This is a genomic window from Pseudomonas sp. MIL9, from assembly GCF_016887925.1.
Lineage (GTDB): Bacteria > Pseudomonadota > Gammaproteobacteria > Pseudomonadales > Pseudomonadaceae > Aquipseudomonas > Aquipseudomonas mohnii.
Genome location: NZ_JAFEHE010000029.1, coordinates 1 through 57,671, shown reverse-complemented (window position 1 = coordinate 57,671; position 57,671 = coordinate 1). Strand labels below are relative to the sequence as shown.

Sequence of the window (57,671 nt, the reverse complement as noted above, 5' to 3'; positions counted from 1 at the left end):
GGCGGGTGATCGCCAGGATTGCCTGGGGCAGTTGTCGGAATTGATGGACGGTTACAACGAGTTCCACGATTTCAACCCGCGCGAACTGGCCTTGATCGAACCGCTGCGCGCCTTGCGCCTGATGCACTACAGCGCCTGGCTCGCCCGCCGCTGGGACGACCCGGCCTTCCCGCGCAGCTTTCCGTGGTTCGGGACGGAAAGGTATTGGGGCGATCAGGTGTTGGCGTTGCGTGAACAACTCGCGGCCCTCAACGAAGAGCCGCTGAAACTCTTCTAAACAGCAGCGCCCCCTGTAGGAGCGAGCCTGCTCGCGATGGTCGAGAACGATAACGCGGGGAACCTGATACCCCGCGGCGCCTTTGAGTTCATCGCGAGCAGGCTCGCTCCTACAAGGATCAGCACATCAGGACAAATCTCCTTACAATCCCCTCTTTGTTAGCTGCCTAAGCAAGGACTCTGCATGCAAGCTGCCAACCTCCGTCGGGGGTACATCCTGGGCCTGAGTGCCTACATCATCTGGGGAGTTTTCCCGCTCTACTTCAAAGCCATCGCCAGCGTGCCCTCTGTGGAGATCATCATCCACCGTGTGTTGTGGTCGGCGCTGTTCGGCACGTTGCTGCTGATGGTCTGGAAACATCCGGGCTGGTGGCGCGAGCTGCGGGAGAACCCGAAACGACTGGCGATCCTGGCCCTGAGCGGCACGCTGATCGCCGCCAACTGGCTGACCTACGTCTGGTCGGTGAACAACGGACGCATGCTTGAAGCCAGCCTGGGTTACTACATCAACCCACTGGTGAACGTGCTGCTGGGCATGCTGATCCTCGGCGAACGATTGCGGCGCATGCAATGGATCGCCGTGGGTCTGGCGGCGGTCGGCGTGGCGCAGCAGGTGTGGCAGGTAGGGAGCCTGCCATGGGTGTCGCTGGTGCTGGCCCTGACCTTCGGTTGCTACGGGCTGATCCGCAAACAGGCACCGGTCAAGGCATTGCCGGGGCTGGTGGTGGAAACCTGGATGCTGGTGCCGATCGCCATCGCCTGGCTGCTGTTCAATCCGACCGCTGTGAGTGCTCAACCTGAGTTCTGGACGACGTCCGAAGCCTGGTGGCTGGTCGCTGCCGGCCCGGTGACGCTGGTGCCGCTGGTCTGCTTCAACGCCGCTGCACGGCATTTGCCCTACACCACGCTGGGATTCCTCCAGTACGTGGCACCGACATTGGTGTTGTTGCAAGCCGTGCTGCTGTTTGGCGAACACCTGTCGTCGAGTACGTTGCTGGCCTTCATCTTTATCTGGGCCGGCCTGGCCGTTTACAGCGTCGATGCCTGGCTCAGCCTGCGCCGCCGAAGCTGATCAAAAAACGTACAAACCTCTGCAGGCCACGTCTACCGTGGCCTGCATCGTTCCTTCCCAAGGTTATCCACAGCCTGATCCCCGGCGAATGTGCGCAAGTCGCTGAAACTGCTGGTTTTTTGATCAGATCCTGAAAAGCCCCGACCGGCGTGGCCTGGCGGGCTGTCTCTACAGGTTATCCACAGGCAGGTGCACGTTTAACTTGGATAACCTGATCAAGGCTCGCTGCGCAGCACCAATTCCACCATCAGATCGTCGGCCAGGGTTTCCAGGCGCGATTGCAGTACATCCAGGGACAAGGTCAACGGCACTGCGAGAATCGCTTCGGCGTGGAACAGCGGCTCACTGCTCATCGGTGCCGGCCGCACCTCCGTCACCAGTCGTTCCAGGTTCACGCCCTGCTCACTCAACAGTCGGGTGATATCACGCACGATTCCCGGCCGGTCATTGCCGACCAACTCCATGGCGATGGGTTTCCAGGTGCACGATTGCTCGATGCCGCTTTCGGCGATCAAGACGCGAATGCCTTGGGCGGACAAACCTTGCAGGGCATCGACCAGCTCATCGTAGGCCTCTGCCGGTACACCGACCCGAAGGATCCCGGCGAACTGCCCGGCCATGCGCGACATGCGGCTTTCCAGCCAGTTGCCGCCGTGCTCGGCAATGCATTGGGCGATGCGCTCGACCTGCCCTGGCTTGTCTGGAGCGAAAACAGTGAGTACGAGGTGGTCCATGGCGCAGCCCTCTGGTCATGACTTTTGTTATAGAAAACCAAGTATAGGCAAGGCGCCGGAATCGGCTTGGCACTGCTTTTCTGTGGCGAGGGAGCGTGCTCCCGCTCGACCGTGTAGCGGTCGTAAAGCTTTTGGGCTTGCTTCGCAAACCAGCGGGAGCAAGCTCCCTCGCCACCGAAAACAAAGCCCCATAGCCGGGCCATCAAAGATTATGTGTACAACTTTTTATATTTAACTGGAACAATCTCATGCTTTTTTGAGAACATCCCGATCCTCGACGTGACTGCAATGCGTCATGGGGTCGCAGAACGACGTAATTAGTCTAATTTTCACAACCGCAATTCATCATGTAGTATGCCGCAGCGCGCACTACATAACGTTGGATCGATGTCTGCCTCAGGCGCAGTCGCATCCCTGAAAGCCCCGTCAGCACGGTCTCCGCGCCGTTGATTGGTCCCCACCCAGCCGTCAGAAATGGCATGTACTGGTCCCAGGGTTTGTGGTTTAAATGCCAAAGGCTTCATTGTTAAATTGAAGAGCTGAAAAGCGAAATAGCTGAGCAGAGTGAGGCAAGCAATGACTGAACACGTTCAAGTCGGTGGCCTGCAGGTCGCCAAAGTCCTGTTCGACTTCGTGAACAACGAAGCCATTCCCGGTTCCGGCCTCACCGCCGACACGTTCTGGGCCGGTGCCGACAAGGTCATTCATGACCTGGCGCCGAAGAACAAAGCCCTACTCGCCAAACGCGATGATTTCCAGGCTCGTATCGATGGCTGGCACCAATCCCGTGCCGGTCAGCCACACGACGCCGTGGCCTATAAAGCCTTCCTGCAAGACATCGGTTATCTGCTGCCAGAAGCGGCCGATTTCCAGGCAACGACGCAAAACGTCGATGATGAAATCGCCCGTATGGCCGGCCCGCAACTCGTGGTGCCGGTCATGAACGCCCGTTTCGCGCTCAATGCTTCGAACGCCCGCTGGGGTTCGCTGTATGACGCGCTCTACGGCACCGACGCGATCAGCGAAGCTGACGGCGCGGAAAAAGGCAAAGGCTACAACAAGGTGCGCGGCGACAAGGTCATCGCCTTCGCCCGCGCCTTCCTCGACGAAGCGGCGCCATTGGCGGCCGGCTCCCACGTCGACTCCACCCGCTACACCATCGTTGACGGCAAACTGGTGGTCGCCCTCAAAGGCGGCAGCAACACCGGCCTGCGCAACGATGCCCAACTGATCGGCTTCCAGGGCGCTGCTTCGGCCCCCACCGCGATCCTGCTGAAAAACCACGGCCTGCATTTCGAAATCCAGGTCGATGCCAGCACCCCGGTTGGCCAGACCGATGCTGCCGGCGTCAAAGACATCCTGATGGAAGCGGCGCTGACCACCATCATGGACTGCGAAGACTCGGTCGCTGCAGTCGATGCCGATGACAAAGTGGTGATCTACCGCAACTGGCTCGGCCTGATGAAGGGCGATCTGTCGGAAGAAGTCTCCAAGGGTGGTCAGACGTTTACCCGCACCATGAACGCCGACCGCACCTACACCGCCATCGATGGCAGTGAACTGAGCCTGCATGGCCGTTCGTTGCTGTTCGTGCGCAACGTCGGTCACCTGATGACCATCGACGCGATCCTCGATAAAGACGGCAACGAAGTGCCGGAAGGTATCCTCGATGGCCTGGTCACTTGCCTGGCCGCACTGCACAACCTGAACGGCAACACGTCGCGCAAAAACACCCGCACCGGTTCGATCTACATCGTCAAACCGAAAATGCACGGCCCGGAAGAAGCGGCGTTCACCAACGAGCTGTTCGGTCGCATCGAAGACGTGCTGGCCCTGCCATGCAACACCCTCAAAGTCGGGATCATGGACGAGGAGCGTCGTACCACGATCAACCTCAAGGCCTGCATCAAGGCGGCCAGCGAGCGTGTGGTGTTCATCAACACCGGCTTCCTCGACCGTACCGGTGACGAAATCCACACTTCCATGGAAGCCGGCCCGATGGTGCGCAAGGCCGACATGAAGGCGGAAAAATGGATTGGCGCCTACGAGAACTCCAACGTCGATATCGGCTTGAGCACCGGCCTGCAAGGTCGCGCACAAATCGGTAAAGGCATGTGGGCCATGCCGGACCTGATGGCCGCGATGCTCGAACAGAAAATCGCTCATCCACTGGCCGGCGCCAACACCGCCTGGGTCCCTTCGCCGACCGCCGCTGCCTTGCACGCACTGCATTACCACAAGGTTGACGTGTTCGCGCGTCAGGCCGAACTGGCCAAACGTGCTCACGCCTCGGTGGACGACATCCTGACCATCCCGCTGGCGGTCAATCCGCAGTGGACCGCCGAGCAGATCAAGAACGAACTGGACAACAACGCCCAGGGCATTCTCGGTTATGTGGTGCGCTGGATCGACCAGGGCGTCGGCTGTTCGAAAGTGCCGGACATCAACGACATCGGCCTGATGGAAGACCGTGCGACGCTGCGTATTTCCAGCCAGCACATCGCCAACTGGCTGCGTCACGGTATCGTCACTCAAGAGCAAGTGATGGAAAGCCTCAAGCGCATGGCGCCGGTGGTGGACCGTCAGAATGCCGGGGATGCTCTGTACCGTCCGCTGGCACCGAACTTCGACAGCAACATCGCCTTCCAGGCAGCCGTCGAACTGGTGATCGAAGGTACCCAGCAGCCGAACGGCTACACCGAGCCGGTCCTGCACCGTCGTCGCCGCGAGTTCAAGGCTGCCAATGGCCTGTAACTGAGCGTTTGCGCCGGACATGAAAAAGCCCTGATCGAAAGATCAGGGCTTTTTCTTTTGCAAATGCGGTTCCCTGTGGGAGCAAGCGGCGCTGACAGGTCTGGCCTAAGACTCCATCCCCAACTCATGCTTCACCAGCCCCAGCAACTGGCCGCTATCAATTGGCTTGAGCAGGAAATCCACCACACTCAAATGCATCGCCGCAATGGCGTCCTTCACGTCGGCATCCCCCGAGACGATGATGATCGGCATCGCCGCCCGCTCCGACTCACGCACCCGGCGGATCAGATCCAGGCCGCCTATGTGGCCCATTCGCAGATCGGTGATCACCAGGCCAATCGCCGGTTTCTCTGCCAGCATTTTGAGTGCGGTCTCGCCACTGGCGGCGGTCAGGCAGCGAATCCCGTCCAGCGCCAGAATTTCCGACAGCAATTCCCGGGCGTCTTTATCGTCATCGACGACCAGCACGCGCTGCGGCGGCAAGTCAGGTTCCAGCATGACGGCACTGAGCGCCTCGCGCTCGGCATCACTCAAAATATCGTGGTCGGACATGGCTTTCTCTACATGTTCAGTTCAATTCCCTAGCACAGTGGTCAGACATCGCTAAGCAGACCTTCAATGTGCACTTCGTCGGATATTTTTCCAATAGGGAGGCTGAGAGGTTTTTCGTACAATTGCGTAAGGCTTTTCCGACATTCCCTCACACACATCACCTACCTAGACTTACGTCCAATGGGCACCCGGACCGCAGGGGCCGACCATGACCGAGTCATCCGACGACAAAAAATCCAAAAAGACTGCGGTTATGGTTATGAGTAAAGCGGACGCCTTCACACAGGCAGGGAAAACCGCGGTGTTGCAGAACATCCAGGGCACCTTGCAATTCCTTCAGCGCTTCCCGCCCTTCAATCAAATGGAACACGCGCACCTGGCGTACCTGGTTGAACAGTGTCAGCTGCGTTTTTATGCGCCCGGCGAAAGCATCATCAAGCCGGCCGATGGCCCGGTTGAGCACTTTTACATCGTCAAGCAGGGCCGGGTCGTGGGCGAACGTCCGCACACGGCCAAGGGCGGCACTGAAACGACCTTCGAAATCACCACCGGCGAGTGTTTTCCCCTCGCCGCGTTGCTGGGCGAGCGGGCGACCCGCACCGAGCATCTCGCCGCCGAAGACACTTTTTGCCTACAGCTGAACAAGCTCGCGTTCATCAAACTGTTCGCCATTTCCAGCACCTTCCGCGACTTTGCCCTACGCGGCGTCAGTAGCCTGCTGGATCAAGTCAACCAGCAGGTCCAGCAAAAGGCCGTGGAAACCCTCGGCACCCAATACTCGCTCAACACCCGCCTCGGCGAACTGGCCATGCGCCATCCGGTGACCTGCAGCCCGGAGACCCCCCTGCGCGAAGCCGTGACCCTGATGCATGAACAGCAGGTGGGCAGCATTGTGGTGGTCGACGCACAAAAGGCGCCGCTGGGGATTTTCACCCTGCGTGACTTGCGTCAGGTCGTGGCCAACGGCACGAATGACTTCAACGAAACCATCGAACAGCACATGACCCATGCGCCGTTTTTCCTGTCGCCGGATCACAGCGCCTTTGACGCCGCCATTGCCATGACCGAGCGCCACATCGCCCACGTCTGCCTGGTCAAGAACCAGCGCCTGTGCGGTGTGGTCTCGGAACGTGACCTGTTTTCCCTGCAACGGGTCGACCTGGTGCACCTGGCGCGCACCATTCGCAGCGCCCAGCGCGTGGAAAACCTGGTCACCCTGCGCGGCGAGATCGGTCAACTGGTGGAACGCATGCTGGCCCACGGCGCGTCTTCGACCCAGATCACCCACATCATCACCCTGCTCAACGACCACACCGTGTGCCGGGTGATCGAGTTGACCCTGGCCGAAAAAGGCGATCCCGGCGTGCCGTTCAGTTGGCTGTGTTTCGGCAGCGAAGGGCGCCGCGAGCAAACCCTGCACACGGATCAGGACAACGGCATCCTTTTTGAAGCGCGGGACGCCGCCCACGCCGCTGAAATTCGCGGCAAGTTGCTGCCCATCGCCCAGCAGATCAACCAGAGCCTGGCCCTGTGCGGCTTCACCCTGTGCAAGGGCAACATCATGGCCGGCAACCCCGAGCTGTGTTTGTCCCGAACCGAATGGGCTCGGCGTTTTGCAGCATTTATCCGCGAGGCAACGCCGGAGAACCTGCTCGCTTCGAGTATCTATTTCGATTTGCGCGTGGTCTGGGGCAGCGAGCAAGGCTGCGAACAGTTGCGCCGCGGAATTCTCGATCAAGTCGGCGACAACCGCTTGTTCCAGCGCATGATGGCCGAGAATGCCTTGCGCAATCGTCCGCCCGTGGGCCGTTTCCGTGAGTTTGTACTGGCCCGGAAAAATGGCGAGAAGGCCACCCTCGACCTGAAGGTCCAGGGCCTGACCCCGTTCGTCGATGCTGCACGTTTACTGGCCCTGGCCAACGGCGTCGAAGCGAACAACACGCTGGAGCGGTTTCGCCAGTTGGTCGACAAGGAGGTCATCGACGCCCTGGACGGTGCAGCGTATGAAGAGGCGTATCACTTCATTCAGCAAACCCGCATGCAGCAACATCAACGCCAGACCCGGGAAAACCTGCCCTACTCCAACCGCGTGGACCCGGACAGCCTCAATCATCTGGACCGACGCATCCTGCGTGAATCCCTGCGCCAGGCCCAACGCCTGCAAAGCAGCCTGACCCTGCGGTATCAGCTATGAGCCTGTTTTCATGGCTGCGCCCGGGCGGCCCGATCCTTTCCGGGGAGCTGCAACTACGCCTGCAACGCTTGCCAACAGCGACGGGACTGAGTGAATGCAGCCTGCGCGAACAGCGCTGGGTAGTGCTGGACCTGGAAACCACCGGGCTGAACCTGAACAAGGACCGCGTGCTGTCCATCGGCGCAGTGGTGATCGAGGACGGTGCGATCGATTTCAGCCAACAGTTCGAACGCACCCTGCAATGCACCGAAGTCAAACTCGGTCCCAGCGTATTGATCCACGGCATCGGCCCCAGCGCGATTGCCGCCGGCAGCGACCCGGCGCTGGCATTGGTCGAATTCATGGAGTACGTCGGCGACAGCCCGATCCTGGCCTTTCATGCCCCTTTCGACCAACACATGCTCGGCCGCGCCTTGAAAGATCATCTGGGCTACAAGTTGCAGCATCCCTTTCTGGATGTGGCGGACATCGCCCCGATGCTTTGCCCGCAAGCCAACATCCGCGAAGCCGGACTGGACGAATGGATCGACTGGTTCAAGCTCGAAGTCTTCGAGCGCCACAACGCCAGCGCCGATGCCCTGGCCACCGCCGAACTGGCGCTGATCCTGTTCAGCCGGGCACGGCAGCAGCAGATTCATAGCCCGTTGAATTTGCAGCAGCGCCTGAATCAGTGGAAGCGACGGCAGCGCACACCGTCCTTCTGATCTTCGGCCGCTGTTCCGGCCTCATCGTTCCCACAAGGTTATGCACAATCCCTGTGGGAACGTGGCTTGCCCGCGATAAACGATGACGCGGCCTCCCGACCAACGCCAATTGCTTTACCTCCCCCGCCTCTGACACAATCGCGAATTATTCTCGTTAGTTAACGCTTCCCAATCGGTAATGCAACGTGACGTCAGTCCCAGGCCCCCAGAATGAGCTCGTCGGTGCGTTATATCGCGACCATCGCGGTTGGCTATTGGCCTGGCTTCGGCGCAACGTTGCCTGCCCGCAACGGGCCGAAGACCTGAGTCAGGACACGTTCGTGCGTTTGCTCGGCCGTGAGCAATTGAAGGAGCCGCGCGAGCCTCGGGCCTTTCTGGTGGCAATTGCCAAAGGCCTGCTGTTTGACCACTTCCGCAGAGCCGCACTGGAACAGGCTTACCTCAACGAACTGATGCTGATTCCCGAAGCCGAGCAACCGTCGGTGGAAGAACAGCAAATGATCCTCGAAGACCTGAAAAACATCGATCGCCTGCTCGGTAAGCTGTCGAGCAAGGCGCGGGCGGCGTTTCTCTACAACCGTCTCGACGGCCTCAATCACGCGCAAATCGCCGAACGCCTGGGCGTATCGGTACCACGGGTGCGCCAGTACCTGGCCCAGGGCATTCGGCAGTGCTACATCGCGCTGTACGGTGAGCCGACATGAACCCGATCAGTTCCAGGCCGGTATCGGCACAGGTACTGGACGCCGCGATTGCCTGGCAGCTGTCGCTGGACTCCGGCAACCCGGTCGAGCGTGAAGCGTTCGCCAAATGGCATGCCGCCCACGAAGAACACGCTCGCGCCTGGCGCCAGCTGGGCATGCTCGACCAGCGTTTCAGCGTCGCCAGCGGCCCGGCCCGCACCGCCCTGCTGCAATCGCGCGACAACCTTCGCCGACGCGTGCGCAAGCTTGGCAGCGGCCTGGCCAGCGTCGTCGCCGTGATGGGCCTGGCGCTGTTCACCGCAGATCGTTACCTGCCGCTCGACTATTGGCTGGCGGACCAACGCACCGCCACCGGCGAACAACGCACCCTGCGCCTGGCCGACGGCACGCTGATCAACCTCAACACCCACAGCGCCGTGGACGTGCGCTTCGACGAGAAGCAGCGCCGGGTCATTCTTCAGGAAGGCGAGATCCTGGTCGAAACCGCCCATGGCGATGCCCGGCCGTTTATCGTCGAAACCCGCGAAGGCAGCATGCGCGCCCTGGGTACACGTTTTCTGGTCAAGCGCGAAGCAGAAGGAACGCGCCTGAGCGTGTTGCAGTCGGCGGTGGCCGCACACCCTGAATCGAGCCCGCATGAGCAGATCCTGCGCGAAGGCCAGCAAGTGCTGATCCGCAACGACAGCCTGGGCCCGGTGGCTGCGCTGGGCCTCGGCGCCGATGCCTGGACGCGCGGCATGCTGGTGGTGGACAACGCGCGGCTGGGAGACCTGGTGCACGAACTCGGCCGCTATCGCCGCGGGCATCTGGGTGTGGCGCCGGAGGTGGCCGACCTGCGGATCACCGGCAGCTTCCCGCTCAAGGACACCCACCTGGCGCTGGACGCCCTGCTGCCGACCCTGCCGGTGCAGATTGAGCAGCACACCTCATGGTGGGTGACGGTGGCGGCGAAGACTGAGGCCAAGCGCAATCCCCTGTAGGAGCTGGCCTGCCAGCGATGGTCGTTAACGATAACGCCATGCTCATTGGATAAACGCGGGGCCTTAAAGGGCATAGCTGGGCAAACCGGCTCCTGCTGGTCCGCGATGACCTCGAAATAACTGAATCGAAATTATTTTCATCCCGCCCTATCACTTTTCAGTTTTCGCTCGGCACCTAGGCAATTGAGAAGTATTCCCTTTCAGGAGCCGCCGTATGTCCCGTTCACCAGACACCTTGTTGCGCCCCCGTTTGCTGGCGGTTGCCATTGCGCTTTGCGCCCCCCTGGCCAGTAGCCAACTGATCGCCGCTGAACAGGCCTCCAGCGTTCGCGCCTATAACCTGCCGGCCGCGCCCCTGGCCAGCACGCTGAATCAAATCGCCAGCCAGGCCGGCCTGGCGTTGTCGCTCAATCCGTCGCTGGCGGCGGGCAAGACCTCGGCACCGGTCAAAGGCCAGTTCGACGCCCCTGGCGCCCTGCGTGAAGCCTTGCGCGGCAGCGGCCTGCAACTGGAGCAGAGCGGCAGCGGCACCTACAGCCTGGCGGCCGTGCCCGAGGGCGCCTTGGCCCTGCCGGCGACCAGCGTGATCGGCACACAAGACACTGAAAGCGCCTGGGGACCGGTGCAAGGCTACCTGGCCAAGCGCACCGCCGCCGGGACCAAGACCGACACCGCTCTGGCCGAAGTGCCGCGCTCGATTTCGGTTGCCACTCGCGAGCAGATGGACGATCGCAACGTTCACAGCCTCGACGACGCCGTGCGCTATATGCCGGGCATCACCGCCAGCAGTTACGGCAGCGACACCCGTGCAGACTGGTTGCGTGTACGTGGTTTCGAACCCACCCAATTCCTCGACGGCCTGCCACTGCCTAATGGCGTATACGCCAACCCAAAACAGGAAACCTGGAACCTCGACCGCCTGGCCCTGTTGCGTGGCCCAGCCTCCTCCCTCTACGGCCAGACCCCGCCGGGCGGCCTGCTGGACATGGTCAGCCGCCGCCCCAGCGCCGAGTCCAGCAATGAAATCCAGCTGCAATACGGCAGCGACAATCAGCGCCAGATCAATTTCGCCAGCACCGGCAAGATCGACGATGAAGGTCAGTTCCTCTACAGCCTGAGCGGTGTCGTGCGCGACAGCGGCACTCAGATCGACCATGTCGACAACAAGCGCTACAACATCGCGCCAAGCCTGACCTGGAATATCGACGAAGACACCCGTTTCACCCTGCTCACACAATTCACCCGTGACGATACCGGCATCACCAGCCAGTTCCTGCCGGTCCAGGGCACCAGGATCGACATGCCGTTCGGCGATGTTTCCCATCACAAGAACCTGGGCGACCCGGACTGGGAATACTACGACCGCACCTATTACGCACTGGGCTACGCCTTCGAGCATCGCTTCAACGATGTCTGGCAGTTCCGGCAGAACCTGCGCTACACCAAATCCGATCTTTCTTTCCAGACCATCACCGTCGGCGCCTACCCGTTTACCCAGGTCGACAACGCAGGCAACGTCGGCCGCTCGACCACCAGCACCGACGAAGACATCAGCCAGTTTGCGGTGGACAACAACTTCCAGGCCGATTTCGACACCGGCGATATTCGTCACACCCTGCTGCTCGGTCTCGATCACCAGCGCAGCAATACCAACTACACCTCGATCTTCGGTAGCGCGCCGGCCACCAACGTGGTCAGCCCGATCTACGGCCAGACGATCGTTCGTCCACCACGCTCCAGTGCGTTCTATGACTACGACCAGAAGACCTACCAGACCGGCCTGTACGTCCAGGACCAGATGGCCCTCGATCAATGGCGCCTGACCCTGGGGGGGCGTGAAGACTGGGTCCACACCGGCACCAGGTTCTTCAATCACGACGACGCAACCAACACTGAACGCGACAAGAAATTCAGCGGCAACGCGGCAATCAGCTACGTGTTCGACAACGGCTTCGTGCCCTACTTGTCCTACGCCGAGTCGTTCCAGCCGACCAGCAAAGCCACGGCCTCGCCGACCGACTCGTTCAAGCCGACCGAAGGCGAGCAATGGGAACTGGGCCTCAAATATCAACCGCCGGGCAGCAACACCTTGCTGAGCGCTGCGGTGTATGACCTGACGCAGAAAAACGTCTCTGTCACCACCACCAACGCCGATAACGTTTCGATCACCAGCCAGACCGGCGAAGTGAAAGTCAAAGGCCTGGAACTGGAAGCCGTTTCCGACGTGACCGAGAATCTCAAGGTCATCGCCGCTTACACCCTGGCCAAATCCGAAGTGCAAAAAGGCGACTTCAAGGGCAATCGCCTGCAACTGATGCCTAACCAGCAGGCTTCGCTGTGGGCTGATTACACGTGGCACAACGGCGTGCTGGACGGTTTCGGCATCGGCGCCGGCGCGCGCTATACCGGCAACACCTACGGCGACCAGGCCAACACCTGGCTAGGCAAGGCCGACGCCTACACCGTGTTCGACGCCGCTGTTCACTATGACCTCGGCCGTCTCGACAACAGCCTTAAAGTCGCCTCGCTGGCACTGAACGCGACCAACCTGCTCGACAAGGACTACATCTCCACTTGCGACGGTTTCTACTGCTACTACGGCGACCAACGCAGTGTCGTCGCCAGTGCCACCTACAAGTGGTAATGGCTTGATCTGACACACCCTGTACCCAGGCCGTCCTCCATGGACGGCTTCGGTATTTCCGAAGGCCATGAAATGAAAAGCAAAACAATTCGCCGCTGGTCCGCCGTGCACACCTGGTCCAGCCTGATCTGCACAGTGTTCCTGCTGATGCTGGCCCTGACCGGCCTGCCGCTGATTTTCCATCACGAGATCGACCATTGGCTGGGCGACGCCGCCGAACTGAAGCCAATGCCTGCGGACACTCCGCACCTGAATTTGCAGCAACTGGTGCTGGCCGCCGAGCAGCATCGCCCCGGCGACGTCATGCAGTACTTCGGTTTCGAGGACGATGAGCCCAACGCCGTGATCGCGATCATGGCGCCCACGGCGGGAACCGAACCGAACTCGTCTCACACCTTCATGCTCGACGCCCGCACCGGCGAAGCGCTGGAGATGCCGTCGGCCAACGGCGGCTTGATGATGGTCATGCTGCGCTTGCATGTAGACCTGTTCGCCGGGCTGCCGGGCAAGTTGTTGCTGGCGTTCATGGGCATCCTGTTCGTGGTGGCGATCATCTCCGGCACCGTGCTGTATCTGCCGTTCATGCGGCGCTTGAAATTCGCCACCGTGCGCCAGGACAAATCCACCCGGCTGCGCTGGCTCGATTTGCACAACCTGATCGGTGTCGTGACCCTGACCTGGGCCTTGGTGGTCGGCATGACCGGCGTGATCAGCGCCTGCGCCGACTTGCTGATCGCCGCCTGGCGCAACGACAGCCTCAGCGCGATGATCGCGCCGTATCGCGACGCCCCGCCGCTGACACAACGGGCGCCCGCTAGCCGGTTGCTGGACATCGCCAACGAAGTCGCGCCAGACATGCAGCCAGACTTCATCGCCTTCCCCGGCACCCGCTTCTCCAGCGAGCACCATTACGCGGTGTTCATGAAAGGCAGCACGCACCTGACCTCGCACCTGCTGACGCCAGTGTTGATCGACGCCAGCACCCTGCAAGTCACAGCCGTCGCCGAACGCCCGTGGTACATGGACGCCATGGGCATGTCGCAGCCACTGCACTTCGGTGACTACGGTGGCCTGCCGATGAAAATCCTCTGGGCGACCCTGGATGTGCTGACGATCATCGTGCTCGGCAGCGGGGTTTACCTTTGGCTGGTACGGCGCAAAGCCGCGAAACCGCTGCTGGAAAAAGCGGAGAGCGTGGCATGAGGCCCCGGCAGTCGAACTTCTGGAAGGTCTTTGCCACCCCCACTGTCATTGCTCTGTTCACAGCGGCAGGGTTGTTCGCCGCGCTGCTGGGCGATGGCGTGTGGGACGCACTGAGCTGGCTCGGCCTCGGCATCCCCGCCGTCCTCGCCCTGCGCGGTCTGCTGCAACGCAATTGACGCGCCCCCCCCCTGTAGGAGCGAGCCCTGCTCGCGATGCACTCGAATACGCCGCCGGGCATCAGGCTCCCCCCGTCATCGTTGACGACCATCGCGACGGTGCGACGATTCGACAGGCTCGCTCCTACAGGTCATACGACGACTATCTATTCCGCCGGTCGCCTCACCCTGCAAATCCCCTGACATATTTATTGACACTTTAACCTGTGTGCTTCTATAAAGACGCATGTTGTACGACAACCTACAACAACTGCAGCACCAAAAAATCCAAAAATAAAGAATGGTGAAGTGATGAAAGTCAAAGGCATCCGTTGGTGGATGGTCGGTCTGGTGACTGCCGGCCTGATGGTCAACTACCTGGCTCGCAATACCCTCTCAGTGGCCGCCCCGACCCTGATGAGCGAAATGAACATCTCCACCGAGCAGTACTCGCACATCGTCGTCGCCTGGCAGCTTTGCTATGCGTTCATGCAACCGGTCGCCGGCTACATCATCGATGCCATCGGTACCAAAATGGGCTTCGCCATTTTTGCGTTCGCCTGGTCGATCGCCTGCGCGCTGGCGGCACTGGCGACGGGTTGGCAGGGACTGGCGTTTGTCCGCGGCCTGCTCGGCCTGACGGAAGCGGCCGGTTTGCCGGCGGCGGTCAAGACCTCCACCGAATGGTTCCCCGCCAAAGAGCGCTCGGTGGCCATCGGCTGGTTCAACATCGGCTCGTCGATTGGTGCCGTGCTGGCGCCGCCTCTGGTGGTCTGGGCAATCCTGCACAGCGGCTGGGAGCTGGCGTTCCTGATCGTGGGCGGCCTGGGCGTGGCCTGGACGTTCCTGTGGATGATTTTCTACAAGCATCCACGCGATCAGAAGCGCCTGAGCGATGAAGAACGCGACTACATCCTCAGCGGCCAGGAAGATCACTTCAAAGACACAACCCACAAAAAAGGCAGCTGGAAGAAGATCATCGGCAGCCGCAACTTCTACGCCATCGCCAGCGCCCGGATACTCTCCGAGCCCGCCTGGCAAACCTTCAACGCGTGGATCCCGCTGTACCTGATGACCGAGCGGCACATGAACATCAAGGAAATCGCGATGTTCGCCTGGCTGCCGTTCCTCGCCGCTGACCTGGGCTGCGTGCTCGGCGGCTACCTGAGCCCGTTCTTCCACAAGTACTGCAAAGTGTCGCTGTTCACCTCGCGCAAAATGGTCCTGCTGTTCGGTGCTTCGTGCATGATCGGCCCGGCATGCATCGGCCTGGTCGCCAGCCCGTACACCGCCATTGCGTTGCTGTGCATCGGTGGTTTCGCTCACCAGACCTTGTCCGGTGCGTTGTACGCGATCACCTCCGACTCATTCGGCAAAAACGAAGTGGCCACCGCCACCGGCATGGGCGGCATGTTCGGCTACCTGGGTGCGGCCGCCTTCACCCTGGTGTTTGGCGTGATGGTGACCAAGATCGGCTACAGCCCGCTGTTCGTGGTGCTGGCGATTTTCGACATCGTGGCGGCATTCATCGTCTGGACCGTGGCTCGTGAACTCAAGCCTCAGGCGATTCCCGGCCCTGAAGCCGGACAGACGCTGCAACCCGCCAGCTAAAACACAACCCCTGTAGGAGCGAGCCCGTCGAATCGTCGCACCGTCGCGATGGTCGTTAACGATGACGCCGCGCACCTGACACCGCGCGGCGCTCTCAGGTTTTTCGCGAACTGGCTCGCTCCTACAGGTGACGGTGGTCTTGAGCTATCGCATCCACACGTTATGCTGCGTGACACCGCCACCGACCGAGTCACTGCCATGTCCGCCCCGAGCATGACCCTGTATCACAACCCTCTCTCGCCCTTCGTGCGTAAAGTCATGGTGCTGCTGCACGAAACCGGTCAACAGGACCGAGTGGCCCTGCAGACCAGCGTGCTGACGCCGGTCAATCCCGACCTGACCCTCAACGAAGACAACCCGCTGGGCAAGATCCCCGCCCTGCGCCTGGCCGACGGCAACATGATCCACGACAGTCGGGTGATCCTCGACTATCTCGACCACCAGCACGTCGGCAACCCGCTGATTCCCCGCGAAGGCCCGGCCCGCTGGCGGCGCCTGACCCTGGCGTCCATGGCGGACGGCATCATGGACGCCGCCGTGCTGATCCGTTACGAAGTGGCCCTGCGTGCCCCGGAAAAACACTGGGACGAGTGGCTCGACGGCCAGCGCGACAAGATCCGCCGCGCCCTGGCTTTACTGGAAAAAGACGCGATCGCCGAACTGACCAGCCATTTCGACGTGGCGGCGATCAGCGTGGCCTGTGCCTTGGGTTATCTGGACTTGCGCCATCCGGACCTGGCCTGGCGTGATGCCAATCCGCAGTTGGCGGCGTGGTATTTCGAGGTGAGCCAGCGGCCTTCGATGATTGCGACCATGCCGAAGATTTAACCCGGCGACACCAACGCACTAGCAGTTCTGCTAGTGGGCAAAAACCGAAAATCCTCCGATGCTCAAGGTCCGGCCAACCGGACCTTGCACGGAGCTCAACCCATGCCCAACTCACCCCATGAAACCCTGCTGTGCCGCTACCACTACGATCCGCTGGACCGCCAGAGCGGCTGCACGCTGCCTCAACAACCGGTCATCCAGCGTTTTCATTGCGATGGCCGATTGACCACTGAAATCCAGGGCGGTGCGCACTGGAGCATCCTTCAGCACGGCGACCAGTTGCTGGCGCAACGAAATCATCGCGAAGCAAGCGGGACCGCCACGTTACTGGCAACCGATCAGCAACGTTCCGTGCTCAATGCCCTCGACGCCACTGGACCTCATCCCCTCGCTTATTCCCCATATGGCCACCACCCAGCACTGAACAGGCTGCCAAGCCTGCGCGGCTTCAACGGCGAACAACCGGACCCGCTGACCGGGCACTATCATTTGGGCAACGGGTATCGGCAGTTCAACCCGGTGTTGATGCGGTTTAACAGCCCGGACAGCTGGAGTCCGTTTGGCAAGGGAGGAATTAATGCTTATGCATATTGCGGGGGAGACCCGGCAAATAGAGTTGATCCAAATGGGCACTGGTATAAGAGCTTCATCAAGAAACTGAGTAAAAACATCATCAGCAGCCCACACCACCCGACGAAAAAAATCTCAAAAGAGACCACCGATTCGTTTTTACATACAATTGAAATATTGGGCGGACCAAAAGAATTTAAAAAAATTGCAAACCAAAACTACAAAAAGCCAAAACACTACCTAATCAACAATACGCCTGAAGTTAAACCCCTCCCCCCTTCAGACATCGACATGACTATCAACTTTATAGTTGACACGGAGCACGCACAAAACGTAATAACCAGATTTGAGCTTCTAACCACTCACGAAAGAGTCAGTGCAGATATACTTTATGGAGTGCCCACGCTTAAACGCATCGACAGAGAGAACTTGTTCAAGCGACTGGAAAATATGGCAAGCGAGAGAGCAGCTCTATCACCACTCTACGACTTGGCCAAACAACCTCCACCCTCTTATGAAGCGGCTACTCTCCCAACCTATGCCGAGGTAATCAGGCAGGGTGGCAGCAACCGACCGAGGCGCAGCGCAGCAGGTCGGTGACAACGCGTTGGGTTTCTTCGAAGCTCACATCTTCCCACCGGCCCCTGGATGAGCGACGCCCCCTCTATCAGATCTGCTAGTAGGCAACCGCTGTAAAAACTCCGATGCTCAAGGTCCGGCCAACCGGACCTTGCACGGAGCTCAACCCATGCCCAATTCACCCCATGAAACCCTGCTGTGCCGCTACCACTACGATCCGCTGGACCGCCAGAGCGGCTGCACGCTGCCTCAACAACCGGTCATCCAGCGTTTTCATTGCGATGGCCGATTGACCACTGAAATCCAGGGCGGTGCGCACTGGAGCATCCTTCAGCACGGCGACCAGTTGCTGGCGCAACGAAATCATCGCGAAGCAAGCGGGACCGCCACGTTACTGGCAACCGATCAGCAACGTTCGGTGCTCAACGCCCTCGACGCCTCCGGACCTCATCCCCTCGCCTATACCCCCTATGGCCACCACCCAGCGCTCGATAGGCTGCTGAGCCTGCGCGGCTTCAACGGCGAACAGCCGGACCCGCTGACCGGGCACTATCATTTGGGCAACGGGTATCGGCAGTTCAACCCGGTGTTGATGCGGTTTAACAGTCCGGACAGTTGGAGTCCGTTTGGGGAGGGGGGGTTGAATTCATATGCGTATTGCGCGGGGAACCCAGTCAACTGGAAGGATCCAACAGGTCACTCTGTAATACCTGCCGCTTTTTTTGACGAAATATTCATGAACTTATATAAGTCCATGAAAGGATCGAAAAGTGTACGATTTACAAACATCGTAACGTCTACAGAAGAGCTATTTGGTGGAGTAGAGAAGATAAAAGTTCTTGCGAACAGTAAAAAAATCCATCCCGACGCATTCACTGCTCGCATTCTATCCGAGCAAAAAAAACCTGTTTATTTCCCTACAGAAATTCCTCCAGACAAGGCAAAAGGCATCGAATATCTCCATAGCGCCGAGCAACACCTTCGAAGTACCTTTGATGCAGTCATTACAAATGGCGGTCTGCTCAACCCCAAAAACCCATTTCTTATACACCTGAATGAAGTTGAAATAAGAAATCTGAACACTGAGCTGCTCACTCACAAAAAAGAACTGGCACGAGTCATATCACACGTCTCATCCCTGCGCATTGAAGGGCCCAGCCGCATCGCCGCACACTTCAATGCACAAGACTTTGTTGATACCGCAAACAGAATCAGAGATTCACGATAGGGCCAAGTCACCAGGTGAGTCAGCAACTCAACAATCCGGCTTATCCGCCGTATACCTTCTCGCCGGATTCACCGCCGCACCAAACTCACGCAAGGCCTTGGCACCAATCAGCAGCGGATAGTTGAAGCTGCTGCGGTCGGTCAGGTTGACCTCGACCGTGCGCTTGACGTTGCCCAGGCACAATTCCAGATCGACCACCGGGCGCTTGGAAGGCGCGGCGGTTTCTTCGTCCTCGTCCTCTTCGGAGCGGGTCTTGATCTTGCTGATCCGCGCGACCTTGTGTTCGTAGACCTTGTTGCTCGCATCCTTGGTGGCGAGGCGGAAACGCACCCAGTTCTCGCCGTCACGGGTAAAGGTTTCGATGTCCTTGGCCGACAGCGACGCCGTCAGGGCGCCGGTGTCCATTTTCGCCTTGAGCACTTCACCGCCGATTTCCGGCAGTGCGATGTATTCGTAACGCCCGTACAGGGTGGGCTCGGCGGCCAGCACCGGCAGGGCTAACAGGGACAGCAGTGCGAGAAGGGATTTCACGTGATGGGCATCCTGGGTGAATGGGCAGCGAAATTTTAGACCGTCAGCGGGCAATTCGTTCGTTCTTGAAATCGCTTCGCGGGCAAGCCGCACTCCCACAGGGTGTTGTGTGACTCAATAACACTGCAATCCACTGCAGGAGCGGGCTTGCCCGCGAAGGGGCCGGTGCCATCAACATCATGATGTGACCGGATTTTCCTGCCCAGCCTACCCATCCAATGGTGAAACATTCGTCATCAGCCGATTTGGCCTGCCGACTGAAGCTGCTTATCATGGCGCGCCCAAAGGCTTTCAAGAGTTACCTATGCGCCGCCTGCTCACCGGCTGTTTCGTCACCCTGCTGCTGTTGCTCAACACCCTGGTCCTGATCGGGCCATTGATGGTATTTGCCCTGCTCAAACTGGTCCTGCCCGGTCGCTTGCGCGATTACGCCTCCTGGTCGGTGATGTGGATCGCCGAGACCTGGTCGGAAATCGACAAGCTGATCTTCCGCCTGTGCATCCCCACCCAATGGGATATACGCGGCGGCGACGACCTGCGTCGCGACACCTCCTACCTGGTCATCAGCAACCACCAATCCTGGGTCGACATTCCGGCGTTGATCCAGACGCTGAACCGACGCACACCGTTCTTCAAATTCTTCCTCAAGAAAGAGCTGATCTGGGTGCCGTTCCTGGGGCTGGCCTGGTGGGCGCTGGATTACCCGTTCATGAAGCGCTACTCCAAGGCGTTTCTGGCCAGGCACCCGGAGCTGGCCGGCAAGGATCTGGAGATCACCCGACAGGCCTGCGAATTGTTCAAACGCCAACCGGTGACGGTCGTCAATTATCTGGAAGGCACTCGCTATACCGCAGCGAAAAGCGCTCAGCAGCAGTCACCCTTCACTCACCTGCTCAAGCCCAAGGCCGGTGGCGTGGCGTTTGTGCTGGCGGCAATGGGCGAACAGCTGGATGCGATTCTCGACGTCACGGTGGTGTATCCGCAGCAGGGGATTCCGGGGTTCTGGGATTTGATCAGCGGCAACGTGCCAAGGGTCATCATCGACATCAAGACCCGCGAACTCGACCCGGCGCTATGGCAGGGCGATTACGAAAACGATCCGCTGTTTCGCGAGAAAATCCAGAACTGGGTCAACCAGCTCTGGATCGAGAAGGACCGGCGCATCGACGCGTTGCGCGGCGAAAGCGGCTGATCAACTGCCGGTGCCGATACCGGTGCCCCAGATGCCGCCCAGGCTTTGCAACAGCGAACCGGCAACGCCCTGCTGACCGAGGTATTGCAGGATCACCGGGGCAAACATGCCGACCATGCCGCTGTCCATGCCCAGCGCGCTGAAGGCGTTGTTCAAGTCGTTGGTGTCCTTGACGTTGCCCAAGGCATTATCCAGTCCTGCCGCCTTGCCGCTTGCACCGAGCAAACCGGCGAGCGCGCCCAGCTCGCCACCGCCCGACAGACTGTCGATTCCCGGCACACTTTTGGCCAGTTCAGAATAATCGGTCGAACTCAGCTGATTCTTCGCCAGCCCCAGCATCGCCCCGGTGCCACCGATCACTTGTTGCGGCGTTACATTCAACTGGCTGAGCGCGCCCAGCAAGTCGGCTGTCTGCGGCGTCGGCGCAGCGTTGGTGGCCGCGTTGCCGCCCTGCATCCCCGAAATGGCGTTGGCCGCATCGCCCAGGCTGAACTGGGCGAAGACCGGGCTGGCCGCCAGGGTCATCAGCGAAGCCAGTGCAATACCGCGTGAAATCTTCATCCAGACATCCTCTATGAAAAACCGCCCGGCAGTGGGCGGTGAAACGCTGCGCGTTGGACTGGTTTCCCCCGACATTGTTCCCGCCCCTGTAGGAGCGAGCCTGCTCGCGAAAAACGCAGGGACAACGCGGTCATTCAGATAGCACGCGTTATCGTTGGCGTCCATCGCGAGCAGGCTCGCTCCTACTGGGATCAGGTTCATCACGATATTTTCCCGGTGCTGCATCCAGTGCCGCTTCACGCCCGTATATCAAGCACGGACAGACATTCCTGGCCGATTCTCCCCAAAAGGATCATCACCATGACACGCACCTCGATCAAAACACCCTTGATTGCCGGCCTGCTGACCCTGGCCCTTGGCGGCGGCCTCGCCCTGAACACCACTGTGCAAGCCACGACTATGAGCCACGACAGCGTGATGGTCGGCGCCGAACTGGCCGAGCACCTGGCAGCGCCGCTGGGATCGGTAAAATCCTGGATCCGCCGTGGCATGGAACGCCTGCGCAGGTGCCTTGAATCATGAACTATCAAACGCCATCCCTGCGCCGTGCCCTCGCCGCCGACTACGCCATTGGTTTGATGCCCTCGGCCGCGCGTCGACGTTTCGAACAGCTGCTGCTGGAAGACGCGGCGCTACGTGTGGAATTGGCGCAGTGGCAGCAAAGCCTGGCCAGCCTCACCGATACCTTGCCTGAACAACCGGTGCCGGATCGCGTGTGGAAAGGCATTACCGCACGCATCGAACCGCAGGTCCTGCACTTGCCGCACAAACGCCCGTTCTGGAATTGGCTACGGGCAACAGCGGCGATTGCCACCCTGGTGATCGTCGTGACCATCGGCGTGATCTACACCCGCGACGACGTGCGCTACAGCGCAACCCTGGCCAGCGCCGACACGCAGCCGGCATTGCGCGTCCAGGTGCACGCCGATTACCTGCAAGTCGAACCACTGGCATTGGCGGCGATCACACCGCAGCAAAGCCTGGAACTGTGGGCGATACCGGCCGACGGCAAACCGGTTTCCCTCGGGGTGATCCCGGCGGGCGGCAAAGGCAAGGTTGAACTGAGCGACGCGCAGAAAGCGCTGATCGGCAAACCGATTTCACTGGCGGTCAGCCTGGAGCCGAAGGGCGGTTCGCCGACCGGGCAACCGACCGGGCCGGTGTTGTATCAAGGGGCGTTGGCGGCGTTGTAATGGCCCTTATGGCGAGGGGGCTCCACTATCAGTTCTGCCAGTAGGCAGCACTGGCGGATTGCGCCACAGTGAAACCCTGAATGACCGGATATTCAGGGAGCCTTCACCATGCCGTCCAAACGCGCCACCGTGTTGTGCCGCTACCACTACGACCCGCTGGATCGACTGGCCGCCAGCACGCCATCGGCGCAGGCAATCTCCCAGCGCTTCTACCTGAAAGACCGCCTGACCACCGAAATCCAGGGCGCCGTGCAGCGTTCGATCATGCAGCACGAGGATCAACTGCTGGCGCAGCGAGAACGCCAAACCACCGCCGTGCAAACCCACCTCCTGGCCACCGATCAACAGCGCTCGGTGTTGAACCTGCTCGACGCCGTTGCGCGGCACCCTCTTGCCTACACCCCCTACGGCCATCGGCAGAACGGCTTGCTCAGCCTGCTCGGGTTCAATGGCGAACGGCGGGATCCGGTGACGGGGTCTTATTTGTTGGGCAATGGTTATCGGGCGTTTAACCCGGTGTTGATGAGGTTTAACAGTCCGGACAGTTGGAGTCCGTTTGGGGAGGGAGGGTTGAATGCGTATGGGTATTGTGTGGGGGATCCGGTGAATCGCATGGATCCTACCGGTCGCTTTCCCTCATTCCCCAGTGGCTATAACCCGTTGAAGGGGTTCAGAAACATGCTGCGGCGCGGAACGCCAACACGCCGAAATGCGCCGCTGCGCGCAAGTACGACAGCGTCAAGTTCACACCCGACTAACGCTTCGGAAATCAATGCCCCGCAAACGACCAAGGACATGACCATTGCATCCCAACAAGAAACGATCAAATCACAACAAAAAACAATCGCGTCCCAACAAAAAAATCTCGATTCAGCAGTAACGACAATAGAACAAGGCAGAGTCGTTGTACGTGATTACCAGAAAACAATTGCTCAACAGCAGGAATACATAGCTCAACAGCAAGCTAAAATAGACGACCTGATGTCTGACCTCGAGTTTGCAATACGAACCAACCCCGCCAGCTCCAGGGACGTGGCAGATATTACTGCCGTTTATGGCCCGCCCTCGCAGCAAAGCAGAGGAATCCCCGCAAATTACAATCAGCATGCTAATACTGCTATCCGTAGAGAGTAACGCTGACCACCTCAAATTCAGTAAACAAAAGAGGGCAACCTATAGGCTGCCCTCTTCTAACAATACCTCTAACCCTTACGCCGCACTGAACATCTTGTGCGGATCAATCACAAACTTCTTCGGCACGCCGGCATCGAACTCGCCATAACCCTGCGGCGCCTGATCCAGGCTGATCACCTGCACGCCCACCACTTCGGCGATGTTGATGCGGTCCCACATGATCGCCTGCATCAGCTGGCGGTTGTACTTCATCACCGGGGTCTGGCCGGTGTGGAAGCTGTGGGATTTGGCCCAGCCCAGGCCGAAGCGAATGCTCAGGCTGCCCATTTTCGCGGCGGCGTCGACAGCACCCGGATCTTCGGTGACGTAGAGGCCTGGGATACCGATCTTGCCCGCCACACGAACCACGCCCATCAGCGAGTTGAGCACGGTGGCCGGGGCTTCGTGTTTCACGCCGTCATGGCCGTGGCCGCGAGCTTCGAAGCCTACGGCGTCGATGGCGCAATCCACTTCTGGCTCGCCCAGCAGTGCAGCGATCTGTTCGTGCAGCGGGGTGTCCAGGGACAGGTCGGCAATTTCGAAACCCTGGGCCTTGGCGTGGGCCAGGCGCACGGTGTTGACGTCACCGATGATCACCACTGCCGCGCCCAGCAGGCGAGCGGAAGCGGCAGCCGCCAGGCCGACCGGACCGGCACCGGCGATGTACACGGTGCTGCCTGGGCCAACGCCCGCCGTCACGGCGCCGTGGTAACCGGTCGGCAGGATGTCGGAGAGGCAGGTCAGGTCACGGATTTTCTCCATGGCCCGGTCGCGGTCCGGCAGTTTCAGCAGGTTGAAGTCGGCGTACGGCACCATCGCGTACTCGGCCTGGCCACCGGTCCAGTCGCCCATGTCGACGTAGCCATAAGCACCGCCAGGGCGCGCCGGGTTGACGCTCAGGCACACGCCGGTGTGCATTTCCTTGCAGGAACGGCAGCGCCCGCAAGCCACGTTGAACGGCACGGACACCAGGTCGCCGATTTTCAGGTTCTCGACGTCACTGCCTTTCTCGACCACTTCACCGGTGATCTCGTGGCCCAGCACCAGGCCGGTTTGCGCCGTGGTACGGCCGCGCACCATGTGTTGGTCGGAGCCGCAGATGTTGGTGGAAACCACTTTGAGAATGACCCCGTGCTCGATCTTGCGACCGCGCGGGTCCTGCATTTTCGGATAGTCGATTTTCTGTACTTCGACCTTGCCAGCGCCGAGATACACCACACCACGATTGCCAGACATGCTTTCACCTCGCTGTTGTTTTTATGGAACCGCGTTGCCCAGGCAGGCAGCGCGTTAAGTGCTCGGGTACAGATGCTGTTTCTGTGTTGCCTGTAAGGGCCTCATCGCTGGCAAGCCAGCTCCCACAGTGGACGGGGTGTACACAAATTCTGTGAACGACATAAAACCCTGTGGGAGCTGGCTTGCCAGCGATGGCGATTTAAAGAACGACCGTGCGATTGGCGTTCAAAAACACCCGTCGCTCAATGTGATAACCAACGGCCCGCGCCAGGGTCAGGCCTTCGATATCCCGTCCCTTGGCGATCAAGTCTTCGGGGTAATGACTGTGATCCACCACCTCGACGCCCTGGGCGATGATCGGCCCTTCATCGAGGTCGTTGTTGATGTAGTGCGCGGTCGCGCCGACCAGTTTCACGCCCTTGTTGTAGGCCTGGTGGTACGGCTTGGCGCCCTTGAAACCCGGCAGCAGCGAGTGATGGATGTTGATCGCCTTGCCGTCGAGTTTGCGGCACAGCTCCGGTGACAGCACTTGCATGTAGCGGGCAAGGATCACCAGTTCGGCGCCGGACTCTTCGATCACCTGCCAGACCTGACGCTCCTGTGACGGCTTGTCGTTCGGATCCAGCGGGAAGTGGTAGTACGGAATCTGATGCCAGTCGGCCAAAGGCTTGAGGTCCGGGTGGTTCGACACCACGGCAACCACGTCCATCGACAACTGGCCGATGCGCTGGCGATAGAGCAAGTCGTTGAGGCAGTGATCGGCCTTGGAGACCATGATCACCACTTTCGGCCGGTAGTGCGGCGGGGTCAGCTCGAAGGCCATGCCGAAGGCTTCGCCGCGGGCCTGCAAGCCTGTACGAAACGCCTGCTCGTCGAAACCGTCGGGCTGGCGGAATTCCACGCGAATGAAGAAGCGGCCCGAGAGCCGGTCATCGAAGGAATGGTGTTCGGTGACGTAGCAGCTCTGCTCGAACAGAAAGCGCGTCACCGCGTCCACCGTGCCGAGGACACTGGGGCAGTCGGCGGTCAGAATCCATGTGTCTGGGGCGCGGCTCATAGTGCGGTGACTCCTGAGACATCGATAGTCGAAACGGCTTCTTGTGGGAGCGAGCCTGCTCGCGATGGACTTGAGAGCGGCGCGTTGTATCAGGAAGAACGCGTCATCGTTAACGTCCATCGCGAGCAGGCTCGCTCCTACAAGGTCGGTTGTGGTCAGGCCTGAACGCTCAGCCCGTACTCGGCCGCTGCATCCTGCAACCACAACCACCAGTAATCCGAGAAGCTGCGACGAATCAGCAGTTCCCAGGTGTCTTCGGCGGTGTGACGGATCACCAGTTGCGACTTGGCGAACACCGTGCCAACCGCCTTGCCCACCGGGAAGTTGTTGGGGTGCACGTCGTAGCTGGTGGACTTCATCAGCACCTGGCGCACGTTCGGGCCGCTCAGTTCGAGGATCTGCTGCCCGCCGCTGACGTTGACGATCTGGATGTGCAGGTCGCCCAGCGCTTCACGCAGTTTTTTCTCGGCGGCGAATTCTTCACCGGTCGGCACGATCAGCAGCCATTCATCCGGCCCCATCCATTGCAGGCTGGTTTCACCTTTGACGATGACGGTCAGCGCGGCCGGCAATTCGATGCCCAGGGCCTTGTGCACGCCGGCAGCGAACGCTGCGTCATGGCCATCGCCACGAATGGTCAGGTGACCGAGGAGTTTTTTCTCGCGCACGGTCACGCCGGCGTTCTTGCGACCCTTGCCCACCAGGCTGGCGAGGTCGGCGTGATGCAGCGACGACTCGGCCTTGGCCCCGGAGGTTGGGCGTTGTTGGTAAACATTGGCTGCGGTCATAAAGCACCTTTTCCTGAATTCTGTTGGTTCCGGCCCTTGTGGTGGCAGGTCTACTGCTATCGCGAGCAGGCTCGCTCCCACATTTGACCGGGTTTCCCTGTGGGAGCGAGCCTGCTCGCGATAGCGGCGGCACAGTCACCACAGGGCCCGAGGCCGTCAAACGTTCTGGCGCTCGCCTTTCGGATCGAAGAACACCGAAGAAACGATTTCCGCTTCGATCACGCTGCCGTCCGCCAGTGGCGCGAACACGCGCTCACCCATGCGGTTCAGGCCGCCCTTGACCACGCCCATGGCAAACGAATAGCCCAGGGAGTTGTGCGCGTAGCTGGAGGTCACGTGACCGACCATGGTCATCGGGATCGCCTGCTTGGTGTTGAACACCAGTTGCGCCCCTTCCGGCAGCCATTTGGTCGGATCGATCGGCTTCAGGCCAACCAGCTGCTTGCGTTGATCACGCACGCAGTCTTCGCGATTCATGCCACGCCAGCCGATCCACGAGAACGGTTTGGTGCGACCCACGCACCAGCCCATGTTCAGGTCGTCCGGGGTCATCGAGCCGTCGGTGTCCTGGCCGACGATGATGAAGCCCTTCTCGGCCCGCAGCACGTGCATGGTTTCGGTGCCATATGGCGTCAGGTTGTACTTCTTGCCAGCATCGACAATCTTCTCCAGCACACCCATCGCATAGTCGGCTTGCACGTTGACTTCGTACGACAGCTCACCGGTAAACGAAATCCGGAACACCCGCGCCGGTACGCCACCGACCAGACCTTCTTTCCAGGTCATGAACGGGAAGGCTTCGTTGCTCAGGTCGATGTCGGTGACTTCGCTGAGCAGCTTGCGGCTGTTCGGCCCGGACAGGGTCATGGTTGCCCAGTGGTCGGTCACGGACGTGAAGTACACCTTCAGGTCTGGCCATTCGGTCTGTTGATAGATCTCCAGCCATTGCAGCACGCGTGCGGCGCCGCCGGTGGTGGTGGTCATGACGAAATGGTTGTCGGCCAGGCAGGCGGTCACGCCGTCGTCGAACACCATGCCGTCTTCTTTACACATCAGGCCGTAACGCGCCTTGCCCACATCGAGCTTGGTCCAGGCGTTGGTGTAGATGCGGTTGAGGAACTCACGCGCGTCCGGGCCCTGGATGTCGATCTTGCCCAGGGTCGAAGCGTCCAGCAGGCCAACGCTGTCGCGCACGGCTTTGCATTCACGCTTGACCGCGGCGTGCATGTCTTCACCGGATTTCGGGAAGTACCAGGGGCGTTTCCACTGACCGACGTCTTCGAACTCGGCGCCATTTTTCAGGTGCCAGTGATGCAGGGCGGTGAAACGCACCGGCTCGAAGATGTGCCCACAGTGACGACCGGCCACGGCGCCGAAGGTCACCGGCGTGTAGTTCGGGCGGAACATGGTGGTGCCCATCTGCGGGATGGTCACGTTCAGCGAACGGGCGGCAATCGCCAGGCCGTTGACGTTACCGAGCTTGCCCTGATCGGTGCCGAAGCCCAGCGCGGTGTAGCGCTTGACGTGCTCGACCGACTCGAAGCCCTCGCGGGTCGCCAGTTCGATGGCGGCGGCGGTGACGTCGTTCTGCAGGTCGACGAATTGCTTCGGCGCCCGTGCGGTGTTCTTTTCATGGGGCACCTGGAACAGCGCCAGGGTCGGCTCTTCCAGACGTGTCAGGGCTTTGGGCAGCGTCGCTTCGACCGTACCGAAACCGGCTTCGCTGGCCGCGCGCACGCCGCCTTCAAAACCGTCGGCCAGGGAATCACCCAGGCCATAGACGCCGTTGATGCCGCCGACGCACACGCGTTTCTGCGGTGCTTCACCCGGCACGAAACCGAGGATGTCTTCGCGCCAGATCGGCTTGCCGCCCAGGTGCGAAGCCAGGTGAACCACCGGGCTGTAGCCGCCGGAACTGGCGACCAGGTCGCACTCGAGCCATTCGCCAGGGCTGGTGACTTTGTGTCCCTTGACATCGATCGCGGCCACGCGGGCAGCGGTCACGTGCTTGCTGCCACGGGCCTCGATCACGGCGCTGCCGGTGAGGATGCGGATGCCTTTGGCGCGTGCTTCTTCCACCAGCGCCCCACGCGGGTTGCTGCGAGCATCGGCGACGGCCACGACTTGCAGGCCGGCGTCGAGCCAATCCAGCGCCACGCGATAGGCATGGTCGTTGTTGGTGCTCAGGACAAGTTTCTTGCCCGGTGCCACGCCGTAACGGCGCACATAAGTCGAGACAGCACCGGCCAGCATGTTGCCCGGCACGTCGTTGTTGCCGTAAACCAGCGGACGCTCGTGAGCACCGGTCGCCAGCACCACACGCTTGGCGCGAACGCGGTGGATGCGTTGACGCACCTGGCCAATCGGGGCACGGTCGCCGAGGTGATCGGTGAGCCGCTCGTGAATGGTCAGGAAGTTATGGTCGTGGTAGCCGTTGACCGTGGCGCGCGGCAACAGCAGCACGTCCGGGGTGTCCTTCAGCTCGGCGATGACGCTGGCGACCCACTCCACGGCAGGCTTGCCGTCGAGGCTTTCGCGGGAGTCGAGCAGGCTGCCGCCGAACTCTTCCTGCTCATCGGCGAGGATCACCCGGGCGCCACTGCGTGCAGCCGCCAGTGCAGCGGCCAGACCCGCAGGGCCGGCGCCGACGATCAGCACGTCGCAGTGCTGGTTCATGTAGTCGTAGGTGTCCGGATCGTTCTCGGTCGGCGAGCGGCCCAGACCGGCGGCCTTGCGAATGTACTTCTCGTAGGTCATCCAGAACGATTGCGGGTACATGAAGGTTTTGTAGTAGAAACCCGGTGGCATCAGCTTGCCGCCGACCTTGCCGAGAATCCCCATCATGTCGTTGTTCACGCTTGGCCAGCCGTTGGTGCTGGTGGCGACCAGGCCTTGATACAGCGCTTGTTGCGTGGCGCGTACGTTCGGGATTTGCGTGGCTTCGGTGGCGCCGATCTGCAGCACCGCGTTCGGCTCTTCGGCACCGGCGGCGAAGATGCCGCGCGGGCGGGAGTACTTGAAGCTGCGACCGATGATGTCGACGCCGTTGGCCAGCAGTGCAGCGGCCAGGGAGTCGCCTTCGTAGCCTTTGTAGCTCTGGCCGTTGAAGGTGAACGTCAGGACTTTGTTGCGGTCGATCCGTCCGCCGTTGGACAGGCGATTGGTCTGGCTCATACCTTCTCTCCCAGAGCCGTGCTGGCCGCTTTCGGGCTATCGGTCTTGTCGGTGAATTGTGGCTTGGTGCCGATCTTGTAGGTTTCGAGAATCTCGTAGGTCACGGTGTCGCGGGTGGCGTTGAAGTACTGACGGCAACCGGCGGCGTGAATCCACAGTTCATGGTGCAGACCGCGAGGGTTGTCGCGGAAGAACATGTAGTCGCCCCACTCCTCGTCGGTGCAGCTGTTCGGATCCAGTGGACGCGGGATGTGCGCCTGGCCGGATGCGTGGAATTCCTCTTCGGAGCGCAGTTCGCCGCAGTGAGGACAGAAGATATGCAACATGGGGATTTCTCCTGTTAGTGGGCAACCGCAGCAGCGCCGTGTTCATCGATCAACGCACCGTTGTGGAAACGGTCGATGGAGAAAGGTGCGGCCAACGGGTGCATTTCACCCTTGGCCAGACTCGCGGCAAACACGTTGCCCGAGCCAGGTGTTGCCTTGAAGCCACCGGTGCCCCAACCGCAGTTGAAGAACATGTTCGGTACCGGGGTTTTCGAGATGATCGGGCACGCATCCGGCGTGGTGTCGACGATGCCGCCCCACTGACGGTTCATGCGGACGCGCGACAGCACCGGGAACATTTCGACGATGGCCTGGATGGTGTGCTCGATCACCGGGTACGAACCACGCTGGCCGTAGCCGTTGTAGCCGTCGATACCGGCGCCGATCACCAGGTCGCCCTTGTCGGACTGGCTGATGTAACCGTGTACGGCGTTGGACATGATCACGCTGTCGATAATCGGCTTGATCGGCTCGGACACCAGCGCTTGCAGCGGGTGGGATTCGATCGGCAGACGGAAACCGGCCAGCTTGGCCATGTGCCCGGAGTTACCGGCGGTGACCACGCCGACGCGCTTGGCGCCGATGAAGCCCTTGTTGGTTTCGACACCGATGCACACACCGTTTTCCTTGCGGAAACCAATCACTTCGGTCTGCTGGATCAGGTCCACGCCCAGTGCGTCGGCGGCACGGGCAAAGCCCCAGGCCACGGCATCGTGACGGGCCACGCCGCCGCGACGCTGGACGGTAGCGCCCATCACCGGGTAGCGGGTGTTCTTCGAGCAGTCGAGGTACGGAATCTCGTCGGCCACTTGCTTGGCATCGAGCAGTTCGCCGTCGACGCCGTTGAGGCGGTTGGCGCTGACACGACGCTCGGAATCACGGATGTCCTGCAGGGTATGGCACAGGTTGTAGACGCCGCGCTGGGAGAACATCACGTTGTAGTTCAGGTCCTGGGACAGGCCTTCCCACAGCTTCATCGCGTGTTCGTACAGGTGCGCCGACTCGTCCCACAGGTAGTTGGAACGAACGATGGTGGTGTTGCGCGCGGTGTTACCGCCGCCCAGCCAGCCTTTTTCGACCACGGCCACGTTGGTGATGCCGTGTTCCTTGGCCAGGTAGTAGGCGGTCGCCAGACCATGTCCGCCACCGCCGACGATGACCACGTCGTAGACCTTTTTAGGGGTCGGCGTGCGCCACATCCGCTGCCAGTTTTCGTGGTGGCTGAGAGAGTGTTTGAAGAGGCCGAAGCCCGAGTAGCGTTGCATAGTCATTTACTCCAAAACCGCACTCAGCGATAAACCGGGAAGTCCGCGCACAGGGCCGCCACTTGCTCGGCGACATTGGCCTCGACATCGGCGTCGCCGAGGTTGTCGAGGATGTCGCAGATCCAGCCCGCCAGAGTGACGCACTGGGTCACCTTGAAGCCGCGCGTGGTCACCGCCGGGGTGCCGATGCGCAGGCCGGAGGTGACGAACGGCGACTGTGGATCGTTCGGGACAGCGTTCTTGTTCACGGTGATGTGGGCGCGACCGAGCGCTGCATCCGCCTCTTTGCCGGTGAGGCCCTGACGGATCAGGCTGACCAGGAACAGGTGGTTATCGGTGCCGCCGGACACTACATCGTAGCCGCGTTTGATAAATACGCCGGCCATGGCCTGGGCGTTGTCGATGACTTGTTGCTGGTAGGCCTTGAAGCCTGGCTCCAGCGCTTCCTTGAAGCACACTGCCTTGCCGGCGATCACGTGCATCAGCGGGCCGCCCTGGGCGCCGGGGAATACCGCGGCGTTGAGCTTCTTCTCGATTTCTTCGTTGGCCTTGGCCAGGATCAGGCCGCCACGTGGACCGCGCAGGGTCTTGTGGGTGGTGGTGGTGACCACATCAGCGTACGGCAGCGGGTTCGGGTACAGACCGGCGGCGACCAGACCGGCCACGTGCGCCATGTCGACGAACAGCAGCGCACCAACCTTGTCGGCGATCTGACGGAAGCGCGGGAAGTCCAGGGTCTTGGAGTAGGCGGAGAAGCCGGCGACGATCATCTTCGGCTTGCACTCGACGGCCAGACGCTCGACTTCGTCGTAGTCGATCAGCCCGGTCTTGGTATCGATGCCGTACTGCACGGCGTTGTACAGCTTGCCCGAGGACGACACTTTGGCGCCGTGGGTCAGGTGACCGCCGTGGGCCAGGCTCATGCCCAGGATGGTGTCGCCCGCTTGCAGCAGGGCCAGGTAAACCGCGCTGTTGGCCGAAGAGCCGGAGTGCGGCTGGACGTTGGCGTAGTCGGCGCCGAACAGTTGCTTGGCGCGCTCGATGGCCAGGGCTTCAACCTTGTCCACGTGCTCGCAGCCACCGTAGTAGCGCTTGCCCGGATAGCCTTCGGCGTATTTGTTGGTCAGGCCGCTGCCCTGGGCCTGCATGACGCGTTTGCTGGTGTAGTTCTCTGACGCGATCAGCTCGATGTGATCTTCCTGGCGTTGCTCCTCGGCATTCATCGCCGCCAGCAGTGCATCGTCGTAACCCTGGATCTGGTCTTGCTTGCTGAACATCGCGTCTCTCCCAGCGGCATCTATGCGCCATTCGTCTCGGTAAGGCACCGGTGTTTCGGCAGTGCCCTTTGATAGCGATGGTATGACCGGCGCAGACAGGCCAAATGCCTACGGACGCCACGTAAAGGTGCGTTTACGACATGGCGGAGAATGACTGGTCGGGCACTCTTCTCAAATCAGTGAGAAACCCTGTGGGAGCTGGCTTGCCAGCGATGATGGCATCACATCCAGTATTGATGGCGACTGGTCCACCGCTATCGCTGGCAAGCCAGCTCCCACAGGGTTATACGGCGATCTGGCGGACGAGTAGCAGCACAAGGAAATGCACCGGATAGAGGGCATACGCCCAACGCCGCATCGGTGGTGGTTTTACGCCCTTGGCATGTCGCAACAAGAACAGTCCCAGCCAGGGCGCGATCAGGCATGTGGCGATGGCCGGAATGGCCGCAGGATTGCCCAATCGTGCGGCGTGATACAGCACTTGCCATTGATTGGCCGCCAGACAAACCAGCCCCGGCAACAGCGCGAAACACCAGGGACGTCGGATCACCAGCAGCAGCGCCAACGGCAACAGCACGCCAAAGAAACCGAACATCAATCGCGACCAGAAAACCGCCGCCAGCACCAGGGCGACGAGCGCCAACAGTCGCGCCTGAAGCCCTTGCGCTTGCCAGCCCCGTGCCACCAGCAGGCCCAAGGCCAGGGTAGGCAAGACGTTCAAGGTGTCGGGATCCGGAATGTACATCCGGTAAGGCACTTCGCTCACCGCACTGAACAGCAGCAACCAGCCCAGATAGCGCCATTGTCCCTCTGACTTCACGGCGGGCGTGCGCGCCAGATTGGCCGCCATCGCCAGGCAAAACCACGGAAACGCCAGACGCCCCGGCACATACAAAAGATCGACGGAATAACCGACATAACGCAGGTGATCGAGCACCATGCTCAGCAGCGCCAGCCACTTGAGCAGATCCAGTGCACCGTCGCGCGGCGTTAAGTGCTGCTGTGTCAAGTGCATCGCCACGTGCATAATTGCCCGGTATCCCCGTAATTTTCTGACAGTGACATCCCGTGCGCTCCCCGGACGATCTTCGGTAGAGTGCGCACCCTCATTGACCACGAGACGCTTCACCATAAGCGCCCCGACCACGGAAGCAGGCCATGACCGACAAGAGCCAACAATTCGCCAGCGACAACTACTCCGGCATTTGCCCCGAAGCCTGGGCGGCCATGGAGCAGGCCAACCATGGCCACCAGCGCGCATACGGCGACGACGAATGGACCGCCCGCGCGTCCGACGATTTCCGTAAATTGTTCGAAACCGACTGCGAAGTGTTCTTCGCCTTCAACGGCACCGCGGCCAACTCCCTGGCCCTCTCGTCGCTGTGCCAGAGTTACCACAGCGTGATCTGCTCGGAAACCGCCCACGTCGAAACCGACGAATGTGGCGCGCCGGAATTCTTCTCCAACGGCTCCAAACTGCTGATCGCCCGCACCGAAAACGGCAAGCTGACTCCGGAATCGATCCGCGAAGTCGCCCTCAAGCGCCAGGACATCCACTACCCGAAACCCCGCGTCGTGACCCTCACCCAGGCCACCGAAGTCGGCAGCGTCTACACCCCGGACGAAATCCGCGCCATCAGCGCCACCTGCAAGGAACTGGGCCTGAACCTGCACATGGACGGCGCGCGGTTCTCCAACGCCTGCGCATTCCTCGGCTGCTCGCCAGCGGACCTGACCTGGAAGGCCGGCGTCGACGTGCTGTGCTTCGGCGGCACGAAAAACGGCATGGCCGTGGGCGAAGCGATCCTGTTCTTCAACCACACACTGGCCGAAGACTTCGACTACCGCTGTAAACAGGCCGGGCAACTGGCGTCGAAAATGCGTTTCCTCTCCGCGCCCTGGGTCGGGATCCTGGAAAACGACGCCTGGCTCAAATACGCCAATCACGCCAACCGCTGCGCGCAATTGCTGGCCGAGCTGGTCAGCGACATTCCTGGCGTGGAACTGATGTTCCCGGTTCAGGCCAACGGCGTGTTCCTGCAACTCTCGGAACCGGCCATCGCCGCGCTGACCGCCAAGGGCTGGCGCTTCTACACCTTCATCGGCAACGGCGGCGCACGCTTCATGTGCTCGTGGGACACCGAAGAAGAACGCGTGCGGGAATTGGCCAGGGACATCCGTGAAGTGATGTCGCACTAAAAACCCTGGTTTGCACTGCCCCCCCCTGTGGGAGCGAGCTTGCGATGAGGCCAGCCCATCCAACAATGATGTCAGCTGACACACCGCCATCGCGAGCAAGCTCGCTCCCACAAAAGCCCCACCCACTCGCCCTCATCATTCGCACCTGAAGACTTCGTCTACATTGTTTGTCGAGCCCATCCGCTCTCATAACAATAATCAGGAGCGCACGCATGTCCCTTCAAGGCAAAACGCTGTTCATTACCGGTGCCAGTCGTGGGATTGGTCGGGAGATCGCGCTGCGGGCCGCACGCGATGGCGCAAACATCGTGATTGCCGCCAAAAGCGCCGAACCGCACCCCAAGCTGCCCGGCACCATCTACAGCGTGGCCAAGGAAGTCGAAGCTGCGGGTGGCAAGGCGCTGGCCTTGCAGGTGGATGTACGCGACGAAATCGCCGTGCATCAGGCCCTGGCCCAGGCCAACCAACATTTCGGCGGCATCGATGCATTGGTCAACAATGCCGGGGCAATCAAGTTGACCGGTGTGCAGCACATCGAACTCAAGCGCTTCGACCTCATGCACCAGATCAACACCCGCGCCGTGCTGCTGTGCAGCCAGGCCGCCCTGCCCTACCTGAAGAAATCCGCCGGGCACATCCTCAACCTGTCGCCACCACTGAACCTGGCAACCCAATGGTTCGCCCAATACAGCCCGTATACCGTGACCAAGTACGGCATGAGCATGCTGACGCTGGGCATGAGCGAGGAATTCAAAAACTACGGCATCAGCGTCAACTCGCTGTGGCCACAGACGATGATTGCCACCGCTGCCATCGAGTTTCAGCTGGGCTCACGGGAATCGTTCAAGCACGCCAGGACGCCGGCGATCATGGCCGATGCCGCCCACGTCATTCTCGGCAGCACGAATCGCAGCCTGACCGGGCGGTTGTTGATTGATGAGGAGATATTGCGAGAGAACGGCGTGACGGAGTTCGAACACTATCGGTTTGCACCGGGCACCAATGACAAGCTGATGCCCGACCTATTCGTTGACTGAAAAAACACTGTAATTGTGGGAGCGAGCTCGCTCCTACAGGAAACCAGCGTCGGTTAGAACTCGATCCGCACATCCCCCTTCGGCACGCTGCAGCACGACAAAATGAACCCGTCGGCTTCGTCTTCCTCGGTGATCCCGCCGTTGTGCTCCATCTCGACTTCGCCGCCCAGCTTCAGCACCTTGCAGGTACCGCAAATGCCCATGCCGCAGGCTTTCGGGATCATCAGGCCGACTTTCGCCGCAGCGGCGTGAACGGTCTCGCCCGGTGCCACGCGAATGCTCTTGCCGGAGGCGGTGAATTGCACCTCATGCAGATCGGCCGCGTCGACTTCCGGTGCATCGGCAGCCTGCTCGGCTTGTTCCACTGCATCGGCGCGGGCTTCCGGTGGTGTCGCGCCGAACGATTCCTCGTGATAGCGCTTCATGTCGAAGCCAGCGTTTTCCAGCAGGCGCTTGACCGCGTTCATGTACGGCGTCGGGCCGCAGCAGAACACTTCGCGCTCGAGGAAGTCCGGCGCCATCAGTTCCAGCATCTTGTGGTTCAGGTAACCGCGATAACCGGCCCACGGCTCACCGAGGCCGTGTTTCTCGCAGATCAGGTGCAGGCTGAAGTTGTCGATCCGCGACGCCATGTGCTCCAGCTCGCGGTGGTAAATGATGTCCTTGGGCGAACGGGCGCTGTGGATGAACGTCATGTCGACATTGCCGTTGGTGTCGTAGAACCAGCGCGCCATGGACATGCACGGGGTGATCCCGACGCCGCCGCTGAGGTACAGCACTTTCGGGCTCGGGAAGTCGATGGCGTTGAACAGCCCGACCGGCCCGTGCACCGCCAGTTCCTGGCCTTCGTGCAGGGTGTCGTGCAACCAGTTCGAAACCTTGCCGCCCGGCACGCGCTTGATGGTCACCGAAAAGCTGTACGGCACCGATGGCGAGCTGGAAATGGTGTACGAACGCATGATCGGCTGGCCTTCGATTTCCAGCTCCAGGGTGACAAACTGCCCCGGTTTGAAGAAGAACATGATCGGCTGGTCGGCCATGAAGCAAAAGGTGCGCACATCCCAGGTTTCCTGGATGACTTTGACGCAACGGACGATGTGCCGACCATTGGCCCAGGTCTGGGTGGTTACCGGGTTCAGGAAGTTGTTGGACATGCTGATCTCCACGGCCGACTGTCGGCCTTCATGTTGGCGATTCTGCGTATAGCGCGAACCACCCATTTACCTATCTGCGACATTCACATGCTTATCGCGACCAGCCCCCAACTACCGGGGCTTGCGCGTCGGGAACAGATTGCACCATGTCGCCCATGGATAAGGTTCTGGCCAGCGCCGGCCCCACACTCGCCCCATACCAAGACACAACTTTTACACCTTGCGTAGCAAACCCGAGCAGCACACCTGATTAGCCACTTTCGCCGGCCACGCAGATGGCCTTGAGGATTAAACGATGGACGTCACTACTACCCTGAGCCTGGGCGATCCGCTGGAACCCGCACGCAAGGCCACCGCCCAGATGCTGCAAGAGCGCGAGCGCACGTTCTCGCTGCCGCAGCCGTTTTACTCTGACGATCGCCTGTTTGATATCGACATGCAGGAAATCTTTCAGAAAGAGTGGCTGATCGCCGGCATGACCTGCGAGATCCCCACCAAGGGCAACTACCTGACGCTGCAAGTCGGCAAGAACCCGATCATCGTGATCCGTGGCGCCGAAGGCGTCGTGCACGCGTTCCATAACGTCTGCCGTCACCGTGGCTCGCGCCTGTGCACCAGCGACAAGGGCAAGGTCGCCAAACTGGTTTGCCACTACCACCAGTGGACCTACGAACTCGACGGTCGCCTGCTGTTCGCCGGCACCGAAATGGGCGCCGACTTCGACATGAAGCAGTACGGCCTCAAGCCAGTGAACGTGAAAACCGCTGGCGGCTACATCTTCATCAGCCTGTCGGATAACCCGCCGGCCATCGATGACTTCCTGTCGACGCTCAACCATTACATGGAACCGTACGACATGGAAAACACCAAGGTGGCGGTGCAAACCACCTTGATGGAAAAGGCCAACTGGAAACTGGTGCTGGAAAACAACCGCGAGTGCTACCACTGCAACGCGTCGCACCCGGAACTGCTGAAAACCCTGCTGGAATGGGACGACGTCACCGACCCGCGCGCCGACCAGGCGTTCAAGGACCACGTCGCCGCCTCCGCCGCTGCCTGGGAAGCCGAGAAGATCCCTTACGCCCACGCCAGCTTCGGCCTGCGTAACCGCATCGTGCGCATGCCGCTGCTCAAAGGCACCGTATCGATGACCATGGACGGCAAGCAAGGCTGCGCCAAGCTCATGGGCCGCATCAAGAACCCGGACCTGGGCTCGATGCGCATCCTGCACCTGCCGCACTCATGGAACCACTGCATGGGCGACCACATCATCGTGTTCACCGTGTGGCCGATCAGCGCCCAGGAAACCATGGTCACCACCAAGTGGATCGTGCACAAGGACGCCGTCGAAGGCGTGGACTACGACGTGGAGCGCATGCGCCTGGTCTGGGACGCCACCAACGACCAGGACCGTCGCCTGGCCGAAGAAAACCAGCGCGGCATCAACTCCACCGCGTACCAGCCTGGGCCGTACTCCAAGACCTATGAGTTCGGCGTGGTGAATTTCGTGGATTGGTACAGCGAGCGGATGCTGAACAATCTGGGGGCCGAGCCTGCGCCGTACCTCAAAGGCGTCCCTGTCCAAGGCTAACGCAAGCCCTGTAGGAGCGAGCCGACTCGCGAAAAACCCGAGCACGCCTCGGGGCATCTGGTTTAACGCGTTATCGTTCACGACCATCGCGAGCAGGCTCGCTCCTACAAGGGGCCTGTTCGCGACGTTTTACTCCCGCCATTACCCTCTTCCATTTAGAACTGTACGAAATATGATCTATTTCGTTCAGCGCTATACGGTGCGCGCCTCCCAGCCTTTCGCGAACAAGTTATCCACATCTCCACCCACAGCAAATGGGGACAACTGTGGACAGGCGCATAATTTTCTCCACAGAAACCGAAGAAAATCCGTGACTTATCCAGAATCACGGTTTCCCGCTGCACTTGATCATTTTTCAACCAAACCTTTGAAAGCCACGTACTACAGGGCCTGTAGCGGATGGCAAACACCTTATCCACAGAAGCGCCAACAGACTTTGGGGGCAACTTCTGCGCCTCTGTGGAAAACCGCTGAAAGCCGCGTAATTTCTGCATTTGCGGGAGGTGGAATGGATAAAAACGGCAATTCGATCATTTTTTGATCAGACACCTGAAAGGCTCGGTTTATAGGGCCTGTAGCGGTAAGCGAACATCTTATCCACAGAAGCGCCAACAGAGATCGGGGACAAGTATTACTTCGCGAACACACTTATCCTCAGAAAAACTACCGAAAAAACCGTGGCTTAAGCTGATTGTTTTTTGATCTACGGGCTGAAGGGCTTGATTTTCAGGGGTTGCAGCGAGGGGTGAACATGTTATCCACAGAAGCGTTAACAGAGATTGTGGAGAACCAGGCTGGGGCCGCTGGGCAAACATTGAATGCCCGACCGGCCCCAGGCGTCTCACAGCCTGACTGGGTCGTCCGTCGGCTCGATGGCCCGCTAAGGCCGATACATCAAATAGGCTTCGCCCGTGACCCGAATCATCGGATGCGGCGTGATCTGGCAGGTATCGACGATACGGAAGCCGTGGCGCTCATAGAAGCGCCGGGCGCCGGTGTTCGCGGCGTAGTCGATCAGGCTCAGGCCGTTGAGCCCGAGCCGATTGGCGCGGTCGTAGGCGTAAGCGAGAAACTGCTTGCCCAGGCCCTGGTTTCGCCAGCCCTCGTGCAGCGCCAGGCTGGATATATAAAGAGTGTCGGGGATTTCCATCGTGGCGTACGGCGCCAGCACTGGATCGGTCACTGGCGCCGCGAACGGGTCGTAACGCATCACATAGCTGTGCAGCATGCCAATGACCTTCCCGTCGGCCTCGGCGATCAGGCAATTCTGGTAGGAAAAATCCACATCTTCACGGGCATAACGGATGGCTCCCACGTCCAACAGATCCTGCCCGGGCTCTGCTATCTGGCTCCAGATGTAATCCGAAGCGCCTTCCGAGGAAATCTGGAACAGACGCGCAATCTCGCGCGCATCCGCGCGTACCGCCGAACGAAACTCAACCGACATTGATTAAAACTCCACAGATCATCGAGCGCCCGTTGTACGTGGGCGCTCACGGCGCAGCAATGCGCCTCAGGGATGGGTGTTTTTCCGGGTATTGCGGCTAGAGGCTGGGTGGTGTCAGCGCACCACGCCCTCTTCAATCAGCAGCTTGAGAATCGCTTCAGCCCCCGCCTGCGCCGTGACGCCCTTGAGCACTTGCCCACCGCCGCCGCTGGCCTTGGCCGTTGCGGCTTTCATGCGGTCGGCACCGCTCTTGGCCTTGATGACTTTAAGGCGCTTGGGTCGCGGCTTGGCCGGTTGCAGCGTCGCCACCGCCAGCAGTTCATCGTCGATGACTTCCACTTCATCGGCCTGCAACACCCCACGCCGGGCCGGGCCGTAGGCGCTTTGCCGTGGCTTGGGCGCGGCGTTATCCACAGTTGCCAGGAACGGCAGGCGAACCTTCAAGCGACGACGCTGGCCACGGGGCAAGGCCTGCAGCACCAGCGCCGAGCTGCCATCGATGGACTCGACCTGCGCCAGCCCCACCACCAGCGGCCAGCCCAGGCTTTCAGCCAGCAGGAACGGCAACATGCCCGAGCCTTCGCCGGTTTCAGCCTGGCTGCCGGTCAACACCACCTGAGCGCCGGCATCGCGCAAATACGCGGTCAACGCCGGCAGCGCATCAGCGCCTTCGGGTTGTTCCAGGACATGCAATTGCTCCAGGCCCATGCCCAGATAAGCGCGCAACGCAGGCTCGGCGACATCGCCGGCATGCAGCACCTGCAAGTTATCCCCAGCCAACTGCAGACCCAGTTCCACGGCACGCGCATCCTGTTCGGCGCGACGCGGACGGCCGGATGTCGGGTGGGCGCCGATGGACACTAGGCTGATGATTTTCGTGCTCATAACCCTTTCCTTCCCTTAAGCCGCATCGCGCTTGGCGTCGTTGCGGTAGGCCTCTACCGCCGCGATCAAGGCTTGAAGAATCTCGGCGCTTTCGCCGATCACCGACAGGTCGGCCCGTTTGATCATGTCGCAGCCGGGATCGAGGTTGATCGCCACCACCTTGTCGCAGGCACCGATACCCTGCAGGTGCTGGATCGCCCCGGAAATCCCCACCGCCACATAGACCCGCGCAGTGACCCAGGTGCCCGACGCGCCGACCTGGCGGTCGCGCGCCATGAAACCATCGTCCACGGCAACCCGGGACGCGCCTTCGGTGGCACCCAATGCCTCGGCGGTCCTGTGGAAAAGTCCCCAGTCCTTGACGCCGTTGCCGCCGGAGAAGATGAACTCCGCTTCGGCCATCGGGATCGCCGCCGGGTCCACCGCCACCGCCCCCAGATCCTCGATCCGCGACAGACTGCGCGCAACCGCTGTGGATAACTCCACCGGCAGGGCTTCGTGACGGGTTTCACTGACCGGTTCGGCGCATTCGGCAGCCACCAGAATCAACCGTGCGAGCGGACGCGCAAGGTCTTGCAGACCGGCACCGGCGCGGCCGATGCACGCCTGGTCCTTGACCTGCCAGACCCGCGTGGCCGGGCGTTCGCCCAACGCCGCGGCAAAACGACGACCGAGTTCGCCACCGCCGGTACGACTGTCCGGCAGCAACCAGTGACGCGGACTGAACTGGTTATCCACAGCCCGCAAGCCCTGGACCCGTTGTTCCGGTGCATAACCGCTGAATTCCTCGCCCTCGAGCACCAGCAGGCGATCGACGCCGGCGCTGGCAAAGGCGCTCTCTTTATGTTCGCCAAAGACCACGGCCAGCACCGCGCCATCCTTGCCCGCCAGTTGATGGGCCAGGCCCAGGAGGTCGCGGTCGTGACTGCTCAAGCGGCCACCGACCATGTCCGGTACGACGCTGATGTAGAACGCCGGTGCAGGCACTTGATGCAGCGGCAATTGCACTTCAACGGCGGCCGAGCGCTTGGTCGCGCCGCCCTGTTGCGCGCCACTGCGGTCGATGCGCTTGATGCCGTTCGGGCCGATAAAACCAATGCCATGGGGGTTCTTGCGGATGACGCCATTGGGCCCCATCCAGCTGTGTTGCGCCGGCTGCATGGCGGCGTGCAGCGGATGCAGACGGTTACGGGCGATCCATTCGGCCCGAGGGTCGCGGCGGATAATGTCGCTCATCAGTGGGCCTCCGCAGGTTCACGTTTGGCTGGCGTGGACGGCTTGCTCGGTGCCTGGTCTTCGAGCAGCGCATCGGCCACCAGTTCGGCAATGTCCTTGATCAACGGCCGGGGCTCGACCACGCCTTCGAGCATCGCCGTGCACTGTGGACAACCCACGGCCACCAGTTCGGCACCGGTTTCGCGGATGTCTTCCATGCGCATATCGGGAATCCGTTGCTTGCCCGGAATGTCGGTGATCGGCGCTCCGCCGCCACCGCCGCAGCAGCGCGAACGGAAACCGGAGCGTTGCATTTCCTTGACTTCGATCCCGAGCGCACGCAATACCTCACGCGGCGCCTCGTACTCGCCGTTGTAGCGGCCGAGGTAACACGGGTCGTGATAGGTCACGCTGTCGCCCTTGTGCTGACCGAGGTTCAGCGCACCGGCCTGGATGATTTCCGCCATGTAGGTGCTGTGGTGCTGCACCAGGTAGTTGCCGTCGAAGGCGCCGTACTCGTTTTTCAACACATGGAAGCTGTGCGGGTCGCAGGTGACGATGCGGTTGAAGCGATATTTGGCCAGGGTCTGGATGTTGCGTTTGGCCAGCAACTGGAAGGTCGCTTCATCGCCCAGGCGTCGGGCCACGTCACCGCTGTCGCGTTCTTCGAGGCCCAGCACGGCGAAATCGACCTTCGCGGCTTTCAGCACTTTGACGAACGCGCGCAGGGTGCGCTGGTTGCGCATGTCGAAGGCACCGTCGCCGACCCAGAACAGTACGTCGGTGGATTTCTTTTCACTGAGCAGGTTGAGGTTCAAGTCCGCCGCCCAGTTCATCCGTCCGCCCGGCGCAAAGCCGCCCGGGTTGTCGGTGGCGATCAGGTTTTCCAGGACTTCGGCGCCCTTGTTCGGGGTCGCGCCTTTTTCCAGGGTCAGGTGACGGCGCATGTCGACGATGGCATCGACGTGCTCGATCATCATCGGGCACTCCTCGACGCAGGCCCGGCAAGTGGTGCATGACCACAGGGTCTCGGCATCCACCAGACCATTGACGATCGGCTGATGGGGATTGCCGGCGTGTTCGCCAATGGCTTTGCCCGGATACGGGCTGCCGGCGAAGTTGGCATCGGTGCCGCCCGCCAGGCCGACGACCATGTCCTGAATCAGCTTTTTCGGGTTCAACGGCTGGCCGGCGGCGAACGCCGGGCACGCCGCTTCGCACTTACCGCACTGCACGCAGGCGTCGAAACCGAGCAATTGGTTCCAGGTGAAATCCTTGGGTTTCTCGACGCCCAGCGGTGCAGACAGGTCGGTCAGGTCCAGCGGCTTCAAGCCCGTGGAGCGACCGCCACCAAAGCGCTCGGCGCGACGGTGCCAGGCCAGGTGCAGGGCACCGGCGAAGGCGTGCTTCATCGGCCCGCCCCAGGTCATGCCGAAGAACAGTTCCGATACGCCCCACAGCACGCCGATGCCGAGGATCGTCGCCAACAGCCAGCCGCCGAAGTTCTCCGGAAGGATGCCCGCCACGGGCAGGGTCACCAGGAAAAACGACGCCGAGAACGCCAGCAGGCTTTTCGGCAGGCGCATCCACGGGCCTTTGGACAAACGGCTCGGCGGGTTGCGTCGACGCAGGTAAACGAAGATCGCACCGACGAACATCACCGCCGACATCAGCAGCAGTGCGTACCCGAGGATGCGGTTATGCAGGCCGAAGCCGTGCACCAGAATTGCAAGCACGATGGACGCCACCGCACCACCGGCCGTGGCGACGTGGGTGTTGGCGATGTATTTGTCCCGCGCCACCACGTGGTGCAGGTCGACCATGTAACGCTTGGGCATGGCGAACAGGCCGCCGATCAGGTCGACCTTCGAGGCCCGGCCCCGGCGCCACATGGACACCCGCCGCAACGCGCCCAGAACCGCAAGGCCCAGGGCAGCGAACAACAGGATTGGAAGAAGGGTGTTCAACATGGTGAAGCTCCCAAAGACCTCGGGCTTAACTACCTGGATGCTTTGCTCGACCCCCTGTAGGAGCGAGCTTGCTCGCGATGGTCGTTAACGATGACGCGTGCGGTCTGAAAGAACGCGGCGCCTTCAAATTCATCGCGAGCAGGCTCGCTCCTACAAGGTTATCCACAAGCTCTTAGAAATCCTTGCACAACCGCAACGCGTCGTAGATCGCCGCGTGCACGTTACGCTGGGCCACGCAGTCGCCGATGCGGAACAGCAAATAGCCGTCGCCGCTCTGCTCCAGGCAAGGTTGCGGCTTGATCGCGAACAAGGCTTCGACGTCGATCTGGCCTTTGTTGCGCGAACCCTCCTTCAACGCGTAGTAGATTTCTTCGTCCGGGCGCACGCCGTTTTCCACGACCACCTGGTCCACCACCCGCTCCTCTTTGGCGCCGGTGTATTCGTTTTCCAGTACCGCCACGAGCTTGTCGCCTTCGCGGTAGACCTTTTCCAGCATCATGTCGCCGGTCATGATCACTTCTTTCGGGTACATGCTGCGGTAGTAAGTCGGGAACGACGTACCGCCAATCGCCACGCCCGGCTTGATGTCGTCGGTGACGATCTCGACCTGGCTGCCCTTGTCGGCGAGGAAGTCCGCCGTGGACATGCCGGTGAATTCACAGATGGTGTCGTAGACCAGCACGTTCTTGCCCGGTGCCACTTTGCCATCGAGGATGTCCCAGCTGCTGACCACCAGGCCTTCAGCCGCACCCCAATGCTCGTTCTGCTCCAGGAACGGATGACCGCCGACCGCCAGCACCACCACGTCCGGACGCAAGTCCATGATGGTTGGCGCATCCGCCGCAGTCCCCAGGCGCAGGTCGACTTTCAGGCGTGCCAGTTCCAGCTGATACCAGCGGGTGATACCGGCGATCTGGTCCCGTTGCGGCGCTTTCGAGGCCGTGGTGATTTGCCCGCCGATGAATTCTTTCTTCTCGAACAAGGTCACGTCGTGGCCACGCTCGGCGGCCACGCGCGCCGCTTCCATCCCCGCAGGACCGGCACCGACCACCACGACTTTGCGTTTCACACCGGTGGTTTTCTCGATGATGTGCGGCAGGCCCATGTATTCACGGGAAGTGGCCGCGTTCTGGATGCACAGCACATCCAGGCCCTGGTATTGACGGTCGATGCAGTAGTTGGCGCCGACGCATTGTTTGATCTGGTCGATCTGGCCCATCTTGATCTTGGCGATCAGGTGCGGGTCAGCGATGTGGGCGCGGGTCATGCCGACCATGTCGACGTAACCGCCCTCCAGAATGCGCGTGGCCTGGTTCGGGTCCTTGATGTTCTGCGCGTGCAGCACCGGGACCTTGACCACTTCCTTGATACCGGCAGCCAGGTGCAGGAACGGCTCCGGTGGATAACTCATGTTCGGAATCACGTTGGCCAGGGTGTTGTGGGTGTCGCAACCCGAACCCACGACGCCGATGAAATCCAGCATGCCGGTGTCGTCGTAGTATTTGGCGATCTGCTTCATGTCCTCGTGGGACAAGCCATCCGGGTGGAATTCGTCACCGCAGATACGCATGCCCACGCAGAAATCGTCACCGACCTCGGCACGCACCGCTTTCAACACTTCCAGACCGAACTTCATGCGGCCTTCGAAGGTGCCGCCCCATTCGTCGGTACGCTTGTTGACCCGTGGGCTCCAGAACTGGTCGATCATGTGCTGGTGCACGGCCGACAACTCGACACCGTCCAGGCCACCGGCCTTGGCGCGGCGCGCGGCTTGAGCGTAGTTACCGATGACCCGCCAGATCTCTTCCGGCTCGATGGTTTTGCAGGTGGCACGGTGTACCGGCTCGCGTATGCCCGACGGCGACATCAGCGTCGGCCAGTTGAAGCCGTCCCAACGGGAACGACGGCCCATGTGGGTAATCTGGATCATGATCTTGGCGCCGTGCTTGTGCATGGCGTCGGCCAGATTCTGGAAGTGCGGGATGATGCGGTCGGTGGACAGGTTCACCGAGCTCCACCATTCCTGCGGGCTGTCGATGGCCACCACGGACGAACCGCCGCAGATCGCCAGGCCGATCCCGCCCTTGGCCTTCTCTTCGTAATACTTGACGTACCGGTCGGTGGTCATGCCGCCGTCGGTGGCATAGACCTCGGCGTGCGCGGTGCTGAGCACGCGGTTGCGGATGGTCAGTTTGCCGATCTGGATCGGCTGGAACATTGCTTCGAAAGCCATGGCGGGTTCCTCGACTTACAACGGCTTGACGATGAACAAGCCGTCTTCGTGGCCCTCTTCGGAGCCACCGTAGACTTGCTCGGCCACGGTGCGGATCTTGCTGCCGCGAGCGGCCAGGATCTGATCCATCGCACCGGCAAACCAGCCGGTGAACATGTAGTCGACCTTGCGCCCGACCTTGCCGTAGACGTAGACGAACGCGGAGTGTTCGAGCTTGACGCTGGCGGTGCCTTTGTCGAGATCGATGTCCTGGATCTTGAACAGGCCCCAGCCGCGTTGCGACAGGCGCTTCATGTAGTGCTCGAACACCGCGACGCCTTCCAGGCCGTGGCATTCAGCTTCTTTCTCGCACCAGTGCCAGGCGGACTTGTAGCCGGCCTTGTAGAGGATCTCGGCGTAGGCTTCGGCGCCCAGCACTTCCTCGATGCCCATGTGGTTGTTGACGAAGAAATGGCGCGGCACGTACAGCATCGGCAGGGCGTCGGACGTCCAGACACCGGTCTCGCTGTCGACTTCGATTGGCAATTGCGGGGCGATCTTGGCCATGGAAACTTAACTCCAGAAAATTCGTGGTCAGTGCTTAGCAAAGCTTTTGCTTTGCTCTTATAAACAAGCCGTGTGAATGACTTTGGAGCCGTAGCGAGCACGTCGAGAGCAAGGAAGGACCGGAGCGACAAGCGAGACAGTACGGGACGTACGGCGAGCTTGGCGCGAGGACCTGACGCAGCTATCGGCGAGCGGAGTAGGCTCCGGAGTTATTCACTCGCCCCAGACGTCCTTCAGGACGTTCACCCAGTTCTCGCCCATGATCTTGCGTACCACGCGCTCGGAATGGCCGCGCTTGAGCAGGGTCTCGGTCAGGTTCGGGAACTCGCCCACGGTACGGATGCCCAGCGGGTTGATGATCTTGCCGAAGCTGGTCAGGCGGCGGGCGTAGCCCTTGTCGTGGGTCAGGTACTCGAAGAAGTCCTGGCCATGACCCTGGGTGAAGTCGGTGCCGATGCCGATGGCGTCTTCGCCGACGATGTTCATGGTGTATTCGATGGCTTCGGCGTAGTCGTCGATGGTCGAATCGATGCCCTTGGCCAGGAACGGCGCGAACATGGTCACGCCGACAAAACCGCCGTGGTCGGCGATGAACTTCAGTTCTTCATCGGACTTGTTGCGCGGGTGAATCTTCAGACCCGACGGCAGGCAGTGGGAATAGCAGACCGGCTTCTTGGATTCGAGGATGACTTCTTCGGAAGTCTTGGAGCCAACGTGGGACAGGTCGCACATGACGCCGACGCGGTTCATCTCGGCGACGATTTCACGACCGAAGCCCGACAGGCCACCGTCACGCTCGTAGCAACCGGTGCCCACCAGGTTCTGGGTGTTGTAGCACATCTGCACGATGCCGACGCCGAGCTGCTTGAACACTTCGACATAGCCGATCTGGTCTTCAAAGGCGTGGGCGTTCTGGAAACCGAAGAGGATGCCGGTCTTGCCCTGCTCCTTGGCCTTGCGGATATCGGCGGTGGTACGCACCGGAATCACCAGGTCGCTGTTCTCGCGGATCAGTTTCTGGCTGGCGGCGATGTTGTTGACAGTGGCCTGGAAGCCCTCCCATACCGAAACGGTGCAGTTGGCAGCGGTCAGACCGCCCTTGCGCATGTCTTCGAACAGTTCGCGGTTCCACTTGGCAATAATCAGCCCGTCGATAACGATGCTGTCGGCGTGCAATTCGGCTGGGCTCATCAGGCTGTCCCCTTGTTAGCGATTCATGCGCCGAATCGTCTGCCGGCGCTTTGGGGCCAGCATATGCCTGAGGACCGGGACAACCGGGTGCAAAAACGACAGGGGGTTTGCCGAAAGCGTCAATCCGCGACAAAGGGTCGTCGCCAGGCGCAATCTGCTACCTGTTCAACGCCTTCGGCTTGGGCCAGAATTCGCCGCATCTCTTGAGGCTTTACTGGAAGCTTTACTGGAATAAGGGGCGGCAACGTAATGAAATCCATCATCCTGGCTTTGGCGCTGATAGCGACCGGCGTACACGCGGCGGAGGAATCCGACGACAACCCATGCGACAAAGTGGAAAACGACGTCCAGACCCTGGAATGCTCGGCTTACAGCAAATCCACCGCCGAAGATCTGCTGAGCGAAAACCTCAAAAGCCTGAACGAGCGCATGCAGTCGCTCTACGGCAAGAACCCGTCGCAACTGAGCGACATCACCGCCAGGATCAAGGCCGCTCAGCAGCAGTGGACGAAGACCCGCGACGCCGACTGCGCCGTCGAAGCCTTCCCGGCCACCACCGGCAGCAAGGCATTCACCATTGCGCAAAATGATTGCGTGGCACGGATGAGTGACGAGCGGTCGGAGTTCTTGGAGTCGATTGGGCAGGAGTAAGAGAACACCGTTCCACTTGAGCTGTAAGCTGCACGCCTTCAGCCAGTAAAGGGATTCAACATGAAAGTCTGCGGCATCGAAATCAAAGGCAGCGAAGCGATCATCGCCGTGGCCATGCTGGAGGGTCAGGCGCTGGGCCATGTTGCGCTCGCGACCAAGAAAATCGCCCTCGACGATGACGACGAAGCCGCCAACGTCAAGGTCTTCGCGGCGCAGGTGGCGTCCTTTGTTCGCGAAAATGCCATTGATCGCATCGCGATCAAGAAGCGCAGCAAGAAAGGCGAGTTCGCCGGTGGACCGACCACGTTCAAGATCGAGGGTGTGTTCCAGTTGCTGGAAAATTGCGAGGTGACGCTGCTGTCACCGCAGACCATCAATGCGCAGGCCAAGAAGCATGGTTTTGAGCTGCCGGCGACGTTGAACAAGTATCAGCATGAGGCTTACAAGGCGGCGTGTTCGGCGCTGATGAAAAAATAAAATCGAAAACAGATCAAATGTGGGAGCGAGCCAGCTCGCGATTGCGGTTTGTCATTTCAGTTGATGTCGCCTGATTCACCGCTATCGCGAGCAGGCTCGCTCCCACATTCTGTTTTGCGTTGAGCTCATACCAACTCCCGCCCATCCCCCAACCGCCGCCGATCCTCCCGTGGGCAGCGCTCATACTTCGCCCGATAACTACGGGTGAAATACGACGGCGACTCAAACCCGCAGGCAATGCTCACTTCCAGCACGCTCATGTCGGTCTGGCGCAGCAATTGCCGGGCCTTCTCCAGACGCAAGCGCAGATAGAAATTGCTCGGTGTGTCGTTCAGGTGCAGGCGAAACAGCCGTTCGAGCTGACGCCGGGTGACTTTGATCGATTCCGCCAGTTCCAGCGTGCTCAGGGGCGGTTCGCTGTGCTGCTCCATTTCGCCGATCACGTGCACCAGTTTCTTGTTGCTGATGCCATATCGGGTGGCGACTTCCATGCGCTGGTGGTCTTTGCGCGGGCGGATGCGGCCAAGCACGAACTGTTCGCTGACCTGGATCGCCAGCTCCGGGCCGTGGGCTTGAGCGATAAGGTCGAGCATCAGGTCGATGGAGGCCGTGCCACCCGCCGACGTGATGCGCCGTCGGTCGATTTCGAACAGCTCCTGGGTGACGCTGAGCTGCGGGTAGGATTCCTTGAAGGCGTCGATGGCTTCCCAGTGCAGGGTCAGGCGATGGCCGTCGAGCAGGCCTGCTTCCGCGAGGATGAAACTGCCGGTGTCGATGGCGCCGAGGGTCACGCCTTCGTTGTCCAGCCGTCGCAGCCAGTGCTCCAGCGTCGGGGTGGCGAACTTCAGCGGTTCGAAACCGGCGACCACTAACAGGGTCGCGCCTTTTTTCAGCGGCTCCAGTGCCGCGTCGGCGTTGACCGACATGCCGTTGCTGGCCAGCACTGCTCCGCCATCGGCGCTCAATACATGCCACCGATACAGCTCGCCGCGAAAGCGATTGGCGACCCGCAGTGGCTCGATGGCCGAGATAAATCCAATGGCCGAGAAACCCGGCATCAACAAGAAATAGAAATCCTGGGACATGGAGCGCACTCGGTTGGCGGGAACGAGAGGGCGGGTAGCGTGTTGATGTTGATACGCCACTTGCAAGCGGCATTCAAGAGCACAGGTCGCCGCAGTGCAAGAGCTGGTCGCCGCAGTGCGCTTTCATGGCGCCTTAGCTGCGTAACTTGGTATCACCGGCGCGTCAGACGCCGGAACTCACAATAACGAACTGCCGAGGAAACCTGAGATGAAACGACTGATCAGCAGCTGTGTTCTTGCACTCAGCGGTACCGCTTTCCTGAGCGCCAGTGTCATGGCCGCCGAACCCGCCGCGTGCCAGAACGTGCGCATGGGTGTAGTGAACTGGACCGACGTGATCGCCACCAGCGCCATGACCCAGGTATTGCTCGATGGCCTCGGCTACAACACCAAACAAACCAGCGCCTCCCAGCAGATCATTTTCGCCGGGATCCGTGATCAGCGCCTCGACCTGTTCCTGGGTTACTGGAACCCGCTGATGACCCAGACCATCACCCCGTTCGTCGACGCCAATCAGGTCAAGGTGCTGCAAGCCCCGAGCCTCAAGGATGCACGCGCCACCCTCGCCGTACCGACTTACCTGGCGGACAAGGGCCTGAAAACCTTCGCCGACATCGCCAAGTTCGAAAAAGAGCTGGGCGGCAAGATCTACGGCATCGAACCGGGCTCGGGCGCCAACACCCAGATCAAGGCGATGATCGCCAAGAACCAGTTCGGCCTCGGCAAGTTCCAGTTGGTCGAGTCCAGTGAGGCCGGCATGCTCGCCGCGGTGGATCGCGCGGTGCGCCGCAACGAAGCCGTGGTGTTCTTCGGCTGGGCGCCGCACCCGATGAACGTCAACGTCAAGATGACCTACCTCACCGGCAGCGACGACGCCCTCGGCCCGAACGAAGGCAGTGCCACCGTGTGGACCGTGACCGCGCCTAAATACGCCGAACAATGCCCGAACATCGGCCGCCTGCTGAGCAACCTGACGTTCACCGCCGAAGACGAGAGCCGGATGATGCAGCCGCTGCTCGATCACAAGGACGCCTTCGAATCCGCCAGGCAATGGCTCAAGGATCACCCGCAGGACAAGCAACGCTGGCTCGAAGGCGTCACCACCTTCGATGGCAAACCGGCTGCTCAAAACCTGCAACTGACCAGCAAATGACTCACCCGTAAAAAGACCTGAATTGAACCACCGATTCGCAGCCCGGAAGGGCTGCGGACAGACTAATCACGCCTGCAAGGAACCCCCTCATGAACCACGACGTCATCATCACCTGCGCACTCACCGGTGCTGGCGACACGACCGCCAAGAGCCCACATGTGCCGGTCACCCCGAAACAAATCGCCGCTGCCGCCGTGGAAGCCGCCAAGGCCGGCGCCACCGTGGTTCACTGCCACGTTCGCGACCCTGAAACCGGCAAGTTCAGCCGTGATGTGGCGCTGTACCGTGAGGTGATGGAGCGCATTCGCGAAGCCGACGTCGACATCATCGTCAACCTGACCGCCGGCATGGGCGGCGACCTGGAAATCGGCGCTGGCGAAAACCCGATGGAGTTCGGCCCGAACACCGACCTGGTCGGCCCGCTGACCCGCCTGGCTCACGTAGAAGAACTGCTGCCGGAAATCTGCACCCTCGATTGCGGCACCCTGAATTTCGGCGACGGCGACACCATCTACGTCTCCACCCCGGCGCAACTGCGCGCTGGCGCCAAACGCATTCAAGAGCTGGGCGTGAAGGCCGAGCTGGAAATTTTCGACACCGGTCACCTGTGGTTCGCCAAACAGATGATCAAGGAAGGCCTGCTCGACAACCCGCTGTTCCAGCTCTGCCTGGGCATCCCATGGGGCGCGCCGGCTGACACCACCACCATGAAAGCCATGGTCGACAACCTGCCGGCCGACGCGGTCTGGGCCGGTTTCGGCATCGGGCGCATGCAAATGCCGATGGCCGCACAAGCGGTGCTGCTCGGCGGCAACGTGCGAGTCGGCCTGGAAGACAACCTGTGGCTGGACAAAGGCGTGCTGGCGACCAACGGCCAACTGGTCGAACGCGCCTCGGAAATCCTCAGTCGCCTCGGTGCCCGCGTGCTCACCCCGGCTGAAGGCCGCAAGAAAATGGGCCTGACCCAGCGCGGATAACCCCTCCTTTTCCCCTGTAGGAGCGAGCTTGCTCGCGAAAAAGGTACAGCCGACGCCACTCAGCGCCTGGAATACCATCGCGAGCAGGCTCGCTCCTACAAGGATCACCGAACTATTCAGGAAGTTGCCATGAGCTTTATCACCGAAATCAAAACCTTCGCCGCCCTGGGCAGCGGTGTCATCGGCAGCGGTTGGGTGTCCCGCGCCCTCGCCCACGGTCTCGACGTGGTGGCCTGGGATCCGGCGCCCGGCGCCGAAGCGGCCCTGCGCAAACGCGTTGCCAACGCCTGGGGAGCCCTGGAAAAACAAGGCCTGGCCCCTGGCGCCTCACAGGATCGTCTGCGCTTTGTCGCGACCATCGAAGAATGCGTTCGCGACGCCGATTTCATCCAGGAAAGCGCCCCGGAACGCCTGGAACTGAAACTGGAACTGCACAGCAAAATCAGCGCCGCCGCCAAGCCCGACGCCTTGATCGGCTCCAGCACTTCCGGCCTGTTGCCGAGCGAGTTCTACGAGAGCGCCACGCACCCGGAACGCTGCGTGGTCGGCCATCCGTTCAACCCGGTTTACCTACTGCCATTGGTCGAAGTGGTCGGCGGCAAAAACACCGCGCCTGAAGCGGTGCAAGCGGCGATGAAAGTCTATGAATCCCTCGGCATGCGCCCGCTGCACGTACGCAAGGAAGTGCCGGGGTTCATCGCCGACCGCTTGCTCGAAGCGTTGTGGCGCGAGGCGCTGCACCTGGTCAACGACGGCGTGGCAACCACCGGCGAAATCGACGACGCGATTCGTTTCGGCGCGGGCCTGCGCTGGTCGTTCATGGGCACCTTCCTGACGTACACCCTGGCCGGCGGCGATGCCGGCATGCGCCACTTCATGGCACAGTTCGGCCCGGCGTTGCAGTTGCCGTGGACCTACCTGCCGGCGCCCGAACTGACCGACAAGCTGATCGATGACGTGGTCGATGGCACCAGCGAACAATTGGGCAAACACAGCATTTCGGCGCTGGAGCGCTATCGTGATGACTGCCTGCTGGCGGTGCTGGAGGCGGTGAAGACCACCAAAGAGAAGCATGGGATGGCATTTGCCGAATAATGAGCCCCGCAGGTCTGGCCCCTTCGCGAGCAGGCTCGCTCCCACAGGTTTGCGCTGTCCTTGTGGGAGCGAGCCTGCTCGCGAAAGCGGCGGTCCAGTCACCACCAACATTGGAACCGGAATCATGCCCACCCTCACCACCTACCAAACCAGAATCATCCCCGACTGGGTCGACTACAACGGCCACCTGCGCGACGCCTTCTACTTGCTCATCTTCAGCTACGCGACCGACGCGCTGATGGATCGCCTGGGGCTCGACAGCAACAGCCGCGAAGCCAGCGGCAACTCGTTGTTTACCCTGGAGCTGCACCTCAACTATCTGCACGAAGTGAAGCTCGACGCCGAGGTCGAGGTGCACACGCAGATCATCGGTCACGACAGCAAACGCCTGCACCTCTATCACAGCCTGCATCGTGTGGGTGATGACAAGGAACTGGCGGGCAACGAGCAAATGCTGCTGCACGTCGACCTCGCCGGGCCGCGTTCCGCGCCGTTCAGCGAAGGCACCCTGGGCCGATTGCAAGCCATCGTCGCCGAACAAACCGACCTGCCCACCCCCGAGTACATTGGCCGAGTGATCGCGTTACCCCCAAAAAAATAACAAGGAGATCGCCATGAACACCGCCGCCGCTTTTGCCGACTTCCGTACTTATCCGTTGATCAGCGCGCTGAAGGGCGTGCAGGTCATGGCCGATCGTGTTCTGGTGGAGTGGGCCGACAACCGCGTCAGCCCGTTTCATCATCAGTGGCTACGGGACAACTGCCCCTGCCCGCAATGCGTCTACACCGTCACCCGTGAGCAGGTACTGGAGATCGTCGATGTCCCGGAACACCTGGTGCCCACAGAGGCCGGCGTCGATGCTGAAGGCTGCCTGAGCGTACAGTGGCAAGATGGCCACGGCAGTCGCTTCGACCCAGGCTGGCTGCGCGCCCACGCGTACGACGACGAATCCCGTGCCGAGCGCCAGGCTGGCAAACCGAAGGCCAGGCTCTGGCACAGCGATCTGCAACTGCCGGTGTTCGACTACGCGACGCTGATGCAGGACAACGACGCCTTGTTGCAATGGCTGCTGGCGGTTCGCGATGTCGGCCTGACCCAGGTCCGTGGCGTGCCCACCGAACCCGGCTCATTGAAGTTGATCGCGCAGCGGATTTCGTTCATCCGCGAAAGCAATTTCGGCGTGCTGTTCAACGTGCAATCCAAGGCCGATGCCGACAGCAACGCCTACACCGCTTTCAACCTGCCATTGCACAGCGATTTGCCCACCCGTGAGCTGCAACCGGGGCTGCAGTTCCTGCATTGCCTGGTCAACGACGCCGAGGGTGGCGAGAGCATTTTTGTCGACGGCTTTGCCATCGCCGAAGCGTTGCGCCAGGAAGATCCGCAAGCCTTTCAAAGCCTCTGCGAAATCCCGGTGGAGTTCCGCAACAAGGACCGCCACAGCGACTACCGCTGCCTCGCGCCGATCATCGCCCTGAACGCTTCCGGGCACGTGTCGGAAATCCGCATGGCCAACTTTCTGCGCGGCCCGTTCGATGCGTCGGTGGAGCAGATGCCCCGGTTGTATCGGGCCTATCGGCGCTTTATCGCGATGACGCGCGAGCCCCGGTTCCGCTTGATGCAAAGGCTCAATCCCGGCGAACTCTGGTGCTTCGACAACCGCCGCACCCTGCACGCCCGCAACGCCTTCGACCCTGCCACCGGCGCCCGGCATTTCCAGGGATGCTATGTGGACCGCGATGAGTTGTTGTCGCGGATTCTGGTGTTGCAACGCTAGACCGCGTCCTTGTTCATCGCGAGCAGGCTCGCTGCCACAGGGGGTACACGATCCTCTGTGGGAGCGAGCCTGCTCGCGATGGCGTCCGCACAGGCAACACAAGACCCAGGATTCACAGGCAAAAAAAACCCCGATCAAGCCGTGACAAGATCGAGGCAGAAGGTACTGTTGAGGAGCTGCGCGCGAGGGTGACCAAACCTTCGTGAAGCAAGCTGAATCCAGTGTGCCGACTCCCTTGACCGGCAAGTTAGCCGAAAACGACCTGTTCATAGCCATTGCGGCCATCGCGACAAATCGCCCTTGCCGCCACCCTGCACCCCCACCAGAATCGAGCCACGACACCGTTCCCAGAAGAAGGATTTGCGTCATGATGCACGCCGATTTGATTGACCAGGAAGACCTGTTGGGCCAACTCAAGGCATTGGGCTTTCAAGTACCGAACGGCTCCACGGCCGAGCAGGCTTGCGAATGTGCGGTACGAGGTTTGAACAACGAACGGGCGATCGTGCTGCGCACGATGGTCAAGCAGATGTACACCAGCAGCGCGACCATCCTGCCCGCCGTGCGTCAGGCCATCGACAAGCAATTGCTGCCGGCGTTGGCGGAGTATCAGCAGAGCCATCGCGCCTGATAAATCCAATCGCGAGCAAGCTCGCTCCCACATGGGATTCGCGTTGAACACACCCTCTGTGAACAACCCAAAAACCCTGTGGGAGCGAGCTTGCTCGCGATGAAGTCCCCTCGGTTTAGAGCCTTACGCTGGCAAACGTCGACTCGTTCCGCGCCTGACTCAGCGCCGACAACGGCCCGGACAACGGCGACAGCACCAGCGCTTGCGGCAGCGGCATCATCGCCACTTGCTGGGTGGTATTGGAGCCTACGCGCTCGTCACGCGGCGGAATGCCGAAGTATTCGCGGTAGCACTTGGAGAAGTGCGGCGTGGACACGAAGCCACAGACCGACGCCACTTCGATGATCGACATCGGCGTTTGCTTGAGCAATTGCCGTGCGCGGATCAGGCGCAGTTTCAGGTAGTAACGCGACGGCGAGCAGTGCAGGTACTTCTGGAACAGCCGCTCCAGCTGACGACGGGACACGGCGACATACACCGCCAGTTCGTCGAGGTCGATCGGCTCTTCGAGGTTGGCCTCCATCAGCGCGACGATTTCCTGAAGTTTCGGCTGGTTGGTGCCGAGCATGTGCTTGAGCGGCACGCGCTGGTGATCCTGTTCGTTGCGGATGCGCTCGTAGACGAACATCTCCGAAATCGCGGCCGACAGTTCACGACCGTGATCGCGGCTGATCAGGTGCAGCATCATGTCCAGCGGCGCGGTGCCACCAGAGCTGGTGAAGCGGTTACGGTCGAGGGTGAACAGACGCGTACTCATGGCCACACGCGGGAAAGCTTCCTGCATCGCGGCCAGACATTCCCAGTGCACGCTGCAGTCGAAACCGTCCAGCAGGCCGGCGCACGCCAGGGCCCAGCTGCCGGTGCAGACCGCGCCGAGGCGACGGGACTGACGCGCCTGGCTCTGCAGCCATGACACGTGTTCGCGGGTAACGGTGCGTTGAATGCCGATGCCGCCGCAGACGATCACGGTGTCCAGGGGTGGTGCTTTGTGCATGGAGGCGTCGGGGGTGATCTGCAGACCGTCACTGGCCCAGACCTGACCGCCATCGACTGTGAGGGTGGTCCAGCGATACAGCTCGCGACCGGACAATTGGTTGGCCATTCGCAGAGGCTCCACTGCGGAAGCCAGGGAAATCAGCGTGAAATTGTCCAGCAGCAAAAAGCCGATGGATTGAGGCGCACGGTTCTGGGGTTGGGCCCCGGAGTTGAACGACGTCATCGCGGTATCTCCTCACACAAAGCGGGTGATGGCCTCAGGCGGAGGCTCTTGTTATTGCCATCGTTCTCGCATGGGAGACGGGCTTTGTAATGACAGAGCAAATGCCATGCCTAAATTTGAATGCGCGTTCAATAACTCCTAAAAACGACGTCGGAATGAGTCTGCATATGACGCGCGGTGAGTAGGGTTAAGGCGGCCATCGGGCCGGACAAGTGCGCTGCCCCGTTGCGTGTGAGCAAATCGGTAGCACTTGTGGGAACAGGGCTGAAACGATGCGGAAAAGAGTGTCACCGCAGGCACAGGTGACAGACGGTCAGGGTCCCTGGCGATCCCTGACCTTGGGGTCATGATTTACCTGTTTGCGACGCGCCAAAAGGTGGCGCGTTTGAGATCGGGTGTTCATTTAGCGCGCAGTTTTGACTGGTCTGACGCTATCGCTGGCAAGCCAGCTCCCACAGTGATTTGTGGTGTGATCCAGATATCAGACACACCGAAGAACCTGTGGGAGCTGGCTTGCCAGCGATTGGGGTCGACGCGGTCTCAGCACTCTACAGCGCTGACCGCCAAACCACCCCG

General features: G+C 60.9%; 51 protein-coding genes and 1 pseudogene (1 of these 52 running past the window's edge). 30 read left to right on the top strand and 22 right to left on the bottom strand.

What is annotated here, in order from left to right:
* Together JQF37_RS26745 and rarD are read left to right on the top strand one after the other, a co-directional pair.
* A protein-coding gene (locus JQF37_RS26745; RefSeq protein ID WP_047534256.1) for a serine/threonine protein kinase crosses the window boundary here: on the top strand, positions 1-277 show its final stretch. 698 nt of this gene lie to the left of the window's left edge; the window shows 277 of its 975 coding nt (coding positions 699-975); its start codon lies beyond the left edge, outside the window; it ends in the stop codon at positions 275-277.
* A gap of 183 nt (positions 278-460) precedes the next feature.
* Entirely contained in the window at positions 461-1,348 is an 888-nt protein-coding gene (gene rarD / locus JQF37_RS26740) for an EamA family transporter RarD (protein ID WP_130210222.1), read from the top strand.
* Between the two features lie 215 nt (positions 1,349-1,563).
* Here rarD and JQF37_RS26735 read toward each other — a convergent pair whose 3' ends face one another.
* Positions 1,564-2,082 (bottom strand): glycine cleavage system protein R, encoded by a 519-nt coding sequence (locus tag JQF37_RS26735; protein ID WP_130210220.1) that lies wholly within the window; start codon positions 2,080-2,082, stop codon positions 1,564-1,566.
* Between the two features lie 576 nt (positions 2,083-2,658).
* Here JQF37_RS26735 and JQF37_RS26730 point away from each other — a divergent pair.
* The gene (locus tag JQF37_RS26730; protein WP_130210218.1) at positions 2,659-4,836 is read left to right on the top strand and encodes a malate synthase G; all 2,178 of its coding nucleotides are present in this window, start codon (positions 2,659-2,661) and stop codon (positions 4,834-4,836) included.
* 105 nt (positions 4,837-4,941) lie between these two features.
* On the opposite strand, the gene JQF37_RS26725 is transcribed toward JQF37_RS26730, so the two are convergent.
* On the bottom strand, positions 4,942-5,388 hold the full coding sequence (locus JQF37_RS26725; protein WP_130210216.1) for a response regulator: 447 nt from the start codon (positions 5,386-5,388) through the stop codon (positions 4,942-4,944).
* A gap of 253 nt (positions 5,389-5,641) precedes the next feature.
* Here JQF37_RS26725 and JQF37_RS26720 point away from each other — a divergent pair, with 253 nt between their 5' ends.
* The 11 genes from JQF37_RS26720 to JQF37_RS26670 all read left to right on the top strand — a co-directional run bounded on the left by JQF37_RS26720 (position 5,642) and on the right by JQF37_RS26670 (position 18,788).
* Entirely contained in the window at positions 5,642-7,582 is a 1,941-nt protein-coding gene (locus JQF37_RS26720) for a putative nucleotidyltransferase substrate binding domain-containing protein (protein WP_130210214.1), read from the top strand.
* Positions 7,579-8,286, top strand: a complete 708-nt coding sequence (locus JQF37_RS26715; protein WP_130210212.1) for a 3'-5' exonuclease — start codon at positions 7,579-7,581, stop codon at positions 8,284-8,286. The genes JQF37_RS26720 and JQF37_RS26715 overlap by 4 nt, the downstream gene beginning before the upstream one ends.
* Positions 8,287-8,471: 185 nt before the next feature.
* Complete coding sequence (locus tag JQF37_RS26710) at positions 8,472-8,990, top strand: RNA polymerase sigma factor (protein ID WP_130210210.1); 519 nt, start codon at positions 8,472-8,474, stop codon at positions 8,988-8,990.
* Positions 8,987-9,970: a FecR family protein gene (locus JQF37_RS26705; RefSeq protein WP_130210208.1), complete on the top strand. Its 984-nt coding sequence runs from the start codon at positions 8,987-8,989 to the stop codon at positions 9,968-9,970. The genes JQF37_RS26710 and JQF37_RS26705 overlap by 4 nt, the downstream gene beginning before the upstream one ends.
* A gap of 214 nt (positions 9,971-10,184) precedes the next feature.
* Positions 10,185-12,614: a TonB-dependent siderophore receptor gene (locus tag JQF37_RS26700; protein ID WP_130210206.1), complete on the top strand. Its 2,430-nt coding sequence runs from the start codon at positions 10,185-10,187 to the stop codon at positions 12,612-12,614.
* Positions 12,615-12,686: 72 nt separating this feature from the next.
* Entirely contained in the window at positions 12,687-13,817 is a 1,131-nt protein-coding gene (locus tag JQF37_RS26695) for a PepSY-associated TM helix domain-containing protein (RefSeq protein WP_130210204.1), read from the top strand.
* Positions 13,814-13,993 (top strand): hypothetical protein, encoded by a 180-nt coding sequence (locus JQF37_RS26690; RefSeq protein ID WP_130210202.1) that lies wholly within the window; start codon positions 13,814-13,816, stop codon positions 13,991-13,993. Before JQF37_RS26695 ends, JQF37_RS26690 begins: the two co-directional genes overlap by 4 nt.
* Positions 13,994-14,284: 291 nt before the next feature.
* Positions 14,285-15,583, top strand: a complete 1,299-nt coding sequence (locus JQF37_RS26685) for an MFS transporter (protein WP_130210200.1) — start codon at positions 14,285-14,287, stop codon at positions 15,581-15,583.
* Between the two features lie 198 nt (positions 15,584-15,781).
* Entirely contained in the window at positions 15,782-16,411 is a 630-nt protein-coding gene (locus JQF37_RS26680; protein ID WP_189340460.1) for a glutathione S-transferase, read from the top strand.
* 102 nt (positions 16,412-16,513) lie between these two features.
* Positions 16,514-17,581 (top strand): RHS repeat-associated core domain-containing protein, encoded by a 1,068-nt coding sequence (locus tag JQF37_RS26675; RefSeq protein ID WP_130210194.1) that lies wholly within the window; start codon positions 16,514-16,516, stop codon positions 17,579-17,581.
* A gap of 148 nt (positions 17,582-17,729) precedes the next feature.
* A complete protein-coding gene (locus tag JQF37_RS26670) occupies positions 17,730-18,788 on the top strand; it encodes an RHS repeat-associated core domain-containing protein (RefSeq protein WP_204149856.1) in 1,059 nt (352 codons plus the stop codon).
* A gap of 27 nt (positions 18,789-18,815) precedes the next feature.
* Here the strand turns inward: JQF37_RS26670 and JQF37_RS26665 are convergent, their stop codons facing one another.
* Positions 18,816-19,319 carry an ATP-dependent zinc protease gene (locus JQF37_RS26665; RefSeq protein WP_130210190.1) on the bottom strand — a complete coding sequence of 168 codons (504 nt, stop codon included), beginning with the start codon at positions 19,317-19,319 and terminating at the stop codon, positions 18,816-18,818.
* A 304-nt stretch (positions 19,320-19,623) separates the two neighbouring features.
* Between JQF37_RS26665 and JQF37_RS26660 the strand changes: the two genes are divergently transcribed.
* Positions 19,624-20,511, top strand: a complete 888-nt coding sequence (locus JQF37_RS26660) for an acyltransferase (RefSeq protein WP_130210188.1) — start codon at positions 19,624-19,626, stop codon at positions 20,509-20,511.
* On the opposite strand, the gene JQF37_RS26655 is transcribed toward JQF37_RS26660, so the two are convergent.
* On the bottom strand, positions 20,512-21,072 hold the full coding sequence (locus tag JQF37_RS26655) for a DUF2780 domain-containing protein (RefSeq protein ID WP_103404157.1): 561 nt from the start codon (positions 21,070-21,072) through the stop codon (positions 20,512-20,514). It lies immediately after the preceding gene.
* 387 nt (positions 21,073-21,459) lie between these two features.
* Here JQF37_RS26655 and JQF37_RS26650 point away from each other — a divergent pair.
* The 3 genes and pseudogenes from JQF37_RS26650 to JQF37_RS26640 all read left to right on the top strand — a co-directional run.
* Positions 21,460-21,594, top strand: a pseudogene (locus tag JQF37_RS26650) (RNA polymerase subunit sigma-70); the annotation flags it as partial.
* Entirely contained in the window at positions 21,591-22,265 is a 675-nt protein-coding gene (locus JQF37_RS26645; protein WP_130210184.1) for an anti-sigma factor, read from the top strand. The pseudogene JQF37_RS26650 and the gene JQF37_RS26645, both read left to right, overlap by 4 nt.
* Positions 22,266-22,373: 108 nt before the next feature.
* Entirely contained in the window at positions 22,374-23,399 is a 1,026-nt protein-coding gene (locus JQF37_RS26640) for an RHS repeat-associated core domain-containing protein (protein WP_130210182.1), read from the top strand.
* Between the two features lie 75 nt (positions 23,400-23,474).
* Here the strand turns inward: JQF37_RS26640 and fdhA are convergent, their stop codons facing one another.
* The 8 genes from fdhA to JQF37_RS26600 all read right to left on the bottom strand — a co-directional run bounded on the left by fdhA (position 23,475) and on the right by JQF37_RS26600 (position 33,576).
* Positions 23,475-24,674 carry a formaldehyde dehydrogenase, glutathione-independent gene (gene fdhA, locus JQF37_RS26635; protein ID WP_130210180.1) on the bottom strand — a complete coding sequence of 400 codons (1,200 nt, stop codon included), beginning with the start codon at positions 24,672-24,674 and terminating at the stop codon, positions 23,475-23,477.
* Between the two features lie 199 nt (positions 24,675-24,873).
* Positions 24,874-25,731, bottom strand: coding sequence for a formyltetrahydrofolate deformylase (gene purU / locus JQF37_RS26630; RefSeq protein ID WP_130210178.1), 858 nt, complete (start codon positions 25,729-25,731; stop codon positions 24,874-24,876).
* Positions 25,732-25,886: 155 nt separating this feature from the next.
* Positions 25,887-26,519, bottom strand: a complete 633-nt coding sequence (gene soxG / locus JQF37_RS26625; protein ID WP_130210176.1) for a sarcosine oxidase subunit gamma family protein — start codon at positions 26,517-26,519, stop codon at positions 25,887-25,889.
* A gap of 156 nt (positions 26,520-26,675) precedes the next feature.
* Positions 26,676-29,693: a sarcosine oxidase subunit alpha gene (locus JQF37_RS26620; RefSeq protein WP_130210174.1), complete on the bottom strand. Its 3,018-nt coding sequence runs from the start codon at positions 29,691-29,693 to the stop codon at positions 26,676-26,678.
* Positions 29,690-30,019, bottom strand: a complete 330-nt coding sequence (locus tag JQF37_RS26615; protein WP_047534309.1) for a sarcosine oxidase subunit delta — start codon at positions 30,017-30,019, stop codon at positions 29,690-29,692. Before JQF37_RS26615 ends, JQF37_RS26620 begins: the two co-directional genes overlap by 4 nt.
* A 14-nt stretch (positions 30,020-30,033) precedes the next feature.
* Positions 30,034-31,284, bottom strand: a complete 1,251-nt coding sequence (locus JQF37_RS26610; RefSeq protein WP_007980419.1) for a sarcosine oxidase subunit beta — start codon at positions 31,282-31,284, stop codon at positions 30,034-30,036.
* 23 nt (positions 31,285-31,307) lie between these two features.
* Positions 31,308-32,561 (bottom strand): serine hydroxymethyltransferase, encoded by a 1,254-nt coding sequence (gene glyA, locus JQF37_RS26605; protein ID WP_130210172.1) that lies wholly within the window; start codon positions 32,559-32,561, stop codon positions 31,308-31,310.
* Between the two features lie 283 nt (positions 32,562-32,844).
* Positions 32,845-33,576, bottom strand: a complete 732-nt coding sequence (locus tag JQF37_RS26600; protein WP_223272715.1) for a TraX family protein — start codon at positions 33,574-33,576, stop codon at positions 32,845-32,847.
* A 143-nt stretch (positions 33,577-33,719) separates the two neighbouring features.
* On the opposite strand from JQF37_RS26600, the gene JQF37_RS26595 reads away from it, so the two are divergent.
* Both JQF37_RS26595 and JQF37_RS26590 read left to right on the top strand, forming a co-directional pair.
* The gene (locus JQF37_RS26595) at positions 33,720-34,760 is read left to right on the top strand and encodes a low specificity L-threonine aldolase (protein WP_130210168.1); all 1,041 of its coding nucleotides are present in this window, start codon (positions 33,720-33,722) and stop codon (positions 34,758-34,760) included.
* A 212-nt stretch (positions 34,761-34,972) separates the two neighbouring features.
* On the top strand, positions 34,973-35,797 hold the full coding sequence (locus JQF37_RS26590) for an NAD(P)-dependent oxidoreductase (RefSeq protein ID WP_130210166.1): 825 nt from the start codon (positions 34,973-34,975) through the stop codon (positions 35,795-35,797).
* 53 nt (positions 35,798-35,850) lie between these two features.
* On the opposite strand, the gene gbcB is transcribed toward JQF37_RS26590, so the two are convergent.
* Positions 35,851-36,951, bottom strand: coding sequence for a glycine-betaine demethylase subunit GbcB (gene gbcB / locus JQF37_RS26585; protein WP_130210164.1), 1,101 nt, complete (start codon positions 36,949-36,951; stop codon positions 35,851-35,853).
* 295 nt (positions 36,952-37,246) lie between these two features.
* On the opposite strand from gbcB, the gene gbcA reads away from it, so the two are divergent.
* Complete coding sequence (gene gbcA, locus JQF37_RS26580) at positions 37,247-38,542, top strand: glycine-betaine demethylase subunit GbcA (protein ID WP_130210162.1); 1,296 nt, start codon at positions 37,247-37,249, stop codon at positions 38,540-38,542.
* Between the two features lie 880 nt (positions 38,543-39,422).
* Here gbcA and JQF37_RS26575 read toward each other — a convergent pair.
* The 7 genes from JQF37_RS26575 to JQF37_RS26545 all read right to left on the bottom strand — a co-directional run bounded on the left by JQF37_RS26575 (position 39,423) and on the right by JQF37_RS26545 (position 48,029).
* On the bottom strand, positions 39,423-39,989 hold the full coding sequence (locus tag JQF37_RS26575; protein ID WP_103404173.1) for a GNAT family N-acetyltransferase: 567 nt from the start codon (positions 39,987-39,989) through the stop codon (positions 39,423-39,425).
* A 114-nt stretch (positions 39,990-40,103) separates the two neighbouring features.
* Entirely contained in the window at positions 40,104-40,874 is a 771-nt protein-coding gene (locus JQF37_RS26570; protein WP_109635441.1) for an electron transfer flavoprotein subunit beta, read from the bottom strand.
* A 15-nt stretch (positions 40,875-40,889) separates the two neighbouring features.
* Positions 40,890-42,110: an electron transfer flavoprotein subunit alpha/FixB family protein gene (locus JQF37_RS26565; protein WP_130210158.1), complete on the bottom strand. Its 1,221-nt coding sequence runs from the start codon at positions 42,108-42,110 to the stop codon at positions 40,890-40,892.
* Positions 42,110-44,059 (bottom strand): dimethylglycine demethylation protein DgcB, encoded by a 1,950-nt coding sequence (gene dgcB, locus JQF37_RS26560; protein ID WP_130210156.1) that lies wholly within the window; start codon positions 44,057-44,059, stop codon positions 42,110-42,112. Before dgcB ends, JQF37_RS26565 begins: the two co-directional genes overlap by 1 nt.
* A 172-nt stretch (positions 44,060-44,231) precedes the next feature.
* Positions 44,232-46,292, bottom strand: a complete 2,061-nt coding sequence (dgcA, locus tag JQF37_RS26555) for a dimethylglycine demethylation protein DgcA (protein ID WP_130210154.1) — start codon at positions 46,290-46,292, stop codon at positions 44,232-44,234.
* A gap of 15 nt (positions 46,293-46,307) precedes the next feature.
* The gene (locus JQF37_RS26550) at positions 46,308-46,838 is read right to left on the bottom strand and encodes a DUF5943 domain-containing protein (protein WP_007975505.1); all 531 of its coding nucleotides are present in this window, start codon (positions 46,836-46,838) and stop codon (positions 46,308-46,310) included.
* A 213-nt stretch (positions 46,839-47,051) separates the two neighbouring features.
* Entirely contained in the window at positions 47,052-48,029 is a 978-nt protein-coding gene (locus JQF37_RS26545; protein WP_008033250.1) for a dipeptidase, read from the bottom strand.
* 249 nt (positions 48,030-48,278) lie between these two features.
* Between JQF37_RS26545 and JQF37_RS26540 the strand changes: the two genes are divergently transcribed.
* Both JQF37_RS26540 and JQF37_RS26535 read left to right on the top strand, forming a co-directional pair.
* Positions 48,279-48,680, top strand: coding sequence for a lysozyme inhibitor LprI family protein (locus JQF37_RS26540; protein WP_130210150.1), 402 nt, complete (start codon positions 48,279-48,281; stop codon positions 48,678-48,680).
* 60 nt (positions 48,681-48,740) lie between these two features.
* The gene (locus JQF37_RS26535; RefSeq protein ID WP_130210148.1) at positions 48,741-49,157 is read left to right on the top strand and encodes a DUF3010 family protein; all 417 of its coding nucleotides are present in this window, start codon (positions 48,741-48,743) and stop codon (positions 49,155-49,157) included.
* 125 nt (positions 49,158-49,282) lie between these two features.
* Here the strand turns inward: JQF37_RS26535 and JQF37_RS26530 are convergent, their stop codons facing one another.
* On the bottom strand, positions 49,283-50,242 hold the full coding sequence (locus tag JQF37_RS26530) for a GlxA family transcriptional regulator (protein WP_204149855.1): 960 nt from the start codon (positions 50,240-50,242) through the stop codon (positions 49,283-49,285).
* 208 nt (positions 50,243-50,450) lie between these two features.
* Between JQF37_RS26530 and JQF37_RS26525 the strand changes: the two genes are divergently transcribed.
* The 6 genes from JQF37_RS26525 to JQF37_RS26500 all read left to right on the top strand — a co-directional run bounded on the left by JQF37_RS26525 (position 50,451) and on the right by JQF37_RS26500 (position 55,876).
* Positions 50,451-51,395: a choline ABC transporter substrate-binding protein gene (locus JQF37_RS26525; protein ID WP_047534331.1), complete on the top strand. Its 945-nt coding sequence runs from the start codon at positions 50,451-50,453 to the stop codon at positions 51,393-51,395.
* An 89-nt stretch (positions 51,396-51,484) separates the two neighbouring features.
* Complete coding sequence (locus tag JQF37_RS26520; protein WP_090466673.1) at positions 51,485-52,372, top strand: 3-keto-5-aminohexanoate cleavage protein; 888 nt, start codon at positions 51,485-51,487, stop codon at positions 52,370-52,372.
* Between the two features lie 129 nt (positions 52,373-52,501).
* A complete protein-coding gene (locus tag JQF37_RS26515) occupies positions 52,502-53,467 on the top strand; it encodes an L-carnitine dehydrogenase (RefSeq protein ID WP_130206533.1) in 966 nt (321 codons plus the stop codon).
* Between the two features lie 124 nt (positions 53,468-53,591).
* Positions 53,592-54,068 (top strand): thioesterase family protein, encoded by a 477-nt coding sequence (locus JQF37_RS26510; protein ID WP_130206534.1) that lies wholly within the window; start codon positions 53,592-53,594, stop codon positions 54,066-54,068.
* 13 nt (positions 54,069-54,081) lie between these two features.
* Positions 54,082-55,245 (top strand): gamma-butyrobetaine dioxygenase, encoded by a 1,164-nt coding sequence (locus tag JQF37_RS26505; RefSeq protein ID WP_130206535.1) that lies wholly within the window; start codon positions 54,082-54,084, stop codon positions 55,243-55,245.
* A gap of 367 nt (positions 55,246-55,612) precedes the next feature.
* Entirely contained in the window at positions 55,613-55,876 is a 264-nt protein-coding gene (locus JQF37_RS26500; RefSeq protein ID WP_103404192.1) for a hypothetical protein, read from the top strand.
* 115 nt (positions 55,877-55,991) lie between these two features.
* Here the strand turns inward: JQF37_RS26500 and JQF37_RS26495 are convergent, their stop codons facing one another.
* Complete coding sequence (locus tag JQF37_RS26495; RefSeq protein WP_047534337.1) at positions 55,992-57,095, bottom strand: GlxA family transcriptional regulator; 1,104 nt, start codon at positions 57,093-57,095, stop codon at positions 55,992-55,994.
* Between the two features lie 346 nt (positions 57,096-57,441).
* Here JQF37_RS26495 and JQF37_RS26490 point away from each other — a divergent pair.
* Positions 57,442-57,671, top strand: a 230-nt coding sequence (locus JQF37_RS26490; protein WP_204149854.1) for a hypothetical protein, incomplete at its 3' end; no start/stop codon positions are given.

Coding starts and splice junctions, on each gene's coding strand:
- rarD (WP_130210222.1), top strand. CDS start 461: ATGCAAGCTGCCAACCTCCGTCGGGGGTACATCCTGGGCCTGAGTGCC.
- JQF37_RS26735 (WP_130210220.1), bottom strand. CDS start 2,082: ATGGACCACCTCGTACTCACTGTTTTCGCTCCAGACAAGCCAGGGCAG.
- JQF37_RS26730 (WP_130210218.1), top strand. CDS start 2,659: ATGACTGAACACGTTCAAGTCGGTGGCCTGCAGGTCGCCAAAGTCCTG.
- JQF37_RS26725 (WP_130210216.1), bottom strand. CDS start 5,388: ATGTCCGACCACGATATTTTGAGTGATGCCGAGCGCGAGGCGCTCAGT.
- JQF37_RS26720 (WP_130210214.1), top strand. CDS start 5,642: ATGGTTATGAGTAAAGCGGACGCCTTCACACAGGCAGGGAAAACCGCG.
- JQF37_RS26715 (WP_130210212.1), top strand. CDS start 7,579: ATGAGCCTGTTTTCATGGCTGCGCCCGGGCGGCCCGATCCTTTCCGGG.
- JQF37_RS26705 (WP_130210208.1), top strand. CDS start 8,987: ATGAACCCGATCAGTTCCAGGCCGGTATCGGCACAGGTACTGGACGCC.
- JQF37_RS26700 (WP_130210206.1), top strand. CDS start 10,185: ATGTCCCGTTCACCAGACACCTTGTTGCGCCCCCGTTTGCTGGCGGTT.
- JQF37_RS26695 (WP_130210204.1), top strand. CDS start 12,687: ATGAAAAGCAAAACAATTCGCCGCTGGTCCGCCGTGCACACCTGGTCC.
- JQF37_RS26690 (WP_130210202.1), top strand. CDS start 13,814: ATGAGGCCCCGGCAGTCGAACTTCTGGAAGGTCTTTGCCACCCCCACT.
- JQF37_RS26685 (WP_130210200.1), top strand. CDS start 14,285: ATGAAAGTCAAAGGCATCCGTTGGTGGATGGTCGGTCTGGTGACTGCC.
- JQF37_RS26680 (WP_189340460.1), top strand. CDS start 15,782: ATGTCCGCCCCGAGCATGACCCTGTATCACAACCCTCTCTCGCCCTTC.
- JQF37_RS26675 (WP_130210194.1), top strand. CDS start 16,514: ATGCCCAACTCACCCCATGAAACCCTGCTGTGCCGCTACCACTACGAT.
- JQF37_RS26670 (WP_204149856.1), top strand. CDS start 17,730: ATGCCCAATTCACCCCATGAAACCCTGCTGTGCCGCTACCACTACGAT.
- JQF37_RS26660 (WP_130210188.1), top strand. CDS start 19,624: ATGCGCCGCCTGCTCACCGGCTGTTTCGTCACCCTGCTGCTGTTGCTC.
- JQF37_RS26655 (WP_103404157.1), bottom strand. CDS start 21,072: ATGAAGATTTCACGCGGTATTGCACTGGCTTCGCTGATGACCCTGGCG.
- JQF37_RS26645 (WP_130210184.1), top strand. CDS start 21,591: ATGAACTATCAAACGCCATCCCTGCGCCGTGCCCTCGCCGCCGACTAC.
- JQF37_RS26640 (WP_130210182.1), top strand. CDS start 22,374: ATGCCGTCCAAACGCGCCACCGTGTTGTGCCGCTACCACTACGACCCG.
- fdhA (WP_130210180.1), bottom strand. CDS start 24,674: ATGTCTGGCAATCGTGGTGTGGTGTATCTCGGCGCTGGCAAGGTCGAA.
- purU (WP_130210178.1), bottom strand. CDS start 25,731: ATGAGCCGCGCCCCAGACACATGGATTCTGACCGCCGACTGCCCCAGT.
- soxG (WP_130210176.1), bottom strand. CDS start 26,519: ATGACCGCAGCCAATGTTTACCAACAACGCCCAACCTCCGGGGCCAAG.
- JQF37_RS26620 (WP_130210174.1), bottom strand. CDS start 29,693: ATGAGCCAGACCAATCGCCTGTCCAACGGCGGACGGATCGACCGCAAC.
- JQF37_RS26615 (WP_047534309.1), bottom strand. CDS start 30,019: ATGTTGCATATCTTCTGTCCTCACTGCGGCGAACTGCGCTCCGAAGAG.
- JQF37_RS26610 (WP_007980419.1), bottom strand. CDS start 31,284: ATGCAACGCTACTCGGGCTTCGGCCTCTTCAAACACTCTCTCAGCCAC.
- glyA (WP_130210172.1), bottom strand. CDS start 32,561: ATGTTCAGCAAGCAAGACCAGATCCAGGGTTACGACGATGCACTGCTG.
- JQF37_RS26600 (WP_223272715.1), bottom strand. CDS start 33,576: ATGCACTTGACACAGCAGCACTTAACGCCGCGCGACGGTGCACTGGAT.
- JQF37_RS26595 (WP_130210168.1), top strand. CDS start 33,720: ATGACCGACAAGAGCCAACAATTCGCCAGCGACAACTACTCCGGCATT.
- JQF37_RS26590 (WP_130210166.1), top strand. CDS start 34,973: ATGTCCCTTCAAGGCAAAACGCTGTTCATTACCGGTGCCAGTCGTGGG.
- gbcB (WP_130210164.1), bottom strand. CDS start 36,951: ATGTCCAACAACTTCCTGAACCCGGTAACCACCCAGACCTGGGCCAAT.
- gbcA (WP_130210162.1), top strand. CDS start 37,247: ATGGACGTCACTACTACCCTGAGCCTGGGCGATCCGCTGGAACCCGCA.
- JQF37_RS26575 (WP_103404173.1), bottom strand. CDS start 39,989: ATGTCGGTTGAGTTTCGTTCGGCGGTACGCGCGGATGCGCGCGAGATT.
- JQF37_RS26570 (WP_109635441.1), bottom strand. CDS start 40,874: ATGAGCACGAAAATCATCAGCCTAGTGTCCATCGGCGCCCACCCGACA.
- JQF37_RS26565 (WP_130210158.1), bottom strand. CDS start 42,110: ATGAGCGACATTATCCGCCGCGACCCTCGGGCCGAATGGATCGCCCGT.
- dgcB (WP_130210156.1), bottom strand. CDS start 44,059: ATGTTGAACACCCTTCTTCCAATCCTGTTGTTCGCTGCCCTGGGCCTT.
- dgcA (WP_130210154.1), bottom strand. CDS start 46,292: ATGGCTTTCGAAGCAATGTTCCAGCCGATCCAGATCGGCAAACTGACC.
- JQF37_RS26550 (WP_007975505.1), bottom strand. CDS start 46,838: ATGGCCAAGATCGCCCCGCAATTGCCAATCGAAGTCGACAGCGAGACC.
- JQF37_RS26545 (WP_008033250.1), bottom strand. CDS start 48,029: ATGAGCCCAGCCGAATTGCACGCCGACAGCATCGTTATCGACGGGCTG.
- JQF37_RS26540 (WP_130210150.1), top strand. CDS start 48,279: ATGAAATCCATCATCCTGGCTTTGGCGCTGATAGCGACCGGCGTACAC.
- JQF37_RS26535 (WP_130210148.1), top strand. CDS start 48,741: ATGAAAGTCTGCGGCATCGAAATCAAAGGCAGCGAAGCGATCATCGCC.
- JQF37_RS26530 (WP_204149855.1), bottom strand. CDS start 50,242: ATGTCCCAGGATTTCTATTTCTTGTTGATGCCGGGTTTCTCGGCCATT.
- JQF37_RS26525 (WP_047534331.1), top strand. CDS start 50,451: ATGAAACGACTGATCAGCAGCTGTGTTCTTGCACTCAGCGGTACCGCT.
- JQF37_RS26520 (WP_090466673.1), top strand. CDS start 51,485: ATGAACCACGACGTCATCATCACCTGCGCACTCACCGGTGCTGGCGAC.
- JQF37_RS26515 (WP_130206533.1), top strand. CDS start 52,502: ATGAGCTTTATCACCGAAATCAAAACCTTCGCCGCCCTGGGCAGCGGT.
- JQF37_RS26510 (WP_130206534.1), top strand. CDS start 53,592: ATGCCCACCCTCACCACCTACCAAACCAGAATCATCCCCGACTGGGTC.
- JQF37_RS26505 (WP_130206535.1), top strand. CDS start 54,082: ATGAACACCGCCGCCGCTTTTGCCGACTTCCGTACTTATCCGTTGATC.
- JQF37_RS26500 (WP_103404192.1), top strand. CDS start 55,613: ATGATGCACGCCGATTTGATTGACCAGGAAGACCTGTTGGGCCAACTC.
- JQF37_RS26495 (WP_047534337.1), bottom strand. CDS start 57,095: ATGACGTCGTTCAACTCCGGGGCCCAACCCCAGAACCGTGCGCCTCAA.